The sequence below is a fragment of the Oculatella sp. LEGE 06141 genome (assembly GCF_015207605.1).
Lineage (GTDB): Bacteria > Cyanobacteriota > Cyanobacteriia > Elainellales > Elainellaceae > Oculatella.
The window spans coordinates 57,672-98,618 of the sequence record NZ_JADEWO010000021.1; the positions used below are offsets into that span (position 1 = coordinate 57,672).

The 40,947-nt window shown below is 47.8% G+C and carries 34 protein-coding genes (1 of these 34 cut by a window edge); 16 read left to right on the forward strand and 18 right to left on the reverse strand.

From position 1 onward, the window contains the following. Positions 1-477, reverse strand: partial view of a DUF2157 domain-containing protein gene (locus tag IQ268_RS15635; protein ID WP_193880726.1) — the 5' portion only. The gene continues 3,393 nt to the left of window position 1, outside the view; the window shows 477 of its 3,870 coding nt (coding positions 1-477); the start codon lies at positions 475-477; its stop codon lies beyond the left edge, outside the window. Between the two features lie 301 nt (positions 478-778). Between IQ268_RS15635 and IQ268_RS15640 the strand changes: the two genes are divergently transcribed. Beyond that, the gene (locus tag IQ268_RS15640) at positions 779-1,027 is read left to right on the forward strand and encodes a hypothetical protein (RefSeq protein WP_193880730.1); all 249 of its coding nucleotides are present in this window, start codon (positions 779-781) and stop codon (positions 1,025-1,027) included. A gap of 604 nt (positions 1,028-1,631) precedes the next feature. Here IQ268_RS15640 and IQ268_RS15645 read toward each other — a convergent pair. The 8 genes from IQ268_RS15645 to IQ268_RS15680 form a co-directional block, all read right to left on the reverse strand. After that, complete coding sequence (locus IQ268_RS15645) at positions 1,632-3,611, reverse strand: primary-amine oxidase (protein ID WP_193880733.1); 1,980 nt, start codon at positions 3,609-3,611, stop codon at positions 1,632-1,634. Between the two features lie 289 nt (positions 3,612-3,900). Then, positions 3,901-4,329 (reverse strand): response regulator, encoded by a 429-nt coding sequence (locus tag IQ268_RS15650; protein WP_193880736.1) that lies wholly within the window; start codon positions 4,327-4,329, stop codon positions 3,901-3,903. A 62-nt stretch (positions 4,330-4,391) separates the two neighbouring features. Continuing rightward, the gene (locus tag IQ268_RS15655; RefSeq protein WP_193880739.1) at positions 4,392-4,781 is read right to left on the reverse strand and encodes a hypothetical protein; all 390 of its coding nucleotides are present in this window, start codon (positions 4,779-4,781) and stop codon (positions 4,392-4,394) included. 412 nt (positions 4,782-5,193) lie between these two features. Then, positions 5,194-5,535 (reverse strand): hypothetical protein, encoded by a 342-nt coding sequence (locus IQ268_RS15660; protein WP_193880742.1) that lies wholly within the window; start codon positions 5,533-5,535, stop codon positions 5,194-5,196. A gap of 261 nt (positions 5,536-5,796) precedes the next feature. Continuing rightward, entirely contained in the window at positions 5,797-6,297 is a 501-nt protein-coding gene (locus IQ268_RS15665) for a DUF1772 domain-containing protein (protein WP_228035408.1), read from the reverse strand. Positions 6,298-6,650: 353 nt separating this feature from the next. Then, entirely contained in the window at positions 6,651-6,959 is a 309-nt protein-coding gene (locus IQ268_RS15670; RefSeq protein WP_228035409.1) for a hypothetical protein, read from the reverse strand. Positions 6,960-7,196: 237 nt separating this feature from the next. Next, positions 7,197-8,303 carry a catalase family protein gene (locus IQ268_RS15675; protein ID WP_193880748.1) on the reverse strand — a complete coding sequence of 369 codons (1,107 nt, stop codon included), beginning with the start codon at positions 8,301-8,303 and terminating at the stop codon, positions 7,197-7,199. A gap of 260 nt (positions 8,304-8,563) precedes the next feature. Continuing rightward, entirely contained in the window at positions 8,564-9,970 is a 1,407-nt protein-coding gene (locus IQ268_RS15680) for a sugar porter family MFS transporter (RefSeq protein ID WP_193880750.1), read from the reverse strand. Positions 9,971-11,222: 1,252 nt separating this feature from the next. On the opposite strand from IQ268_RS15680, the gene IQ268_RS15685 reads away from it, so the two are divergent. The 4 genes from IQ268_RS15685 to IQ268_RS15700 all read left to right on the forward strand — a co-directional run bounded on the left by IQ268_RS15685 (position 11,223) and on the right by IQ268_RS15700 (position 15,358). Next, a complete protein-coding gene (locus IQ268_RS15685) occupies positions 11,223-12,338 on the forward strand; it encodes an ABC transporter substrate-binding protein (RefSeq protein WP_228035410.1) in 1,116 nt (371 codons plus the stop codon). Between the two features lie 2 nt (positions 12,339-12,340). Then, complete coding sequence (locus IQ268_RS15690; RefSeq protein ID WP_193880803.1) at positions 12,341-14,122, forward strand: sensor histidine kinase; 1,782 nt, start codon at positions 12,341-12,343, stop codon at positions 14,120-14,122. 405 nt (positions 14,123-14,527) lie between these two features. After that, positions 14,528-14,668 (forward strand): hypothetical protein, encoded by a 141-nt coding sequence (locus IQ268_RS15695; protein ID WP_193880752.1) that lies wholly within the window; start codon positions 14,528-14,530, stop codon positions 14,666-14,668. Positions 14,669-14,713: 45 nt separating this feature from the next. Next, the gene (locus tag IQ268_RS15700; protein ID WP_193880754.1) at positions 14,714-15,358 is read left to right on the forward strand and encodes a hypothetical protein; all 645 of its coding nucleotides are present in this window, start codon (positions 14,714-14,716) and stop codon (positions 15,356-15,358) included. Between the two features lie 132 nt (positions 15,359-15,490). Here the strand turns inward: IQ268_RS15700 and blaOXA are convergent, their stop codons facing one another. Continuing rightward, the gene (blaOXA, locus tag IQ268_RS15705) at positions 15,491-16,384 is read right to left on the reverse strand and encodes a class D beta-lactamase (RefSeq protein WP_193880756.1); all 894 of its coding nucleotides are present in this window, start codon (positions 16,382-16,384) and stop codon (positions 15,491-15,493) included. Positions 16,385-16,434: 50 nt separating this feature from the next. Further along, positions 16,435-16,968, reverse strand: coding sequence for a GNAT family N-acetyltransferase (locus IQ268_RS15710; protein WP_193880758.1), 534 nt, complete (start codon positions 16,966-16,968; stop codon positions 16,435-16,437). Positions 16,969-16,983: 15 nt separating this feature from the next. Between IQ268_RS15710 and IQ268_RS32925 the strand changes: the two genes are divergently transcribed. Both IQ268_RS32925 and IQ268_RS15715 read left to right on the forward strand, forming a co-directional pair. Next, positions 16,984-17,118 (forward strand): hypothetical protein, encoded by a 135-nt coding sequence (locus tag IQ268_RS32925; protein ID WP_255527204.1) that lies wholly within the window; start codon positions 16,984-16,986, stop codon positions 17,116-17,118. Positions 17,119-17,141: 23 nt separating this feature from the next. Then, positions 17,142-17,339 (forward strand): hypothetical protein, encoded by a 198-nt coding sequence (locus IQ268_RS15715; RefSeq protein WP_193880760.1) that lies wholly within the window; start codon positions 17,142-17,144, stop codon positions 17,337-17,339. A 6-nt stretch (positions 17,340-17,345) separates the two neighbouring features. Here IQ268_RS15715 and IQ268_RS15720 read toward each other — a convergent pair whose 3' ends face one another. Further along, on the reverse strand, positions 17,346-17,888 hold the full coding sequence (locus IQ268_RS15720) for a cupin domain-containing protein (protein ID WP_228035416.1): 543 nt from the start codon (positions 17,886-17,888) through the stop codon (positions 17,346-17,348). 811 nt (positions 17,889-18,699) lie between these two features. Here IQ268_RS15720 and IQ268_RS15725 point away from each other — a divergent pair. The 6 genes from IQ268_RS15725 to IQ268_RS15750 all read left to right on the forward strand — a co-directional run bounded on the left by IQ268_RS15725 (position 18,700) and on the right by IQ268_RS15750 (position 27,690). Further along, the gene (locus tag IQ268_RS15725) at positions 18,700-20,577 is read left to right on the forward strand and encodes a M1 family aminopeptidase (protein WP_193880762.1); all 1,878 of its coding nucleotides are present in this window, start codon (positions 18,700-18,702) and stop codon (positions 20,575-20,577) included. A 233-nt stretch (positions 20,578-20,810) separates the two neighbouring features. Further along, positions 20,811-21,050, forward strand: coding sequence for a hypothetical protein (locus tag IQ268_RS15730; protein ID WP_193880765.1), 240 nt, complete (start codon positions 20,811-20,813; stop codon positions 21,048-21,050). A 364-nt stretch (positions 21,051-21,414) separates the two neighbouring features. After that, entirely contained in the window at positions 21,415-21,708 is a 294-nt protein-coding gene (locus IQ268_RS15735) for a DUF4212 domain-containing protein (RefSeq protein ID WP_193880768.1), read from the forward strand. Between the two features lie 421 nt (positions 21,709-22,129). Next, on the forward strand, positions 22,130-23,818 hold the full coding sequence (locus IQ268_RS15740) for a sodium:solute symporter family protein (protein WP_193880770.1): 1,689 nt from the start codon (positions 22,130-22,132) through the stop codon (positions 23,816-23,818). A 1,057-nt stretch (positions 23,819-24,875) separates the two neighbouring features. Further along, positions 24,876-26,321, forward strand: a complete 1,446-nt coding sequence (locus IQ268_RS15745; protein ID WP_228035411.1) for a DHA2 family efflux MFS transporter permease subunit — start codon at positions 24,876-24,878, stop codon at positions 26,319-26,321. A 358-nt stretch (positions 26,322-26,679) separates the two neighbouring features. Continuing rightward, positions 26,680-27,690, forward strand: a complete 1,011-nt coding sequence (locus tag IQ268_RS15750; protein ID WP_193880772.1) for a calcium-binding protein — start codon at positions 26,680-26,682, stop codon at positions 27,688-27,690. 325 nt (positions 27,691-28,015) lie between these two features. On the opposite strand, the gene IQ268_RS15755 is transcribed toward IQ268_RS15750, so the two are convergent. Then, positions 28,016-29,308, reverse strand: a complete 1,293-nt coding sequence (locus IQ268_RS15755; protein WP_193880774.1) for a response regulator — start codon at positions 29,306-29,308, stop codon at positions 28,016-28,018. Beyond that, complete coding sequence (locus tag IQ268_RS15760; protein ID WP_193880776.1) at positions 29,298-32,057, reverse strand: hybrid sensor histidine kinase/response regulator; 2,760 nt, start codon at positions 32,055-32,057, stop codon at positions 29,298-29,300. Before IQ268_RS15760 ends, IQ268_RS15755 begins: the two co-directional genes overlap by 11 nt. A 400-nt stretch (positions 32,058-32,457) precedes the next feature. Here IQ268_RS15760 and IQ268_RS33415 point away from each other — a divergent pair, with 400 nt between their 5' ends. Beyond that, on the forward strand, positions 32,458-32,850 hold the full coding sequence (locus tag IQ268_RS33415; protein ID WP_193880778.1) for an IS66 family transposase zinc-finger binding domain-containing protein: 393 nt from the start codon (positions 32,458-32,460) through the stop codon (positions 32,848-32,850). Here the strand turns inward: IQ268_RS33415 and IQ268_RS15770 are convergent. The 3 genes from IQ268_RS15770 to IQ268_RS15780 form a co-directional block, all read right to left on the reverse strand. Then, on the reverse strand, positions 32,840-34,129 hold the full coding sequence (locus IQ268_RS15770; RefSeq protein ID WP_193880780.1) for a response regulator: 1,290 nt from the start codon (positions 34,127-34,129) through the stop codon (positions 32,840-32,842). The two genes, IQ268_RS33415 and IQ268_RS15770, sit on opposite strands and share 11 nt — an antisense overlap. Before the next feature lie 54 nt (positions 34,130-34,183). After that, positions 34,184-34,792, reverse strand: a complete 609-nt coding sequence (locus tag IQ268_RS15775; protein ID WP_339383350.1) for a response regulator — start codon at positions 34,790-34,792, stop codon at positions 34,184-34,186. 66 nt (positions 34,793-34,858) lie between these two features. Next, the gene (locus IQ268_RS15780; protein WP_193880811.1) at positions 34,859-38,017 is read right to left on the reverse strand and encodes a GAF domain-containing protein; all 3,159 of its coding nucleotides are present in this window, start codon (positions 38,015-38,017) and stop codon (positions 34,859-34,861) included. A 972-nt stretch (positions 38,018-38,989) separates the two neighbouring features. On the opposite strand from IQ268_RS15780, the gene trxA reads away from it, so the two are divergent. Next, positions 38,990-39,310, forward strand: coding sequence for a thioredoxin (trxA, locus tag IQ268_RS15785; RefSeq protein ID WP_193880814.1), 321 nt, complete (start codon positions 38,990-38,992; stop codon positions 39,308-39,310). Positions 39,311-39,547: 237 nt separating this feature from the next. Here trxA and IQ268_RS15790 read toward each other — a convergent pair whose 3' ends face one another. After that, positions 39,548-40,363: a hypothetical protein gene (locus IQ268_RS15790; protein ID WP_193880785.1), complete on the reverse strand. Its 816-nt coding sequence runs from the start codon at positions 40,361-40,363 to the stop codon at positions 39,548-39,550. A 217-nt stretch (positions 40,364-40,580) separates the two neighbouring features. Here IQ268_RS15790 and IQ268_RS15795 point away from each other — a divergent pair. After that, a partial coding sequence (locus tag IQ268_RS15795) for a protein kinase (protein WP_193880788.1) occupies positions 40,581-40,947 on the forward strand: 367 nt, incomplete at its 3' end.

Here is a 40,947-nt window from a genome sequence, read left to right on the forward strand (position 1 = left end):
AAACGCCAGTGTGTAGCCGAACAGAATGCCATACTGCCCAACTGGAGGGAAGTTTTGCCATTGACTGGCGGCCAGAACCCCAGAGGACACTACCACCATAAATACACCCAGCGCCAGCAGCCAGACGACGCTAATTTCTGCCATCAATGACTGGAGACGTTGGCTAATCCAACTCGGTTGAACGGCTCTTTTGGGCACTGGTGTCGCATCTATCCCAAGAGATTCAGGCACAAGAGATTCAGGAGAATCAATGAATAGTGCGGCTGAGCGGTTGGAATATCCCTGTAGCAGCGGCGTTGCTTCTGGAACGATCGCCTCAGGCAATGCACAGGTTAAATGCCGTTGACACAGTTGTCGAACCTGCGAAGGAGTCAACAATTCCAGGTTTAGCCAGAGTTGCAAGCCTTCTAGAAAAGCAGGGTTTGAAGCATTAACAGAAATCTCTAATTTGATCGGGCGGTTGGGTTGGGTTACCACCGGTGACGCCTCCAGCAGAATATAACCAACCATGCCCTGTTGAATGAGAATAGTATCTCTTTTTACATGCCACTTCTTTAACTGGTTCAAGTTTCGTCGGTTTACCGGCCTGGGAAAACCGTCTGGCATTAGCCAGTAGTGAGGAGATGCAATGAAACTCAATACTGGGAGCTGATTGCCTATGCCGATTTCATCAGCCTATCAAAGCGAACCATCCAGGACAAACGAGTGCAGCTATCCATGCTTTAATTGACCAGGAATCAGCCGTTGATAACGACCGTCTCAGCCTATGATGTCCATTGTGACAATTCCAGCAACGGGAGAAGCGCCACGGGGATTTGACTATACGGGTGATGCCATTTTTTGTGAAATCTGGACGCTCTGTGGAGTGCCTGCTATTACCATCCTCACAGGCTGGAGTGCTAATGAATTACCGCCAAAGTTTCAGGTGATTGGTTCTTATGGGGATGACGGTCATACTCTCCGGGTTGCCCACTGGCACGAAACAGAGCTGAAGCGATCGTCGAGTAAGAGCCGTGGTAACGGGTGAGTAGAAAGCTGGTTAATTGGTTCGACGTTAATTGGTTCAACTTTATAAACAAATTGATAGTCAACCAAGCCCCGACTCATTTCCCTGAAGAGAGGGAGTCGGGGCTTATGGCAAAAGTGAACAGAGCTTTTGGAGGCGATCGCCTTGATCAATGCTCGCAATGGAACAAGAATAGTAGCAACGTCGCAGAGCAGGCAATAACCCGCCCTACCTGAACTACAAACCTTTAGTGGCTCAGCACCTTACCGCTATTGCTTCATCACGGTTACTTAGTTAGGTTGTCTAGTTAAGAGTGATGGGTTGCGCGTATTTGAGCAGCAGCTTTCTGTAGATGATGATTGGTAAAGTCGCAATCCACGAAGACGCGATGATTAAGAGAATAAGCCAGGAAAGAACATCTGTCTTTGGAGTGGACGAATCTCTCAAGAATTCACGAAGTAAAATTCCACAGGTGAAGATTGCCCCAAGCAGATACGGTGTCATAGTGGCTTGTTTCAGGTACAACTATCTCTACTTACAGCGGGTTTGATGAACTTCCGGTAAATTTTCCTGTAAGTCCAATTTGATCTTGATGAAGTAGAGCCGTTGAGCAGGGCGATTGCCCTCAGGAATGGCAACAATCTCCCAACTTAGGAGCAGAGGGCGGCACATCCATCGCTGGATTTTGTTCAAAGAAGCTGACGGGCTTCAGCATAAACCCGATATAGGCAGTAGGCATCACAGGCCAATCTTCGGGACGAGGGACGTGGTGATGCCCAAAGGTATACCAGACAACGACATCAGTGTTTTCGACCGGGCGGTTGGCCTGTGTCCACTGGGGCAATCCTTCTCCACCCGGATGCTGGTTAGGATAGTCGCCTGCCGGATACTTTTCACTCGGCTCATAGGGAGTTACCCACAGGTGCTTTGTCGTAAATCCGGCACGCTTGATCAGGCTAGAGTCTGGATGGGCGAAGGGTAGAATGTTTTCACCGGGTGCCAGCTTGTAGCCCACCGCCTGCCCCAAGCTGTTGAGTTTAGAGGGATTGACGATCTTCCAGTAGCGTCCCTTAAACGGATCGATGGGACGTTGAGCCTCTTGCTCGGTTGCTAGCAATGTGGAGCGGGTGTAACAGGCGTTGCCATGCGGGTTTTCTGGCCCCAGGGGTACTGGCTCCGTATTCACTTCATAGACGGAGTTGTGGTTACCGTCGATATCAAAGTCGAGCCGCACATTAAAGAAATGTTGATGCAAATGGGCGTTAAGCTGCGGCGCGATCAAAGTGCCGTATTGCGGCGTTACTCCGGGGGCAACCGCAGATGTGTTCACAATTCCCGTCAATTTCACTTCGTATTGAATGCTGCCGTCCTGATAGAAGTACCAGAAAAAGCCATACTCGTAGTTGCCGACGGTGGCGATAAACGACACCACTAAACGGCGCGATCGCCTCACTTCGGTGTGGTTGGTTCGCCAGTCCATGTGCTTCCAGAGAATACCGTAATCCTCTTCGTGCATACACACAGCGTGGTCGATCTTCATAATGCCCCCCCGGCTGTCGTTGAGGATGGCATCGAAATAGTAAATTTCGCCCAGGCAATCGCAGCCTAACGTTAACGAATTGGCTAGCATTCCTACCCCATATTCGCCTACATCAAAAGCGTTTTTGCGGTAGTGGTTGGAACCATCCAAACTCGGATCATTGTAGGGCACCACCATTTCTGCCAATGCTGCCCGGTAGAGAATAGGGCGAATCTGCCCGTCATCTTCATAGCCAATTTCGTAAAGCACCAGCCCTTCACGAGGCGTAAAGCCAACGCGGAAATGCCACTTTTGCCAGTAAACTTTGTAGCCATCTACCTCAAAGCTGGTTCCCTCCGGCTGCACAATTTCCAGGGGCTTCAGGTCAGTCCGAAATTGAGGAATATAGTCGCTGGCATAGTTCCCTGGCCTGGGTGGTAAAGGCACCACTCCCTTGTCTTCCACCTGGATCACTTCCATCTTGTTCAGGTCAACCACGGCAGTGACTCCCTCAATGGGACGAGCATAGCCATTGTCGTTTGGTTCCGATCGCACCCAGGCAAAGGTACGGGTAAGCCGCAGCCCCGCTTCCGCTTCAATGCCAAAATTTCCGGCAGACCAGGGATCGACCATTACCCCATCAAAATTGGTGATGCCTCGCTTTTGCAGAGCCGCCTGAAAGTCGGGGTGCGCCTTAACCGTCGCCTCACATTCCAAAAACTCATCCAACATGATATTGGGTTGCACTCCCGGAACATGTTTCCAGGAGACGATCGCTGCATCGGTCAGGGAGACGATCGCCTCATAGGTGTGCCCAGTAGTGTTATCCAACACTACAATGAACGCTTGCCGCTGCATCGCATCCCCTGGCTTAAAGTGTTGCACAACCGACTTTGCGGGTTCGTGCAACACAATGGTGGCAAAACGATAGCGGTTGGTAATGTGGCGATCGTGGAGCGTGCCCCACTGTGCATCGTCACTAACAATGGCAACCGCCGACGTTATCTCTGCGGCGGTCAGTGGATCAAGGGGATGTTGAACCAGGGTAGATGGGTGAGGCGCTTTCGGTAAGGGCGTTGTTGTCATAAGATTTCCTGAGGTGGCGACGGTTGCTAGAAAAACACCAGGAAAACCCGGTAGATTGCCTCAAAGAGGCAGCCTCAATCAACCTAATCGACTTGTCATAACAAGGCTGTATGAGATATTACCGATTTAGCTCACGTCAATGTTTCTCTAGAAAACGCCTCTCTAGAAAATCCCTCTCCAGCATCAAGATACAGGGTAAAACGGAGCAAATACCCCGTGCCGAGACTCCCAGATTCTCGATAAATTCAAGCAATCTTGGGGATCTGCATATGTGATGGCGATCGGCCTATTACCCAACCAAACAACCCGCTTGCTGATGCTTGCTAATCACTTCAACAGCAACTTCAACCAGGGTTTTAATGCTAAACGGCTTGCTGATGTAGTGCTGAAATCCAGCATCTAACGCTCGTTTCTCACTAACGTTTCTATCTGCTCCGCTCATGGCGATCGCTGGAATGCAAGCTATCCCCAATTCTGTTTCACGCTGCCGCCAGGTTGAGAGATAAGAACAGCCGTCACCATCTGGAAGCTTGAGATCGGTAAGAATGAGGTCAGGTTTCAATTGCTCTAATACAGATAAACCTGCCGCAATAGACTCAGCAGAGATTACCGTTGCCCCCGCTGATTCCAAAATAAAGGTGACGAGTTCTCTGGCATCAAAATTATCTTCCACCAAGAGAATCTGTCGTTCTGCTAAGAGGAGAGGTCGGTCTGCCATAAGCTTTAGTGGTTTTTGGTGCTTGCAAGTGCAAGTGGCGTAGGAAGGGCAGTGTTGTGTTTCTAGGAAAGTGTTTCTGGACAATAGCCTAAGCCCTGAACAAACTGCTGCCGAAATGCGTCAATTTCGGTGCGATCGGGCTTGCCGTGCGACACGACAGCGATTTGATAGCGACGCATCGTTTCAATTGGAGATTGACCCTGTTCTAAATCCCACAAACCGCGCTGGATGCGAACTTCAGGCAGGTAAGGAATGCCTAACTCGTTCAAAAAAGCCCGAAGATTACCATCTTGAAGCGGGGAGAGAGGACGTTCTAGTTTAATTCTAACGAGCCAACCATCCAATCGATGAATAACGGTCATAAAACGAACGGGCACCCATGAGGCATTGTGAAGATGCTCAACAATCCGTAGAACCAGGCTGGCATTAGAGAGAGAGTAAAGGTATTCCATAACAGGGACTCCAAGCTAGACTCAGATTGTTATTGCTTTGGGGTTGAGTAGATTGCTGAATCTTGAATGCGCCTATATATGGGCGCAGCGGTTGGGCTTCGGTTCTTGTACCAACCCAATAGAACTGAATCAGCGTTCTCTACTTAAGTGCATATTAGTTTGTTGGTTTAACTGTGGATAGTCGGAGATCTACCCACTCTCTACAGGAAAACCCTTAGGTAAAAAGGCTCATCAAAGAAATAGCCCTAACTGTTTCCCAAAACTCCCTGCAACTGATACTCAGCGAAGGGAGTTATATAGGGCTGCGTTAGGGCTAAAATGTGTTCGGGTTAAGGAGTGAAGGAATAACAGCGATCGCTCAACCTCTAGCTCAACCTCTTAGCTACCAGGAGATTGCGATCGAACTTGACTATCAGCGGTTCAATCCATCAATGAATGAGTCCTGATGGCGGTCATTCAGTCGGTAAAGGCCAGCTTCAAACGTCTCTTGATGACGCTCAGCCAGGTTTGTTTCGGTGGACAATTCTTTGTTGAGGTTGTCGCGGTAGGACTCGTCGAAGCGATCGCTTAGCTTGTATAGACCTTCATTAAAGGACTGGTGGTGGCGATCGCTTAGGTGTATATCTGCGCTCAACCCTTTGTTGAAATTATCTCGATACGACTCGTCAAAGCGTTCAGTCAATCCATAGACGGGTGAATGGGTAATAACCGATAAAACAGCAACCGTTAAACCAGCAGAAAATAAACGTTTCATGGGTATCTTCCTTGCCTTTCAGGTGAATGCATTCAAGGTATCAACACCGAAGCTATGATCACATCACACAAATGTCATTAAGGTGCTATGACATTTGTCATCGCGCTAGTTGCCTGATTGTTCTTCGGGGCATGGAGTTTGGCTATGCTCAATCTATAATCCTTGCCAGTACTGTGGGCTAAGTGCAGCCGCAGCACGGGAAAATAAGCGTTGCAGGAGTTTTGTCAGTCAACCAGGATAGCTATCCAGACGATCGAAACCTTACCATTTTGTTGAATTACCAAGCGCTAGCGTAAACAGTGCTGCTGCTCCAAAGGCTGCGATCGTCCGAACATGGTTCCAAAACGTCCAGTTGGTTAAGTATTTAGCCCAGAGGTCTGTGCCTTCTGTGCTGTTGGGTTGGGCGATCGCCAATGCATCGTTTAGCGGCACATTGAACACTATTGTTACCCCAAAACAACCGATCAAATAGAGCAGGCTCCCAACGAGCAAATACGTGGTATGGGATTGGTGCCCCTTGAACAGTGAGGCGATCGCCAGGACAAGACAGGCTACACCCGTTCCGAGAAATACCGTCATAAACCACGGGTTAATGACCGTGATGTTGATCGCTTGCATCGCGGCAATGCCTTCTGCGCTCGGTCGTTGAGCCAGCGCACGCATCACAAACGTTGAGAAAGCAAAAAAGATTCCTGCAACCAACCCACAACCTAACGCCGAAAACAGTTTTAGCCCAAAGAGCCAGTCATTCGTCATTGTCATAATACCTCCAGGTAAGGTTTAACCTGAGCAACCGCATGTTCAGCTTAGGCAACCTCTCATCCTCTTGCCATCTAATTCTTGCGCCACTATCAAAATCTTGGGATTGATTTTCACAATTCGAGCGATGTTTCGTCAGCAAATATCATCAGAACAAGAGGAGTTGGGTTGATATCATGACGACACCAGGAAGCCATCCGGTTGGGCTGCTAACAACCGCCTACACTGCCTTGAACGCTCGTAATGTGATAGTGTTCTTGCAGTGATGCATCTTGATGTGCAGCCCTTACAGAAGGCAAACCTTACCAAAAATCTCATTTTCGGCGGCAAATTGCGTAAATTCAAGCAACCCTGGCCTAAAGAGCATCCGTTCGGTGAAGGGACTCGATCAATTCCTCAATTTCTTCATCGCTGGAGCATTGCTGCACTTGAGCTTTGAACCACTCTAATTCGTCTGGTTCTGTGTTCTGCACCTGGTACACTAGCAGTGTTCCTGCTACTCGCGCTACGGTGAGAGGCTCATGGGGAACGTGATTGAGCAAAGCCCTGGCATCTTGATACAGATGCTCTGCCGCAACCTCATTCAACGGCTTCCCCATCTGTAAAGCGATATCCTGTAGGCTTTGCTGAATTGACGATTGAAAATCAGGTGAAGAATCTTCCATAGTGGAATGGCGCATAGTGGAATGGCACTGATATAAGCATCTTTAGAATGGCTGAGAGCGTTGACACATCGTAGAATGAGCATTGCCCACCCGTCTTAATTCAGTGCCATTCATTCATAGTGTCAGTATAGAGGATTTAGTACAGAGGACTCAGTACTGCATCCTCAAATGCTTCAGGCTGCAGCTTCACTCTCGCCACTGAAGCATTATCTACCAGGGTGCAGTATTGCCACGCTTCTAGTCAGGCATTTCCTCAATGCTGCGTGGTTCGACCTTCGGCTGCTGATTCATCTCGTGGCGAAAGCGGCTGGAGGCTTCATATACCTGCATCCGAACTCGCTGAATTGAGCCAAGCGGTCGATGCTCGGCAATACAGTGCCAGGCATTAAACGACAGCACTTCATCCACATAAACGCGCCGCGCTGGACTATACGCCTCCTGCACCGGAATGGTTAGTTTTGCGATCGCCTGGTATGGGCTATCCTCTTCTGACCACTGAATAGAGGCATCTTCAATTGGCATGGTCTCCAGATTGGTGCAAAGCTGGACACGCAGTTCATACTCGGCAGACTGCTGGCGGAAGAACTCAACAATCAGATCGCGCAAAACAGAAGGGGCACTTGTGTCAACTGTTTTGCCCACCAACGGTTGAAGACTGGCGGATAGGGGATCAGCGCTGATTTTGGCAATGTAGTCTCCATAGCGCAGGGCGGCAGTCGTGTAGTAGGTTTCTCCTAAGATGTGCGTTTCAGGTAGAGTGATGCCCAGCGCAGTCGGATAGAGATCGATTCCCACTTTTTCCGTGACAGCGTTTACAGTGCGGAGGGCGGTTGTCAGCAGTTGTTGCGCTTCTTCAGGAGCGCTAACCACGACCTTTTCTTGAAGTAACTGCTCATTGAGGTAGCGAGCAACATTTCCCGCCGGAAAAACCGGACGATTGATCATCAAAAAATCTTGGGTTAGCGCCTCTGGTTCAGCGCTAAACAGTTTAGAACCTTCTACTCCAATTACCTTGATCGCCATGCCACGGAACGACGACATACCGTCAGGCATGACATCTCCGGGAGCTGTCGAGAAGCGAATCATCACCGGATACGTTCGCGGTTCACGAAATAGCCCCTGTGCAAGCGGTGCAGGCAGGTTGTCATAAATTTTTAGTTCTCCCTTAAGTCCTCCATGCCCTTTGGCATGGGCACCGCGCATGGCATGACGATGCTTGTCGAACACCTTTTGTCCCATTCGAGCAATGGAGTCCAAGGTTTCTCGAATCAGCCGATCTTCCTCAGGTTGCTTAACTTCTACATCGTCCGAGTAGCGAACGTAGTGTTCTGGTGGGTTTGACATTGAGGCTACTGCTCCGGTTGGGATTACGCTAGACAGTCGTAGTTTAACAATCTGCAATTGAGTCTGCTTTTAACAATGACAATGCCGCCGACACAACTGATACCGCTTTAATAACGCCAGGAAAAGAATAATTGGTATTACTTTGCAAAATGACAATGAATAAACAAAAACCAATAGAGATCGCGTTGCAATCAGCTACGTTCAAAAAAGAGGAGTAGAACTACCCCTCTTTTTTGCCAAATCATGTCGTGATCAGGTACTTACATGTGTTCTAATTCTTTGTTTTTGGTTTCCTTGACTAAGAAAAAGACAAAGAAGAACGAAATGGCAGCGGCGGTTGTATAAAGACCGTAAGCGGTGCCCAGGCCAAAATTCTCTAACAGAGGAGGAAATGTGGTTGATACCAGAAAGTTTGCAATCCACTGTACAGCGGCTCCAAGTGCTAGCGCCAGCGCTCGGATTCTGTTGTTGAACATTTCTCCCAACAGCACCCAAACCACGGGACCCCACGAAAAACCAAAGCAAAATACATACAGATTGGCGGCAATCAGAGCGGCAATTCCGGCTGCGCCACCCAGTACTGGATTTCCGGCTGCATCAACTGGAGCGTTACCAAACACGGCTGCTAATGTTCCTAACGTCAGAGTCATACCAATTGACCCTAAGAGAAGCAGGGGTTTACGGCCAAACTTATCAACAAAGGCGATCGCCACCAGGGTTGTGACGATGTTGGTAACGGATGTAATAACCGTAATGATGAGTGAATCGGCCTCGGTGAAGCCAACCGATCGCCACAAAACGCTGCTGTAGTAGAAGATGACGTTAATACCCACAAACTGCTGAAAGATCGACAATCCCATACCAATCCAGACAATTTGCAACAAGCCACCGTGGCGGCTCATCAGATCAGAAAACTTGGTTTTGCGATCGCGCAGTACTGTATCTCGAATTTCGGCAATTTTCGCCTGCACATCACCGCCCACCACTCGCGCCAGAACTGAGGCTGCCATAGGTTCTCGCCCTTGGGCAACCAGATAGCGAGGCGATTCAGGAATCAGAAAGGCACCAACACCATACATTATGGCGGGTGGAATTTCAGTCCAAAACATCCAGCGCCATGCGGCAATGTTGAACCAAAATGGCGCATCTGCTGACCCAGCACCAACTGCAATGAAATAATCGCACAGCAGAGCAATAAAAATACCAACGACGATCGCCAACTGCTGAAGCGAACCCAACCGACCCCGCAAATGGGCAGGCGATACCTCTGCAATGTAAGCCGGAGCAATGACGCTAGCGGCACCCACAGCAACACCGCCCAAAACCCGCCAAAAGATGAAGTCTCCAATGCCAAAAGCGATTCCAGAGCCGATCGCACTCAGCGTAAACATAGCTGAGGCGATTTGCATGACCCTGACGCGGCCATATTGATCTGAAAGTTGTCCGGCAAAAAATGCTCCGACCGCCGAACCCAACAAAGCCAACGATACAGCTAAGCCGATCAAAATGCTGTTAGCGTTAAACGCGGCTTGAATCGCGGCAACGGCACCGTTAATAACGGCTGTATCAAAACCAAATAAAAAGCCGCCCAGTGCAGCCGCTGTTGCAATCAACGTAACGTATGAAGACCTATATTGGTCTGGATGTAAGTCATTGCTTGAAGCCATGGTGACACACGTCGAATAAATTAGGTTCTTTCCGGGTTTAGAAAAGCATTGATATTTTTTGCTAAGCAATAGTTTCAGAAAAGACGATTGATGCAGCTTAATTCACACCTATCGCGGGTTTCCTGAACAAACTAATAGACTCAGGCAGAAATCCGCATACCATTAGTTAATCTGAACAAAAACCGAATGACCAATGACGGAGCAAGAATAGCAGTTTCACTCTCGCCTTATCGTACTAGTAGATGATTAAATCGAAGTACTCAGGCCACAATGTACATTTCCGCCAACTAACTCTAACGTTAGTTTTAAGTACTAACATTTGATACTGTTCAGATAACCTCTTAGCACAAATGCTCACGGCTAAGTTGAAATGATAGGCAGCTTGTCAAAAAACCCTTTATCAAACTTACCAGATATCAAGCTTGGAACCTGGAATATAAACTTTTTTTACTCAATTATTTGCATGGTCGTAATAAGTTTAAATATGAAACCAAACTAAAGATAGAAGTATTAGGGCAAAGCTTTATCTAACTTTTGAAGCTCTGTCTTACGGTAGACTGAGCAGGAACAAGTGATGTTTTCGACTCTAGTTATATGCTTTAGAAGGTCTTTGCGTTAACAGGTTACCTGAAAAGTGTTAAAGGTTTCCTATAAGGGCGTAGCATTTGGCAAATAGATTTAGGTATAGACCTGACAACATTGCTAAAACACCAACCCCCTACAGGCTCCGGACTACAAATTAAACTTTCTAGAATACAAAGATAGCAAATCTGCTGCGTCTATCTCCATAGTTTCTATTTTGGTAGATTTGAAAAAGTTGAAATATAGATAACTTGTATGTTTCCAGAAATGAGGGAGTTTAAGAAGCGGTTGAACTGACAATCAACACCTTTAAACTCTCCTCCAAGAGGCCATTTGATACAGATTAAATGTCTCCTATAAAGGCGTAGCATTCGGCAGATAGCTTTTGAAATAGACCCGGATGGATTGCCCACTGGCTTGCCGCAGAGTATGCCATGCCCCTACACAGGCTACAAATTATGATGTTTAGCCATCCTCTACGAACGAGAGCGATCGCTAACAACCAAAATCACAAAAACCACCGCTGTTAAGAACATAGACCCAGCTAGCGCAACGGCAACGGTTGTAATGGGGAACGATTCCATTGACGGTAGAAATGATTACTAAATTTAACTTAGCATTTGTTTGCCTAACGTTGAATTTGAGTTGCCGGTGGGCATTTTGAGTAGGTATGCACATTAAGATCCTAAACGCTCCTATGATTGCCAAGATTAGCGCCTCAGAATGGTTTGTGCGAATTCAATCCCGGCTGATTCCTCAATCGTGGCAGTTGCAGTGCGGGTGGAGTCGCTCTGTAGTAAGGCGGAGCGGACTGTTTATGGCGGCTTTGCTAGCAGTGGCGGTGTTAAATGCCTGTACCATGCTTGCCAAACCATCGCTACAACCCCTACGGATCGGCATTAGCACCTGGCCTGGATTTGACATTGTGCTGTATGCTCAGGCAGCCAATCTCTTCAAAGAGAGGGGGTTAGAGGTTGAGCTGATCCGGTTTGAAAATCAGCAAGACTCCTCGCGTGCGGTACTCCGGGGTGCGCTTGATGCTGCTTTTGCGTCGCTTTGGGATATTGTTCAGAGCGATCCAGGCAACGACAGTCCTGCGGTTGTAATGGTGACCAACATTTCCAACGGTGCCGACGGGGTGGTGGCTCGGTCTGGAATTCAGTCGATTGAGGAGTTACGAGGTAAGCGAGTTGGCGCTAAGTTGGGAACAGTCAATCATCTAATTCTATTGGAAGCGCTGCAACTGCACGGCATTGAGCCAAATGCCGTGATGATTGAGGATGTATCTAACGAAACAGCGGTTGAGATGTTACAGAAGGGCAAGCTGGATGGAGCCGTTCTCTGGCAACCCCTTCTAGGAGAAACTGCTGAAAAAATCAACGGTAATATTGTTTACACAACCAAAGAAATCAACAGTCTGGTGATCGATACGCTCATGTCCCGGTTGGATACCGTCAACGCCAAAAAAGCAGAGCTGACCCGGTTTGTTTCAACCTGGCTGGATGTTATGTATGCGATCGACACCAAGCCAACTGAGGTATACGAGGTTGTAGGCCAGCAACTCGGCCAAAGCGGCGAAGCCTTTGCCGCAGACTTTAATGGTCTTCAAAAAGGAGACATTGCGATGCAGGAGAAAATGTTTCGGTCGCCGGATGGCTTAAAAGCAGCCATAACGCAAATCAGCCAACTGTTAAGAACAGACCCACGGGCTGGGCGTTTGCCTCGTGAGGACGTAGATATTAATCCCGAACTGGTCACGGCAGCAATTGAGGGTTGGAAGCCTTGAAGATGCGATTCCGGCTGAACAAACAAAGTTTATCCAAACAGCTTTTGCTTGGGTTTGGCCTGTCACTGGGCACAGTTGGTTTAGCAACGCTTTTGGTAAACTACCATCAAATTCAGATAGATCTAGGCAAGCAAGTGCAGGAACGGGCACAGTCGATTACCCAGTCGATTGAGTTTTCGACGGAAGGACTGCTTGAGCTTGAAAATAAAAGCATCTTGTATCGGGTCGTGCAAAACTACGCTACGCTGCCTGCCGTAATTGAGGTTGCGATCGTCGCTCCTGATGGCACCGTGATGGCACACAGTTCCCGACAGCTAACAAACCGTTCCTACTATCTGTTGTACCCGGAACTGATGCAACAGATGGAGGAGGCATCCAAAACAGGGTTGGAAACCAGTCAGCGGGTGATGGTGAACGGTAGACCAGCCCTGGCACAAATGTTGCCCTTTAGCAGTGTCATGTTTGGCACGGCTGGGCAACGCGGTTTGGCGATCGCAATTGTTGATCTCAAGCAAATGCAGCAAGAGGTTGAGCGAACCTTTGTTACTTCAACTTTTACGTTCCTGGCGGGTATTGTTGTCATCTTGCTTTTAATGGCAACGGTCATTCAACGGATCGTGTTGCATCCCCTGAATGCTTTAAATGAAGCGGTTGCACACAGCAAGCAAACGGGAATATTTACAATGCCAGCGGTTATTCCGGCCAATGAAATTCGCTTTTTGGCAGATACCTTTGACACGGTTTTTCGGCAGCTAGAAGCCTACGATCAACTCAAGGTTGAGATTGCTCAACGGCAGCAAGTTGAAGCAACCTTGCGGGACAGTGAAGCCAGAGAGCGAAATAAGTCTCAAGAATTGGAAGCAGCGCTGCAAGAATTGAAACAAACCCAATCTCAACTGATTCAAAGCGAAAAAATGTCTAGCCTGGGGCAACTGGTGGCAGGAGTGGCGCATGAAATTAATAATCCGGTTAATTTTATTCATGGCAACGTCCACCATGCCGATCAATACACGCAGGACTTGCTGACGTTACTGAAACTGTATCAGATGCACTATCCCATGCCCGTGGCAGACATTCAAAACCAGGTAGACACTATGGATTTGGAATTCCTCTGTGCAGACTTACCTAAACTTCTCACTTCAATGAGAGTTGGGGCAGAGCGAATTCGTAAAATTGTGCAATCGCTTCGTGCCTTTTCTCGATTAGATGAAGCCGAAATTAAAAATGTAGACATTCATGAAGGCATTGACAGTACGCTGATGATCCTGCACAGTCGCCTGAAGGAAGCAGGCCATCGGCCAGAAATTCAGGTCATTAAAGAATATGGCAATCTGCCTAAGATTGAATGTTATGCAGGGCAATTGAATCAGGTGTTCATGAATATTCTGAGTAATGCGATCGAGGCGTTAGATGAACTTCATGAGCAGCGATCGCCTACAGATGCTGTGGTTCCCAGCATAATCACCATTAAGACCAAGCTTTTAAATCAAAACTGGATCACCATTCAGATTGCAGACAATGGGCCGGGAATGACAGAACAAGTACAAACGCGATTATTTGATCCTTTCTTTACAACCAAACCTGTCGGTAAGGGGACAGGAATGGGCATGTCGATCAGCCATCAGGTGATTACCCAGAGACATCACGGCTCATTGCAGTGTATTTCCTCGCCGGGAAATGGTACGGAGTTTATCATTAAAATTCCAGCATCCCAAACTCGTGCAACGGATGAAGGAACTGATGCGTTCCCTGATCGGTCAAACGAAAGTGTTGAAATTGGATAATACAAGCTTTAGCCATCAGGCTATGGAATATCGGTTCTGCGCTCATCCTAAAACTCACAAGCATGGCAAGATGCCCAACGGACATCAACGCTACTTCTGCCCCCAGTGCAACCAAGCCTTCTCTGAACGTTTTGACACTCTTTACTACTACCGCCACGTGAGTCCAGAGTAAATCCAACAGGTACTACAAGATCACAGCCAAGGTGCAAGTTTGCGAGGCATTAGCCGAATGACAGGACTGCATACAATACCGTTGCCAGCATTGTACGCTCAGCTAATCCACAATGAGCAACTTGAGCAGGTCACAACCACAGAAGTCAGTGCTGATGAACTCTGGTCATTTGTGCAAACGAACAGAAGCAATGTTATCCAAACGAATTAGAAGTGGGGGATTGCTGGATTGCCATGAGCTTGGCGGATTCAAGTGGATTAATCTTAGCGGCACGAGTTAGCAAACACACCGATGAACTGATTGAGGAAGTGGTCGTAAGCACCGAAGGCAAAACGGCTTGTAATGGAACAGTGATGATTGGGGTGGGGGTATGAACGGGTACGTCATTGTTTCATCAAAGTAGCGTTGCACATTAACCTATGAATTGCACTCCTCGGCTCTTAACCGCTTTGTGTGTTCTGACTTCTACTGCTGCATTCGGTGCAACTGTGATTGCCAGTACGATTCAAGGTTATGCGGACGCAGACGATCCTTATCGCGGCAGGGTTGAGGCGCGTGTTGAGATTCCTGGTTCTCCCTCCCAGCGTCGGGAATCTGGCGATGCCAGTGCTTACTTTACCAGGACAGACAATGGGCAAACGCGACTTGTGGTGCTGGGAAGTATTCGTGAGGACTCAGACAATGGTTTCACGGCAGATGGGATAGAACGCGAATCGGGCTGGAGCAGTATCACTGGGGATCTGACTATTAACGAAGAGGGGCAGATCGTCGGTAGCAGTGTAGCTCATCCCTACCGTTACCGCTACGATGGTTTCGTCTCGGCGGAACGATTTGATTTAGAGGTCGAACACGAATTGATGGATGGAAATGAGTACGGCTTGCCTTCAGGAATGAAGGTTCTGTACAGCTATATCCTCAGACGCGACGTGAACGGGAACGCACCAGACGCAGAGAACGGCGATCGCCAATGCAGGCGAATGGGAATGCAAATGCAGGTTATTCCCAATGTGTCGGGTGGCCCGATGACCATGACCCAGGTTCCAGTGTGCGTTGAGTGGGAGTAAAGCAACACAGGTGGTTTGGCTCACGATGCCGCTCGTCCCTCGATTCAGCACTGTCTGAATTGAGGGATGGAATTGAGGGATGTTGGAAAAACCAGCCGCTATCAGAACTCAACAAAAGCGATCGCCTCAAGCTTAAAGCAGCCCTAATGTTTTGAGACTACGACGAGTCAGTTCCAGCCGCTTAGGTGCATCCTCGACACCAGACATCGTCGTATTGGTTGCAAAGAAATAAACGTTATTATCTTGTTCTAAATAACCGACAAACCAGCCTACACCAGGGTTAACTGCCGTGACCCAGCCTGTTTTTCCTCGTAAGATATAGTCTGGTGTTTGCTCCACAACCATGATGTCTTTCACAAGGTCAATTGTGCGTTGTGAAAAGGGCACATCGTTTTGTTCGAATCGTTGAAGAAATTCGATTTCTTGTTTGGGTGTAATTTGCAGAGGCCCGTCCAACCAGAAGTGATCAACTCGGTCTGCCGTGCCAATTTGTTGATTACCGTAACTCGTTTGCTCCACAAACGTTTGCAGTGTTTCGTGTCCGTTGCGACGCGCGAGGACTTGATAAAACCAAACGGTAGAGTCTTTAAACGCTTGCCGGAGGTTGGTATCTCGATTCCATGCTGGAAATTCTCGCTGCACGCCATCCCAGGTCAAAATCGCTAGATCATCCCGAACCACTCCTGTTTCCAGTGAAATTAGGGCATTCAGAATTTTGAAGGTAGAGGCGGGAAAGAACGCCGTTGCATTGCGAGTTGGATTGTGTTCGTAGAAGCGATCGCGATTTTTGTCGTAGATGATGATCGAGCCGTCTACTCCTAACTCCTGAAAGGCTTTCTCTAGATTTGGAGCTTGGGCAATTACGGGCTGATTAGAACGCACCGTGTAGGTGGTGTCTTTTACAGGCGTTACCGCCTGAGAGTAGACAGGTGCAATTCTTATACACAGTAGTAGTAGTACAAGGCTACAGCCGATCAACGCTAATCGTCTGAACTGCTTGCTCAATACAGATGGTGTTACCCTCATGTGTCCTGATTGTGGAACAGCAAGTTAAGCCTATGGTGATACATTACAATTTAGAGCGATTCCGGAACGGACTTGTCATGGTGAACAGGTTTGTGTTGCCAATCTTCTCGGTTCAGGCGGTAGACCAAGCAATCATCCTCACCAAACTGACGGCGATCCACACGCTGAAAGCCAAGCCGTTCGTAGAAGTGATGAACACGGGTATTACTGACCAATGGATCAGCAAGAACAGCCGTCACCTCTGGATCAGCGAAACATCGAGCGAGGGCAAGCTGCATCATTTTCGTTCCGTATCCTTTGCCTAAATCAGCTGCTTCGCCAATCCAGATATCAATTGCGCGAAGAGTTGCGGCGATGTTTCCCCAGTAATGGCTCTCCTCACGAGCCGGATCAATAATTTGGATAAAGCCGATCGCACGACCGTTAATTTCAGCAATCAGTTGTTCTCGCCAATCGGGGGTGCGATCGAGTTCCACTTCCCAGTGCCAATCATCATTAGGGTCTGAGGCAATGACATGCGGTTGTTCATCCCAATGTCGCAGGAGGTTTAAATCAGCGGAGGTGGCAGGACGAAGGTTTACCATAAAATGAATCCGTTTATGATTCTAGTAATTTTCAGTATGAACGCGATGCATCGGTGGCAATCTGGCAAAGGGGGCGGTTCGCCCTCTTTAAATCTCCTTGTGGCGATCGCGTCCTTCCCGGTAGGTAAAGCGGTGGATGTTCTGCATTAGCAGTAGCACACAGAAATCCGCATATGCGCTGCATTCGCCCCCTCAATCCTCCAGGGTTAGAAGACTTCCGAGCCGATTCTGTTTCAAAGTCCCTAGAATTGCTGGGGCTTAGCACCTGCGGCAAACCAGAAGAGACGGCCAAGCGGCCTCTAACGCCCACGGTGGTTACACGTTATTTGTCTGCGATCGCTCAATTTAGACCATTCAAGTTCTTTGAGTGACGCCACTTAATCGTTTTGTGTCGCCGGGTCAGCAGTGGCATTGGGAGGTACAGCTTGAACAGACAGAGGCGCTCCGACGATCCAAACATCATTCTGACGACCCAGATCAGTCCAACCTTCGGGCGACGTTAAACCGATTTGTGGGAAGAATTCGTCGATTCCACCGGGCACAAAGGTGAAGAGCAACCGAGCCGTTCCCGGCCCCAGGTTCACCCATCCATGCACGCTGTTACGGGGCACAACAACCGATGTTCCGGGCACAACCTCGAACTCTTCGCCCGCACAGTGAAAGCGAAATCGGCCTTCGAGTACTTCAAAGATCTCCTCTCTCTCTTCGTGATAGTGGAGCGGCGGCCCTATGAACGGCGGCACGCGTGCTTCGATAACTGCGAAAGCTCCGCCGACATCTTTGCTGTGTACACGGATAGCCATCTGCTCGCCAAGCATGGTATTGAACCAATTCAGGTTTTCGCCTCCACCAACAATTGCAACTTTATCTTTGCTAAATTCGGTGCCCATTGTTTTAATCTCCGTTAAGTTGGTGGGCATTAAGCCCACGGTGGTTATACTTCATTCTTCTACGTGCGCTCAATTTAGAACATGTAAGTTCTTTGAGTCAAAACACAACTTAATCTGACGTTGCTGAATCACGGTTATGAGTTCGCCCCACAAGCCTCACCTTTAGAAAACGTCCGAACCTTCAAAGCCTCCCAGAATTGGAGATTGGGCGATCCGAGCTATGTTTGCAACGATTCATCCGTCTGCTCAACAACGCCGTAATTGGTCATCTCGGGAAAAGTGCGATCGCTCGATTTCATCAACGCTGACTAAACAGTGACTGGCAATCGATCGCATTGTGCTAATGATTTACCATCAACTGGGTCAACTGCCAGACCGGATTTACATCCATTTTCATTTGCATTCAAAACCCTACACCCCACAGCCATCCTGGCGAGACTGTGGCTGACTCGATTGAGAACTGCTGTAATTTTCAGACAATCAACCTGGTAGGCTCAGGCAGAAATCTACACACCATTGGTAATCTGAACAAAGGACGAATTGGATGCAGATTGTCAGCATTTATAGACCTGCAACGAAGCGGCTCAAAAGTAGGTATAAGATGTGTTGATCCCATCAGTGCAAACGGTTGAGTTAAAGGTTGTTTAAACTGTATCAACTGATACTCGTCCCTCTTAAACCATCCTCCCATCTGAGGTTGAGACAAATGCTCAATATCAGTAAAGCAGGGGCAATTACCACTGACCTGAGGCTTTGTTTGCGCTGCATCAGTCGTCAATTGCAGACGTTTGTTTTCTTTCTCAATCGTGATTAACGTCAGACCATTTACCCTAAAATCATCATGTGTACTATCTGTAACGCTTTAGGTTTAGGTGCGTCCCGATTGCAATCTCTGGCTCAAGCCGTCGAAACTGCCAAACCCTCACCTGGTGCTGAAGGCATCGGTGATTCTCTCTATCCCGGCTTCGGCAATGGTGGATACGACGCTCAGCACTACACCATTGATTTGAACGTCACTGATGTTAATACCAGCACTCTAAGCGGGATCACTACCATTGATGCCAGGGCTACTCAAGATTTGAGCCGCTTCAATTTAGACTTTATTGGGTTCACCATTGACGGAATTACAGTTAATGGACAACCCGCAGAGTTTAGCCGCACCGGGCAAGAAGTCACCATTACGCCCGCAGACCCACTTCCTATGGATACGGCATTTACAGTAGAAGTAGAATATAGCGGCTCGCCTGAACAAATTACCTCGGTTGCTATTCCTGTACCAACTGGATGGGTTACGTTTGATGGGGGCAGCTTTGTGCTGAGCGAACCAGATGGGGCTGCCAATTATTATCCTGTCAATGACCATCCTCTCGACAAAGCCTCCTACACCTTTCGTGTTACTGTTCCCGATCCGTTTGAAGTGGCCGCTAATGGCATTTTGGAGGAGGCGATCGACAACGGTAATTCAACTACCTATGTGTTTGAAGCGCGTGACCCAATGGCAAGCTACCTCACAACGGTAAATATTACCAATGGGTTTAACCTGGTGACAGAGGAAGGCCCCGACGGGCTTTTAGTACGAAATTACTTTGCAGATGGGTTGCCAGACGAGCAGCTCGAACCCTTTTCTCTTCAACCGAAAATGCTCACCTTTTTTAGTGAGATTTTTGGCCCGTACCCCTTCGAGGTTTACGGGTCAGTCGTGATGAACACAGAAACAGGTACAGCTCTGGAAACTCAAACTCTATCTATTTTTGGGTTGGATCAGCTCGATTCTCCCAACCTTGAAGAGATCGTGGCTCACGAAGCATCACACCAATGGTTTGGAAATAGCGTGAGTTTAGCAGACTGGAGTGATATCTGGTTAAATGAGGGGTTTGCCACCTATTCCCAGGGATTATGGATTGAATACAGCAGAGGAGGTAAAGCGTTTGATGCATGGGTAGACGACGTATACAACTATGTAGCAGCGTCTGTCGATCAATTGGTGCCGCCAGGGTTACCTCAAGCCGATGACTTATTCAATGCAGGGGTGTATGAGTGGGGTGCAGTTGGGTTACACGCATTGCGGCTGGAGGTGGGGGATGATGCCTTTTTCGATACCTTGCAGACGTATTTCGATCGCTATCAGGGAGGTAACGTCACCACTGAAGACTTGATTGACGTGGCAGAAGAGGTGAGTGGACAAGAACTAAATGCCTTCTTTGACACCTGGTTTTATAGCGACGAACTTGCCGCATTGCCGGAGCCAGATGTCTCTCCAGAAGCTCTTGTTGGCGCAACTGGAGTAAACCTATCTGAACTGGAAGGTCAATTTGTACAAACTACGGTCAAGGTTTCTCAGGAGGCAGGGTTTAATAACCAGGGCGGCTTTTACGCGACAGACAACCCGTATGGTGTTGTCGTTGACCCTTTGACGGGCGTTCGGATCGCGCCAGGAGAAGAGGGATACGCGGAAGCAGCCTTGAAGCAGAGTGTTACATCTTTGCAGGGTGGAGAGACTACCTTGACGCTGCTGGGCGGTTTCTACTATGTGCCTTATTTGCTTGCCGATGGCGATCGCAACGAGTTTTACACTCCGTTTGCCGCTGCAAATCGAGATGGACTCGACCACGTTCAAAGTTCATCCACTGGAAGCTATGGATTTGAAGATCTCGCTGGTTTAGGGGATAAAGACTTCAACGATTTTGTCTTACAGGTAGAGGTTTCAGCGGTTGTTTAATTGCTGTAATGTTGCTGAGTGAGCTATGTTGAGGGTGAGCGATCGCCCTCTTATCAACCATCCCCAACCACCGCCTGTTTTGTCACCCTTTCTTGCAAGTGCCCCAAATTTGCCTGTAACCAGAGGTGAGGTCAAAAGCCCCATCCAGTCAGGTTGAAGGCAGCAGAAATGTAAGTCTCAACAGCCCACACTCCAGATCCTACAGGTGTGCAAGGAATACATTCACTTCATTGTTGTTCCATCTCAAATCATTTGCTCCCGGCATTGGCACGACAGTCATCTGGGTTCCATTGGAACCAACATTGGCGATCGTCAACGACAACACCATTCACAAACTGAATCCAGGTCTTGAAGATTTAGCAGATTTTGTTTCAACGCTGAACAGCGTGCAACGATTAGAGGCTCTACCGTTTCACAAAATCGGTGAGTACACGCGGGAGCCGCTGGGTTATGATACCAAATCAAAGAATTGAGTCCTGTGCTTATCGTGTGGCAGAGGACGTTCCCGCTTCGGTGTAATAGATTTTGGTGCAATTGGCGCAAAGCGCAAAACCGCAGGAAACGCTCATTATGGTGCAGGCTATGCAAACCAGCATCCCACTCCTGAGCCGATCCTATGCTACTTTACAAAAATTTGATCATGTGGTTCCAAGAGCGCGATAAACTTTGCATATCAAAAAAACTGATCTCTCCTAACGCCCTGCAAAAACCTAATAAAACACATACAGACAGCTCCAAAAGCGATGTGTTTTTGGACTAATTTTTTGTGAAATGAGGTTTGTTCAATCAGGAGATTGGGTCTTTGGGGAGGGTGTCGAATCTACATGTTGTAACACCATGAATCAAAACGAAAAACAAGCTTATTGGCGAGCGAATACTACTTTAATTCGCAATTTGTTAATTATTTGGGCTATTGCTTCAATTGGGTTGAGTATCTTGTTTGTTGAGCCTCTTAACGCTATCAGGTTTGGCAGTGTTCCTTTTGGATTCTGGATGGCGCAGCAAGGTTCTATCTATATATTTGTGATCTTGATTTTTGTATACGCAGCCCAAATGGACAAAATCGATCGCAAGTATTTGAAGAATAACGAAACGTCTCCACAACCAGTTAAAGAAGACAGATCCTCTTAACTGGATGGTTCGATGTTGATAACCTCTCGACTTCTGAACACTTGAGGTTTGAGAGTGCTGAATTGGGAAACAGTTTTAGGACGCTTTGCACCTAAAACGATGTCTTAAAAATGCTGATTGCAACTTAAAACGCCCCCTTTCCTTGCTTGCCGCAGGTGCTAAAGTCCCCCAAGATCGCAGGATGGAGGGAGCTAAGGGAAAACGTTTGATACGTTTCAGATAACCTCTAAGAAAATGGCGTTGCTGGCTTGAAAGGGATCATCGTGGATCTCCTTCCTGATAGAGGTAAAGCGGTCTGTCGTCGTGCGAAATTCGCTGAAAACGTTCATGCTCGCTATCAGCAGCGCCAACGACCATGCAGGATTTTCTCGATTTCAACCTGTTGAGTAGTACTTCAATTTTGATCGTTTAAGGATTAGCAATGTCAGCAGAAGCCTGGACTATTGTCTTAGTCATTCTTTCGTTCATCGTTTATATCTACATTGGTTGGCAATCTCGAGTTCGCGATACCAAAGGTTTTTTTGTTGCCGATCAGGGCGTTCCTGCCCTGGCAAATGGTGCTGCGACTGCGGCAGATTGGATGTCTGCGGCCTCTTTTATCTCGATGGCTGGCATCATTTCATTTCTGGGCTACGACGGTTCGATTTACCTGATGGGTTGGACCGGTGGCTATGTTTTACTAGCACTGTTGCTGGCTCCCTACCTGCGTAAATTTGGTAAGTATACAGTGCCTGATTTTGTGGGCGATCGCTACTATTCAGGTGTGGCTCGGTCGGTGGCCGTTGTTGCCGCTATTTTCATTTCTCTCACCTATGTAGCAGGGCAGATGCGGGGAGTTGGGATTGTTTTTAGCCGATTTCTTCAGGTGGATATCAACACCGGAGTAGTAATTGGCATGGTAATTGTGGCGTTTTTTGCCATTCTGGGTGGTATGAAAGGCATCACCTGGACGCAGGTGGCGCAGTATGGTGTGTTAATCGTTGCCTATCTAATTCCGGCGATCGCTATCTCCAGTCTTTTGACCGGAAATCCCATTCCCCAACTCAGTTTCACCTTTAGTGACATCGTGGAACGGCTGAATGGCATTCAAACCGATCTGGGCTTTCAGGCATATACTGAGCCGTTCGCCAATAAGCCAATGATCGATGTGCTGTTTTTCACGATCGCGCTGATGGTTGGCACCGCAGGCTTACCGCATGTCATTGTCCGATTCTATACTGTTCCTAATGTGCAGGCTGCTCGTCGCTCTGCGGGTTGGGCGCTGCTCTTTATTGCCATTCTCTATACCACAGCTCCAGCGCTGGCAGCGTTTGCCCGCTATAACCTGATCGATAGCCTGCACAATCAGACGGTCGAACAAGTTCAACAATTAGATTGGGCAACTAAATGGGAAACGACACAGTTACTGGCATTTGATGACAAAAATGCGGATGGGCAGTTACAACTGACTCCCGATGAAACAACCAACGAAATTACCATTGACCGAGATATTGTAGTGCTGGCAACGCCTGAAGTTGCACAGTTGGCACCCTGGGTCATTGCTTTAGTTGCAGCCGGGGGATTGGCGGCTGCGCTATCTACTGCATCAGGGTTGTTGCTGGTGATTTCGAGTGCCATTGCCCATGATGTTTACTACCGCATGATCGATCCACATGCATCCGAGGCAAAGCGTTTGTTTCTAGGTCGGATCATGGTGGGGGTTGCTATTGTTGTGGCTGGTTACTTTGGTATCAATCCGCCGGGGTTTGTGGCAGAAGTGGTTGCCCTTGCTTTTGGTTTAGCAGCGTCTAGCTTCTTTCCAGTGATCATTCTGGGTGTGTTTGATAAACGGACGAATCGGGAAGGGGCGATCGCTGGCATGATCACAGGATTGGCGGTGACCAGTCTTTATGTGTTTAGCGTCAAATTTGGGGGAATGACTCCCTGGTTTGGAATTTCAGCCGAAGGGTTCGGTACGGTTGGGATGATTTTGAACTTTACTGTCACCTTTGTGGTGTCACGCTTTACTCCGCCGCCCCCGGCTGAAATTCAGAGGCTGGTTGATGATCTGCGTACGCCAGAACATGCTCCATCTGCCCTATCTGATATCGGTGAAGAGCAGCTCGATTAATGTCGCTCTTGGAAGTTACAAGGCGTTTTGCTGATTCTGTAATAGCCTTCGGACTGAAAAGGTCTGTGACTTCAAGAAGTCACAGACCTTTGAGGCTTTTTTGAGACTTTTTTGAGATTTTAAAGGGTTCAGGCTTTCAGCCGTATTAGCCTCTGATGAGAGGTGCGTGCGTTCTGGTGCGTCCTGGCAACCCATGCTAAAGAGAAGAAAACAGCGCTCGAATAAACACACATCTGCAAGGCTCATTAGGAATAGGATGAAGTAGGAAGTTGTGGAAAGCGTGCTGTAGAAAGATTTTACAGCCATTTTCATTTGCATTCACCATACCCCAACCCCTACACCCATCTTGGTGAGACTGTGGCTTACTCGATTGAGAACTGCTGTAAGAATTGATAGCACCGAGACGCACTGATCCTGATTACGCCCCTCATCAACTTTTTTTTCATCAACAGTGTCAGTGAAGCCGTATAGCCGTTGCGATCGCATCAAAAGAGATAATTGATAGGTTTGAGCCTGAGTCCATCTGCATCTATTAACCTGGCAGCCATTGATCTTAGGGCAAACCGTGTTTGGACTCCGCTCAGCACTCGCTCCCGTGTGGGGTGAGCGGAGTCGAACCCCAATCCCTTATGCCAAATCTTTTATTGCCAGGTTAATACTTCTACCATCAACTCGCGAATTTACTGTCAATTTGTGCTTAACAGAGCTTGATTCTCTCGACTTTACTTAATTGGACAGATGAGAAGAGTTGAGGTATTTTTTACGCTGATGCAACCGTTGCTATGATTTGCCGATTTATCAATTTTTTATTTCCCTTCAAGGAATAAAGCGATACCTGATGGTACACCACATTTATAAACCGGGAGATAGTGAAACCATCGCTTATCAACCACTCATTGATCGGGACGTTGGAGTGTGGACGCATCGATTAACCAAAAAGGCACGCAATTATCGATTTTGGCTAAACAGACAAAGCAACAGAATCGATAAAAGGCATGACAGTTTGAAATCTCGATCGTAAGTGCAACATGTTTAAGCAGGATAGCTTTCTAGATCCATGAATCCTAACACACCCCTTGTGCCTAGCTCATCTCCCCCACCTGCCCGCGCTAAGTGGTGGGTCATGTTAGGTGTAGGGCTAGGCGTTTTAATGTTTACGCTGGATACCAGTATTGTCAATATCGCACTGCCGACTCTAGTAGAAGCATTTCAAACGACCTTTGCCACAGTTGAGTGGGTAGTGTTGAGCTATTTGCTGGTGGTAACTGCTCTGGTTTTGGGAGCGGCGCGCCTGGGCGATATGGTTGGCAAGAAACGCCTTTACCTGGGTGGGTTGATTGTATTTACCATCAGTTCCCTACTCTGTGGGCTATCGCCAGGGGTGGGTTGGTTAATTGGCTTCCGAGCACTTCAAGGGTTTGGAGCAGTGATGATTTCTGCTCTGGGTGCAGCGATCGTAACAGAGGCTTTTCCTGATGCGGAACGGGGACGGGCATTAGGAATTATTGGAGCGGTTGTATCTCTTGGAATTGCCCTGGGTCCAACCGTCGGCGGGGTGCTAATTGGACTATGGGATTGGCGCATGATCTTTTTGGTGAATGTTCCGATTGGGATCTTTGCCAGTTTTGTTGTCGCTCGAAATGTACCCGCAAACCGCTATCCGCTATCCAGTCAAACGTTTGACTGGATGGGTTTAGTCCTGATGACGATCGCCCTCATCAGCTTCGCTTTGGGTATGACTCATGGTCAGGAGGCTGGCTTTGGCCATCCAGTAACGCTGGGTCTGTTGGCGATCGCAGTTGTCGGCTTAACCCTCTTCCTTCGGCTAGAGTCTAAGCTAAATGCTCCCTTGATAGATTTGTTCCTATTCCGCAATCGCCAGTTCAGTCTCAGCTTGCTGATAGGCATTTTAGTTTTTATTGTCATTGCCGGAACGATCTTTATCCTGCCTTTTTTCCTAGAACTGGTGTTGGATTACCCCACGTCCCACGCAGGCTTATTGCTGGCAGTATCGCCTGTTTTGGGCGGAATTGTAGCTCCTTTTTCAGGAAACCTATCGGATCGTTTTGGTACTCGTATCATCAGTCTAATTGGTCTTATATTGATGGTGATGGGCTGTTTGTTCATGAGCACCTTCCATGCTCAAATGACGGATCTGGGATACATTGTCCGGGTTGCACCGTTTGGCATTGGATTGGGAATGTTTCAGTCGCCCAATAACAGTGCCATTATGGGATCGATTCCCCCAGAGCGGCTCGGCATCGCGTCTGGATTACTTTCTCTCACTCGTACATTGGGACAAACAACAGGTGTTCCGCTCCTGGGTGCCATTTTTGCTGGAATGGTGTTAACGCACTCTACAGCAACAGCAGTGACAGAAGCCCCTCCTCAGGCTCTTGTTGCCGGTGTGCAAATGACCCTTAAAATCGCTGCTGCTATCCTGACGATCGCGGTATCAATTGCCTTTCTATTATGGCGATCGCGTCGTTTCACCTCTCGATAATTTATTTGTGGCAGAGGTAAAGCAAAACATTCGCGGCGTCAATTTGTTTGCTGGTGTGGTATGAATACTGATAAGTGCGATCGTCACACCCATCGGTATTTACGGGTTATGCGTCAACAATCAAAGCCAAAGGCGTCCCTGAGGGTACATTGATTAACTTGCGTTCTGTCGTTCTTAACGTATTCTTTATCACCCGCACTCGATGTTACCTTTTACCGAACATCACCTTGCGTTTTCACAATTCCTTGATTGTTTAACCCTCTGAATAATCTCGTAAAATTCGTACATCCACTAATGCTCGGGGCAACGCCCTCAAGCTAGTATAAATTCGCACATCAACCAGATTTAGGGCACCAGTATGTCAGACCACAAACCCCAAGTTAGTATTCTGCTTGATCCAGAGGTGGCAGTAGAGGGAGGTGAAACAACCACACTTTCGTTTGTGTTAGACAAACCTGCTCCAGCAGGAGGATTAGAGGTTCAGTTCCGGGTGACAAGTTCAGATGGAATGCCCGGAGACGGCACCTTTCCCGCATCGCTATTTGTAAATGTCGCTAGCTTTAGACCCGTTGAATTTTTTCCTAATGGTGATGCCATTTTCTCAGCATTGATCACTGAAGGATCTCTGTTCGGAAGCGTTGAAATTGCCTATATTGTAGACGCCATGACAGAGTCACCGGAGGTAGAACCTTTAACGTTGCTACCCAGCGAGCACTACACCATTGATCCATTCAACAGTAAAGCGACGATCGCTATCCTTGATTTTCCAACCACTGCCACGATTGCAGGAACAGATGCTAACAACATTTTGAATGGAACCAGCGCTGCTGAATTCATCAAAGGGTTAGGGGGCAATGATGTCATCTATGGGAACGGTGGTAGCGATATACTCGAAGGCAATGACGGTAACGATACACTGACCGGCTCAGACAGCCGTGAGTTCATTAACGGTGGCAAAAATAATGACACTCTTTACGGCAATGGCGGTAGAGATGTGCTGGTCGGTGGTTCAGGAAACGATTTAATTTATGGTGGTGGCGGTGCAGACCAGATTGAAGGTGGACTAGGAAACGATACCATTTATGTGAACGGGGGGGCAGATATTGTCAACAGTGGAGCAGGATTTGATACCGTTTGGCTAGGATCTGGTCGAGCCACCGTTACGCTCAAAACAGGGAATGGGCATGACACAATAAATGGCTTCCAACTTGATATGACACGGTTCCGAGTCGGTAGCCTTGATGGTCTTTCCTTCGTTGATAGCGCAAAAGGGGCCCAAGTTTTTCAAGGATCTGACTTACTGGCGACTGTTTCCCAGATGTCTGCCGCTCAGTTAGATAGCAATAAGAGCACCATTTTTGTTGTTTGATCCGTATCTAAACATGTCACACTGCTGCTAATTTCGAACGTTACTAACACTAAAGACGCTTTTGGGTAGGTGAAGCATATTCGCCTACCTTTTCACGAAAAAGGCTCCTCAGATGAAGTCGTCTTACAACCATTTTCATTTTCATTCACCACACCCTACACCCTACACCTCACACCTATCTTGGCGAGGCTGTGGCTGACTCGATTGAGAACTGCTGTAAGAGGCTGTTTGAAAGGTGTTAATCACAACTCAAATGCCCTGTAAACCTTCCAATCTGGGAGATTTACAGGGCTAATGCAACTATTTGGTAGGGGTCAAACAACCCTTAAGCCTCGACAGGGATCTGAATGATAAATTCTGTACCTTGACCCAAATCAGACTCTACGTCCAGCGTTCCTCGGTGTTTCTCTACCACAATTTGATGAGAAATTGCCAATCCCAAACCTGTGCCTTCACCTACCGCTTTAGTTGTAAACAGATGGTCGAATATTTTTGGTTTAACGTCTTTTGAGATCCCAATTCCATTATCTCGAATTCGGATCTGCACCTGAGATTGATTGTCAACGGTTTGAGTGTGAAGCGTAATTTGATTAGGACTTTCCTGAATCTCCTCAAAACTGCGCTTTGTGCTTACTTCATCCAATGCATCGATCGCATTCGATAAGATGTTCATAAACACCTGATTGAGTTGTCCAGCATAGCATTCTACTTCAGGTATTTCACCATAGTTGCGAACAATTTCAATCTCAGGACGAAATTCATTCGCTTTCAGCCGATGCTTGAGGATCATTAACGTGCTGTCGATACCATCATGAACATTGAAGGGAATGGGGCGATCGCTATCTAAGCGGGAAAACGTTCGTAAGCTAGTACTGATGTGGCGAATTCGATTCACCCCGTCTTTCATAGATGCGATCAATTGCGGAAAATCTTCCCGTACATAGTCTAAATCTATCTCTTCAATAGTCCTTTGAAGGGTTGGGCTGGGATGAAGCAATTCGGCTTGGTAACCGTCAATTAGCGTCAGCAAATCATAGATATAGGCTTGGGCGGGCTGCAAGTTTCCAGCAATGAAGCTCAACGGGTTATTGATCTCGTGTGCCACCCCAGCCACCAGATTACCCAATGCCGACATCTTTTCGTTTTGAATGAGTTGAAGCTGAGACTGGCGCAGTTGGTTGAGGGTAGTTTGCAACTCCTCTGTTTGTTCTGCCACGATCTGTCCTAGATGCTTGGTGATGTGGTGTAACTGTAGATGAGTGTGAACCCGCGCTAGTAATTCTTGTTCTTGAAAAGGCTTGGTGATGTAATCTACGGCACCCAGTGCAAATCCTTTGACTTTACTTTCGGTATCGGTCAACGCCGTCATAAAGATTATGGGAATACCAGCAGTAGCAGGATTAGATTTTAACTGCTGACAGGTTTCAAAGCCGTCGATACCAGGCATTTGAACATCGAGCAAGATTAAGTCAGGTGGATGAGATTGCACCCGTTTCAGGACACGATCGCCATCGATAGCGGTCACTACTTTGTAGCCTGCTTCCGACAGTGTTTCACTCAGCACTTCTAGGTTGGCAATCATGTCATCAACAATCAAAACCCGTCCTTTACTTGACATGATGCTTCTCCTTTGCCAACTGCTGTTCCAGCAGATCTTCAATTTCTTCAGCTTTAAACTGCTTTGCAAGATGAAGAATAGGAGTGACAAAGCCAATGTAGCGAGCATCGGCTTGAGCCAGTTGTTCTACCCGTATGCGTAACTGTTGTAAGTCTCCTTCCTGTGCCAAGTCCAGCAATGCTGTCATCTCGGTGGTATCCGGCAGTACAATCTCGTCTGAGGGCGTTGCCAGATTCAGTGTTTGGGCAGTCTCATTCACGTTGACTTCATAGCGCCATTTCAGTTCTAAATAGGTAGCCAGCAGGTCAAATAATTCACGTGCTTCCACAGGCTTTGCCAAGAAGTCATCTGCACCTGCTGTCAACGCCATATCTCGATCGGCCTGAGCAACCGATGCTGAAGAGACAATAATCTTCTGATGCTGTAAATCGTCTGCACCGCGCACCTGCTTGAGCATTTCGAACCCATCCATGTTTGGCATTGCTATGTCTGTAATGACAAGATCGGGTTGCTCTTGACGCATCTTTTCGATGCCTTGCTGCCCATCTTCTGCCTCAGCGATTGTAAACCCAAGGGGATGCAGTAAGTTGAATAAGACACTGCGGTTTTCCCAACGATCGTCTACTACGAGAATTCGGCGAGGTACGCCCGTGTAGCCCACGATCTGTTGATCGACATTAGTGGATGTTCGTTGCACCCAATCTGCTGCGATCGGTAGTCTGACACTAAATGAAAAGTCACTGCCAACACCCAGTTGGCTCTTAACCTGGATTATTCCACCCATCAGTTGCACAATCTTTTGGCTGATAGCCAGCCCTAACCCTGTTCCTTCGGCTTGACGTTTGCGATCGCCCACTTGTTCAAACACCTGGAAGAGCTTATCAGTGTCCTCATGGGCAATCCCCATCCCTGTATCTGCCACTTGAAACTGAATTAAGGGGGCAGTCAGGTCTTCCTGTACCACTTCCACACTAAACGTAACGGCTCCTTCATCAGTAAATTTGATGCCATTGCCGATCAGGTTAATTAAAACCTGACGTAAGCGTTTCTCATCGACGAGGATTCCCTCCGGCAAATTGGGAGCGGGATAATACACGAAATCAATCTTCTTCTGCTCTGCCCGAATTTGACAGATTTCAACCACACCCTGAAGGAAGGAAGGAAAATGCAATGCTTTGGGAGTAAGCTCTAGTTTTCGAGCCTCAATTTTAGAGAGATCTAGTACATCATTAATCAGGGTAAGTAAATGCGATCCGCATTGATGAATAATCTCTACTCCACGACGTTCTTTCTCAAGCAGAGCTTTGGAACGACTGAGAATTTGAGCATATCCCAGAATGCCGTTTAAGGGCGTACGGAGTTCATGGCTCATATTCGCCAAAAATTCGCTTTTGGCCTGGTTCGCGCTGTCTGCCAGTTCCTTGGCTTGCTGAAGTTCGGTTGTGCGTTCTGTCACTCGATGTTCCAGGTCTTCGTTTGATTTTTGCAGGGCGACAAACGAATCGCGTAACTGTTGAGTCATGTGGTTGAATGCATACGCCAGCACGCTCAATTCTTTAACGCTAGCCGCTTCGACAGTCTGATCGAGATTGCCACTGGCCACGGCCTCCGATGCCTGGCTCAAACGCTTCAGAGGTTGAGTGATCCAACGGGAGGTATACCAACCCAGTAGCACCGTCACCACCAGCGTTCCAGCGCATAAAAGCAAGGTTGTGCGGGTATTGGCATTGATCTGCTGCATGAAATCCGACTCTGGAACCACAACCACACCCAGCCAATCGATACCACGCTCATCTTGAATTGGTACAACCTGTACAAAGTACCGTTGACCCTCAATGTTAAAGTCAACCGATTGGTTCTCTGCGATGGTGGTGAAGTCACCGAATTCTTGAAGGAGTTGTTGGGCAGTGGATTGAATCAGCAGGTCTTCGGCATTGGTGGCTTGAATACGCTCCAGATCTCTCCCCTTGATAACAAAGGGTTGTGAAATAACGGAGCTGGCGACCAGATCCCCCGATCGTTCCATGATGAACACGGTTCCGGTTTTACCAATCTCAAGCGTTTGAAGAAAATCGTGAATTTGCCCGACCTCAAAGCGAGTCGCACCAACACCCAGCAAAGCATTGGTTTCAGAATAGAGGGGACGGGTCAAACTGGTTGTGATAGCTGACTCATTTGAAACATTGACAAAGAAAGATGTCCAACCGGACTGTTGCTGTTCAATGGCGGTTTGATACCAGGGACGAGTGCGTGGATCAAATTCATCTTCTTTTACCAGTTCAGCGCGTTTACCCTGTTCATCTAACCGATACACTTCACGTTTAGGAACAGCCGCTGCCGTTCCGGTACGAGCCATTAGCTCACCATTAGCCAGTTGTTCCACCAGCACAGAACTGCCATCTGGCAGGGCTACACTAATGGCAATGACTAATTTTTCATCTACTAAACGCCATAGGTATCGTTCGAGTTTGAGTTGATTGGTCAAATCAACTTGATCGGTTTGAATGGCTTCGGAAACCGTATCCAGGACCATGGCTTCCTGTTCTAGTCGGTTCAAAACCTGTTGCTTGGTGCGATCTCCCACCTCTTGGCTCAGTCTCACCGCCAGATCATTAACGGCTTGCTGCCCACTCCGAAACGAAAGATAACCTATCAACCCCACGGCTGCAAAGACTTGAAGTACAAATGGAACGACTAATAGACCTCTAAGAGGTAAGGAGTTGCGCTTTATTAAACTAGGTTGCATCATTGTCTACCGCCCGGATGTGGCAGAGAAGTTGTAAGCTAGAGTACCCCTGATTCACAGAGGACTAACGCAACCATATTCTGGTTCCATCTTGAAACTGAGGGTTGCCTGTTATTTTCGTACGTCAACAGATTAGGAAACGTTCTAAGGTATCCATACAGAGGGTGACGGGCGAAAAGTAGGCAATTTCAGGAAATACTGATAGTCTCAATCCTATGGAAAACCAACCGCCCCATTTTCTTGCCGAGATTTCTGATACCGACTAGGAAAAGACCCTAGAGAGTGTCAAGAGATTAGTGGAGCAATTACTGGAGCGGATTGCGGCTTTAGAAGAGCAGCAAGAGCACCTGGAAGAACAGTTGAAGCGGAACTCGCAGAATTCGTCGCACCCCCTTCACAAGATGTGTTGCCAGGGTTTAAGCCGAAGCCCAAAGAGCAAGGCAAGAAAAGACGGGGAGGTCAACCGGGGCATGAAGGACACTCGCAGAGGTTGTATGCAGCGGAAGAGTGCACTGGGATTGAAGAGCATTACCCCAGCCATTGTTGGGGGTGCGGCGAGGCATTAAGTGGTTCTGATGCAGCACCCCAACGATGTCAAATCGTCGAGATTCCACCCCTGCGTCCAATGGTCGTAGAGCATCGGTTTCATGCCTTGGATTGTCCGAGTTGTGAGGTAAGGACTCGTGCACATGATGGCGCAGTGGTAGATGGCAGTCGGTATGGCGACCGTTTATTGCTAATTTTTCTTCGCCAGTCGCCTGACTCCCTGTACGGATACCTCCCATCTATGCCCTAACTTCCACTTCGATCACGAACTCCGAACCATGTTCGAGGCAGGTTTGATAAGTTAGCTGTCCTTTGTGTAGCCCTGTAATAATTTGATAACTGGTGAACAAACCTAATCCAACCCCTTGTCCGCCCGGTTTTGTGGTAAAAAACGGTTCAAACAAATGAGCTTCATTTTCGGGTGAAATACCGACACCATTGTCTTTAATACTGATCTTAATTTTGTCTGAATCAGCCCTGCTAATGCTAATCCAGAGGGTTGGTTGAAATGAACGGTCGTCGGTGGAGTTCGCTTTTAACGTCACAGCATCGATCGCATTTTGCAGCAGATTGAATAACGCCTGATTAAACAAGGTTGCATGACTCCAGAATAGGGGAACTTCTTCATAGTTTTTCGCAATTGAAATTCTGGTGTTTCCCTGATTTAAAGTGAATTGATAGCGCAGCAGCGTTAAAGCGCTCTCGACACTTTGATGAATCTGGATAGGTTTGATCCCTGATTCGTCTAATCGAGAAAACGTTTGTAATGCCTGTACTACGGAGCGGATTCTTTCTGCTCCGGTTTGAATTGAATCAATTACTTTAGTAAAATCTGATTTCAAAAAATCTAATTCAATCTCTTCTGAAAATTTTTTGATGGGTACCGGTGCAACAGGCAACGCTTCCTGATAAAGCTGAATTAAATTAATTAACTTTTGGCTGTAATCTGATGCGGGTACTAAATTGCCCAAAATAAAGCAAAGGGGGTTATTGATTTCGTGGGAGATCCCAGCTGCAATACGACTGGAATGAATCAACTTCTCTTGTTGAACCAGGTTGGCCTGAGCTTTTTGTAAGGCCGATACCATCTCTTGCAGTTGGTCGTTTCGAGTCTGTAGCTGCTTCTGGAGTGTTTGTAGCGATAGCTGAGTTTGCACCCTTGCTAACACTTCCTCTAACTGAAACGGCTTAGTGATGTAGTCTACACCGCCCACCTGGAATGCTCTAACCTTGTCATTAACCTCATTGCCAGCACTCAGGAAAATGATAGGAATAGAGCTGGTTTTAGCATCATCTTTTAGCTGCTGGCAAACTTCGTATCCTCCCATAACGGGCATATTGATGTCTAGCAAAATTAGATCGGGTGGCAGAGCTTTGGCCGCAGTCAATGCGGCCTGTCCATTGATCGCTTTGCGAACCTGGTAGCGTTGCTCGGACAGAAACTCAGACAAAAACCGAATGTTTTCGAGTTTATCATCAACGATCAGAATATCCGCTATAAATGCACTTATTTCTGCCTGGGTATCCATTAGCTTATGTCTCAAACAGTAGGAGATTCATCTGGTTGTCTGCAATTGGACTGTTCATGATGGGCGATCGCAACTTAAATAAAATGCGGCCAGCCGATCAACTGAATCCATTTCCTGGCTCGTTAGTTCATCCCAAAGTCGCTTCATGAAAACCATCTGGTTGGGTAACTGAGCCAGCGGATCACAGCGTGACTCTGATGGAAGCTGAGCCTGATCGAGCAGGTGGGTCTGGCTTTGCAAACCGGCAGTAAGCTGTTGGATCATTTGGTGAGCGGTGATGATAGTCACTTGATGACGAACACGTGCAAGCACCTCATCCACTTGAAATGGCTTGGTAATGTAATCGGTTCCTCCCACCTTGAACGCTAAGGACTTGGTCGCTGCATCATCGTCTGCACTCAAAAAAATAATAGGAATATGGGCAGTTTCAGGGCTGGATTTAAGCTGTTGGCAAACTTCATAGCCATTTATGTCTGGCATCTGAATATCCAACAAGATCAGGCTGGGTGGTAAAGCATGAATGGCAGTCAGCGCCATTCTAGTACTGGTTGCTTTGCGAGTACAATAGCCATGAGACTCTAATAAACTGGACAAGAGTCGGATGTTTTCTGGAACATCATCCACAATTAAAATGTCTACTTGATTTTCCACTGGATAGTTCACTGGATGTTGTGGCAAATATTCGGGTAGTTGCCCATCATAGAATTTTAACGAGAGCCTAAACGGAGCCTAAACAGTCTCTGAATCGGCTGGTTGAGTGATCTGCATCAACTGGTCAAACTGGTAGCGTTCCACCAATTGGGTTAATGCGTCAATGAGTGAAGCATACTCAGAGGGAATTTGAGCAATGAGTTTAAAGCTAGCCAAATCATTACCCTGTGCGGCAGCATAGCGTAATTGGGCAACCCACTCGGTTGGCATAACTAACAAATCTGCTGCACTGAGGCCAGTACCCGCCTGGGGTGTTAATGAATTGCCGCTACCATCCTGGGTTGAAGCGGCTGTATAAAGGTATTGCACGCCTAACTGATTGGCCAAGGTTTCCAGCAATTTTTCTCGGCGAAACGGTTTGCTGATGAAGTCATCGCAGCCAGCGCTCAAGGAGGCTTGTCGCTGTTTGGCAAAGGCACTCGCTGTCAGGGCAACGATCTTGGTGTGGAAGACGGATCGGACTGTGGCCTCCTGGTTGCGGATGTATCGAGTTGCTTCATAGCCATTGATAATTGGCATATGCATGTCCATAAAGATCAGATGGGGCTGCCACTGCTGCCACAGGGCGATCGCCACCTGACCATTTTCGGCCTCCTGCACATTGAACCCCACGTTGCTCAGCAATTTGCTCAGTAGCAATCGATTAGCAGGGCTATCTTCTGCAATGAGAATGCGGTAGTTGGGTTGTCCGGGTGCGAGGGCAACAACACTACTACCCTGCAACGGAGCCGCAAGCGGCACCGCTTCAGCCACATCAACCTCTATATGAAACATAAAACAACTGCCACTGCCAAGTTCACTACGAACCGTAATTTCGCCTCCCATCAATTGCACAAAGCATTGACTGATTCGTAAGCCCAACCCGGTGCCTTCTCGCGAGTTCTGTCCGGCTCGGGTTTGTTGAAAGGCTTCAAATAAACTGGTTAGTTCTTCATCTGCGATTCCTGGCCCGGTATCTTTGACGGCAAAGAAAAGGGGACGACGCGTCGATGACGAGGAAGACTGACCAAAGGATGCGGCGATCGCCGTACCTCTCATTTCTGCAACTGGTTCGCTGCCAATCTGAAGCGTAACACTGCCCTTCTCGGTAAACTTAATGGCATTGCCCAGCAAATTAATTAAAACCTGGCGCAGTTTGTTTTCATCGGTCTTGATGTACTGTGGTACGGTTTCTCCACACTCAAAATTGAACCATATCCCTTTCGATTGTGCCTTGAGTTGCAGCATTGATTCCAACCCATGCAACAACTGATGCAGGTCAAACTCTGCTTCGTATAAAGCGGTTCGGCCTGCCTCAATTTTGGACATCTCCAACACATCATTAATCAACCCCAGCAAATGTTCGCCACTCTGGTTGATGATGTCAATATAACGTTGATGATTGGAGGTAAGGGAGGGATCGCGCTGCATTAATTGGGTAAACCCCAGAATGGCATTGAGCGGTGTCCGGAGTTCATGGCTCATGTTGGTGAGAAACTCGCTTTTGGCTCGATTCGCAGCATCAGCAGCTTCCTTCGCCTGGTGCAGTTCTTCGGCCTGGTGTTGAGTTTGGGCAAACAGTTCTGCTTGTTGCACCGCAACCCCAAGCTGATTGCCAATTTGGTTGACAATTCGGACTTCCGATTCTTGCCACTGACGAGGCCCATCATTCTGATACACTGCCAACAGTCCCCAGAGCTGGGTACCACAAAAAATGGGGGCAATGATATAAGCCCGCGCCTGTAATTCTGCCAACAGGTCGAGATAGCAAGGCGTGAACCCAGCCTGGTAAATATCGGCAACACAGAAATGGCTATTGGTCTGGTCTAAGTTTCCCTGACTGCTTTGCAGGTACGTGTCACACAACAGCATATCTGTACTGCTGAGACAGGTCGTAACACAACCCGATTGATCGACCGCAACGCGGGTCAGTTCAGGATCGTTGACTCGCGCAGGAATCAGGCTGTTCCACGGCTCTGCCACCGATTCAGACACGACTTCTCCACTCCAATCAGGGTTGAAGCGGTAGATCAAGACCCGATCGCACGCAACCGCCTGCCGTAACTCTGCCGTTGTGGCGCTGAAAATTGATTCCAGGTTCAGGCTCTGGCGCATTTGCAGGATCACGCGGGTCACGGCCTTTTCTCGGTCTGCCATGACCCGCAGCGCCACTTCGGCAGCAATTCGCTCACTAATTTCCGTTTCTAGCGCGGCATTAGTGGTTACCAGTTCGGCAGTGCGCTCCTCTACACGAAATTCCAAATCTTCATAAGCCCGACGTTTATCTTCTTCAGCCCATTTGCGCTGCAACTCGGTAGCAGCTCGTGCCGCAAAGACGCTCAAGAGTGCCTGGGTGCGATCGTCCGCCAACAACGGCTTCATATCGATCACGCAGAGGTTGCCGATTACTTCCTGGTTCACATCCAGCAGGGGCACCCCAACATAGCTCTCTGCCTCCAACCGCTGTAGCAACGGAATACCGGGAAAGGACTGCTGGAGGTTGTTGGGATAGGTACATACCTGTTTACTTCCTACAACCACCTTACAGGGCGTGTTCGCCAAATCATATTCAATGTTGTCTACCAACCGACCGTCATACCACAAGGCAAGGCTACGCAACGCTTCTATCGAGCTGTCAACCGTTTCAAGCACAATCACGCAAGCCACATCAAGGGCAGTTGCCAGTTTTTGTACCAGTGCCGGAAAAAAATCTTTTCCCGTTACAGAAGCTGTTCCAGCAACGATCATTTGCAGGGTTTCTTCGGTTCGCTGTCGCTCGACAACTTGCTTTGCTAGTTCCCGGTTAATCGCTTCTAGCTGCTCTGGAGTTCGCAGGGCTAGAAACTGCGGCAGTAGCTCAACCAGACGTAGAGCGGTATAACATGATACTAAAGCGGTGATGGCTTGCTCCAGTCCCGACAGCCAGTAGTTTGGATGCCAGAGCGTCCAAATATCTAGCAAATGCCCTGTCCCACAGAGAATAATAAATGCGCTAAACAGCACAAATACGTTTGAAAAGGGGATATCGCTTCGTTTGCGGACGAAGTAGAGGAGCATGGCCGGGATGGAAAAGTAGGCGATCGCAATCAATGCATCGCTCACCAGATGCAATCCCACCAACGGCGACTGCCACAGGTAGCAGTGTCCGTGAGGAATATAATAAGTTGACAAGTGAACGTATTGAAATAACTCCAGCATCATTCTCCTTTAGCTGCTCTAACCCAATGTTAGAAGTAGCGCAAGTTGTCAGGTCGGTATAGATAGATTCAACTTCAATGTTTGAACGAAAGCGGTAATCAGCACAACTCATTCTGTTGTAACTGTTTATTACTATTTTGGTCATCAGTTGAACAGCAGAAAATAACGGTGAAAACCTTTACGTTCAGCGACTTGCTTATGTGCATTCTTTCACATTGGAGATGCTCCAGCACAACTGTTCCCTTGAAGAGAAAACTGATACAGGAGAATATTCAACTACCGTGGCACAGCAGAAAAACAACAGTCGAGGTAGATGTTGCCTGATAGGAACGGATCACTATTCAACTCGATGCACCAGGATTAGCAGAGTCGATATAACTCTAAAAAATATACTATGCAAATAAAAAACACGACCTCGACAACCGCGCAACAGTACTGATTCCAATTGTTACATTGGAAGCCCTAAACGACCACCCAAAAGAAATGGCACGCCAGCAACGTTAACCCACCAATACTCTATCCGGCGATAGAGGACATTGCGGTTGAAAGTATCCAAAGACAGAAAAGAGCCTGAATGATGCTCAAACTCCATTCTGTCCTGCCCCAGGTGCAACATTTTGCAGAAGTGAAGTTTTGCACCTGCATTGGCTTGCAAGCACCCAAAATCGAAGGATGAAACCTAATGTAGACGGCTTGCTGCTGTGCCAACACCTGCTGACAGAAAGTACTGACAGAAAGTTGCAGATTGCATAGGTTTAGAACGTTGAGTTTCCAAGCATAGCAACAGCGATCGCTATTGCGGCAACTAGCAACCCAGTCCCACAGACGTACAACAGGCTAGCTTAGACCAACTTAGACCAACGGAGGTACTGCACGGTACCCCATAAACGTGGGATAGTGATAGGGCTTCACGCATTCATGCCGTGAAATTGAGCGATTGGCTCAATGCCCACCACCCCAGGAGGAAACCACATGGGAACCGCCGCTTACGTCCAAGAGAATGAATTTGATGGTCTTTTATCCGACGAAACGATTGTTGTAGTTGATTGCACCGCTAGTTGGTGTGGCCCCTGCCGCAAAATTGCGCCGTTAATTGACCAGTTGGCTGAAGAATACGATGGTCGCGCTAAAGTCGTCAAGCTCGATTTAGACCAAAACAGAGCGATCGCCACTAAGTATTCAGTTCGCAGTATTCCTGCCGTTATGATTTTCAAGAATGGCGAATTGGTTGAGAATCTAGTCGGTGTTGCACCGTATGAAACTTTCACCAATGCACTTGAGAAGCACCTTTAATTAGAAACAAAGGAATTTAGGGAGATCGAAACCGTTTTCCTCCCTAAACCCAAAACCTCAAAACCATCTTCTGAAGGCTACCGTTGTCATTGAACGTGTGTCGTATAGCAATGTCCTGTGCCCTGTTCTATTAAACCCTTGCAATAGCGCTTCAATGAAGGATTGGGGTAAAGCATTGATCGGCAGTTACATTGTAGTAGCCAGACATCGTCAGGTGCATCAATTGCTCCTCTAGTTCTATGTACGTCTTTTGTATCGACTTTGCAGTAGCGCAAGCATCAACAGGATCAGAAGGATGATAGGGAGAGCAGCTTTAAAACCTGCCACTACTGATGTATAAAGACGAGGAGAAAGGAGACAGGAAAATACATCCGGATCTAGCTCTCCACAAACTAGAATCTTTAAAAGCCAATTTCCTGGAAAAGGGCAGAACAGTGAAAATAAAGCAACACTAATCCAGCCCGTTTTTTTAGACACTAAAATAGCTGCGAGAAGTCGATTGGGTTGATTGGAAGTATTGGAAGTATTGGAAGTAATAATACTGTGCGGGATTTGCCTGGCACTTGATTCTTCTCTGTCTATCGCGCTTTTCTGGTCATACCATTGAGCCATGCTTTGACCTGCCAACGCTCCTGTCCATCCAGCAACCACAGATGCCAGCACGGAACTAAAACCGATGAAGACCGCTGTACCAGGGGTCATTGCTTTGGAGGAAAAATACCAAGGCCCAAAGATGGCCGCCCCTGCTCCCGCTGTAGAAGCACTCATAAGTGTCACTATCACATGATAAAGACGAACATCTTTTAATGGGTAAAAGAACAAACACGTTATGGCACCCAACAATAACCCGTTAACCAGCCCCAAGCCTAGCCCCAAGCCAGCACCAACGGTTCCTGTCCAAATGAAAACAAGAAGAGTACAGCCGAAAAGACCACCCAGTAAGCTTCCCGAAATCAGCCCTATTATCCCACTTTGCAAGATGATGTACGTTGCGAGTTGCAGCCTTGGGAGTGGTCTTTGGCTCTTCGGGTTAGATTCGTTATGAGTAGACATTGCTTAAGCTTCATGCCGTGCATGTAGAATTTGGAAGGTTCACGATTTGAGCGCTACCTATTCATGCAAGCAGTAGCTTGCTGTCATACGATTCTGTAGAAGTAACACGGCCACAGGATAGTTTCTAAGCAACGCCATGCGGCAGTACGGATTAATCGCCCCATTTTTGGGAATTCTAGAGGTGATTCTAGCAAACTAGAACCCTCCCCTGGACGACATGCTATCGACAGCCAACGCCTGCTCTATCCCATCACCTCACCTCTCCGGCTACTCCATCGTGGAGCAACTGTACATCGGTGCGCGAACGATCGTTTATCGAGCCGTGCAAACCTCCACCCAGGATTCGGTCATCATCAAACTGCTGCAACAAGACCATCCCAGCTTCAACGACTTGTTACAGTTCCGCAACCAATACACAATCACCAAACACCTCAACCTTCCCGGCATCGTTCGACCGCACAGCCTGGAGGTCTGTGGTCACAGTTATGCCCTGGTGATGGAAGACACCGGAGGGGTTTCCCTGAACCACTACCTCCAAACCCATCCGCTCGGCTTACACGACATCCTGGCGATCGCCATCCAAC

Excerpts from the sequence above, each read along its gene's own strand:
- IQ268_RS15715 (WP_193880760.1), top strand. The coding sequence starts at position 17,142 with ATGCGCTGCATTCGCCCCCTCAATCCTCCAGGGTTAGAAGACTTCCGA.
- IQ268_RS15670 (WP_228035409.1), bottom strand. The coding sequence starts at position 6,959 with ATGGAAGATTCTTCACCTGATTTTCAATCGTCAATTCAGCAAAGCCTA.
- IQ268_RS15735 (WP_193880768.1), top strand. The coding sequence starts at position 21,415 with ATGAATCAAAACGAAAAACAAGCTTATTGGCGAGCGAATACTACTTTA.
- blaOXA (WP_193880756.1), bottom strand. The coding sequence starts at position 16,384 with ATGAGGGTAACACCATCTGTATTGAGCAAGCAGTTCAGACGATTAGCG.
- IQ268_RS15740 (WP_193880770.1), top strand. The coding sequence starts at position 22,130 with ATGTCAGCAGAAGCCTGGACTATTGTCTTAGTCATTCTTTCGTTCATC.
- IQ268_RS15660 (WP_193880742.1), bottom strand. The coding sequence starts at position 5,535 with ATGAAACGTTTATTTTCTGCTGGTTTAACGGTTGCTGTTTTATCGGTT.
- IQ268_RS15750 (WP_193880772.1), top strand. The coding sequence starts at position 26,680 with ATGTCAGACCACAAACCCCAAGTTAGTATTCTGCTTGATCCAGAGGTG.
- IQ268_RS15655 (WP_193880739.1), bottom strand. The coding sequence starts at position 4,781 with ATGGAATACCTTTACTCTCTCTCTAATGCCAGCCTGGTTCTACGGATT.
- IQ268_RS15770 (WP_193880780.1), bottom strand. The coding sequence starts at position 34,129 with ATGGATACCCAGGCAGAAATAAGTGCATTTATAGCGGATATTCTGATC.
- IQ268_RS15685 (WP_228035410.1), top strand. The coding sequence starts at position 11,223 with ATGCACATTAAGATCCTAAACGCTCCTATGATTGCCAAGATTAGCGCC.
- IQ268_RS15745 (WP_228035411.1), top strand. The coding sequence starts at position 24,876 with ATGAATCCTAACACACCCCTTGTGCCTAGCTCATCTCCCCCACCTGCC.
- IQ268_RS15710 (WP_193880758.1), bottom strand. The coding sequence starts at position 16,968 with ATGGTAAACCTTCGTCCTGCCACCTCCGCTGATTTAAACCTCCTGCGA.
- trxA (WP_193880814.1), top strand. The coding sequence starts at position 38,990 with ATGGGAACCGCCGCTTACGTCCAAGAGAATGAATTTGATGGTCTTTTA.
- IQ268_RS15690 (WP_193880803.1), top strand. The coding sequence starts at position 12,341 with ATGCGATTCCGGCTGAACAAACAAAGTTTATCCAAACAGCTTTTGCTT.
- IQ268_RS15790 (WP_193880785.1), bottom strand. The coding sequence starts at position 40,363 with ATGTCTACTCATAACGAATCTAACCCGAAGAGCCAAAGACCACTCCCA.
- IQ268_RS15695 (WP_193880752.1), top strand. The coding sequence starts at position 14,528 with ATGAGCTTGGCGGATTCAAGTGGATTAATCTTAGCGGCACGAGTTAGC.
- IQ268_RS15755 (WP_193880774.1), bottom strand. The coding sequence starts at position 29,308 with ATGTCAAGTAAAGGACGGGTTTTGATTGTTGATGACATGATTGCCAAC.
- IQ268_RS15665 (WP_228035408.1), bottom strand. The coding sequence starts at position 6,297 with ATGACAATGACGAATGACTGGCTCTTTGGGCTAAAACTGTTTTCGGCG.
- IQ268_RS15680 (WP_193880750.1), bottom strand. The coding sequence starts at position 9,970 with ATGGCTTCAAGCAATGACTTACATCCAGACCAATATAGGTCTTCATAC.
- IQ268_RS15760 (WP_193880776.1), bottom strand. The coding sequence starts at position 32,057 with ATGATGCAACCTAGTTTAATAAAGCGCAACTCCTTACCTCTTAGAGGT.
- IQ268_RS15700 (WP_193880754.1), top strand. The coding sequence starts at position 14,714 with ATGAATTGCACTCCTCGGCTCTTAACCGCTTTGTGTGTTCTGACTTCT.
- IQ268_RS15650 (WP_193880736.1), bottom strand. The coding sequence starts at position 4,329 with ATGGCAGACCGACCTCTCCTCTTAGCAGAACGACAGATTCTCTTGGTG.
- IQ268_RS15725 (WP_193880762.1), top strand. The coding sequence starts at position 18,700 with ATGTGTACTATCTGTAACGCTTTAGGTTTAGGTGCGTCCCGATTGCAA.
- IQ268_RS15780 (WP_193880811.1), bottom strand. The coding sequence starts at position 38,017 with ATGCTGGAGTTATTTCAATACGTTCACTTGTCAACTTATTATATTCCT.
- IQ268_RS32925 (WP_255527204.1), top strand. The coding sequence starts at position 16,984 with ATGATTCTAGTAATTTTCAGTATGAACGCGATGCATCGGTGGCAATCT.
- IQ268_RS15645 (WP_193880733.1), bottom strand. The coding sequence starts at position 3,611 with ATGACAACAACGCCCTTACCGAAAGCGCCTCACCCATCTACCCTGGTT.
- IQ268_RS15720 (WP_228035416.1), bottom strand. The coding sequence starts at position 17,888 with ATGCCCACCAACTTAACGGAGATTAAAACAATGGGCACCGAATTTAGC.
- IQ268_RS15675 (WP_193880748.1), bottom strand. The coding sequence starts at position 8,303 with ATGTCAAACCCACCAGAACACTACGTTCGCTACTCGGACGATGTAGAA.